The sequence below is a fragment of the Plesiocystis pacifica SIR-1 genome (assembly GCF_000170895.1).
Taxonomy (GTDB): Bacteria; Myxococcota_A; Polyangia; order Nannocystales; family Nannocystaceae; genus Plesiocystis; species Plesiocystis pacifica.
In genome coordinates this window covers 1-57,671 of record NZ_ABCS01000008.1, presented here as the reverse complement: position 1 = coordinate 57,671, position 57,671 = coordinate 1, and the positions used below count along the sequence as shown (strand labels likewise).

Annotated in this window: 41 protein-coding genes, 1 tRNA gene and 2 pseudogenes (1 of these 44 running past the window's edge); 29 read left to right on the top strand and 15 right to left on the bottom strand. The window is 70.0% G+C overall.

Features of this window, described 5'->3' with window-relative positions:
- The 3 genes from asd to PPSIR1_RS41915 form a co-directional block, all read left to right on the top strand.
- Nucleotides 1–659, top strand: the 3' portion of a protein-coding gene (asd, locus tag PPSIR1_RS05885) for an archaetidylserine decarboxylase (protein WP_157595237.1). The gene continues 241 nt to the left of window position 1, outside the view; only the last 659 of its 900 coding nucleotides appear in the window; its start codon lies off the left edge, out of view; its stop codon occupies nt 657–659.
- Nucleotides 660–862: 203 nt separating this feature from the next.
- Nucleotides 863–2,785, top strand: coding sequence for an SAM-dependent methyltransferase (locus PPSIR1_RS41920; RefSeq protein ID WP_006970081.1), 1,923 nt, complete (start codon nt 863–865; stop codon nt 2,783–2,785).
- A gap of 916 nt (nt 2,786–3,701) precedes the next feature.
- Nucleotides 3,702–4,856 (top strand): sigma-70 family RNA polymerase sigma factor, encoded by a 1,155-nt coding sequence (locus PPSIR1_RS41915; RefSeq protein WP_157595236.1) that lies wholly within the window; start codon nt 3,702–3,704, stop codon nt 4,854–4,856.
- Between the two features lie 72 nt (nt 4,857–4,928).
- On the opposite strand, the gene PPSIR1_RS45710 is transcribed toward PPSIR1_RS41915, so the two are convergent.
- The 4 genes and pseudogenes from PPSIR1_RS45710 to PPSIR1_RS05860 form a co-directional block, all read right to left on the bottom strand.
- The gene (locus PPSIR1_RS45710) at nt 4,929–6,056 is read right to left on the bottom strand and encodes an FHA domain-containing protein (RefSeq protein ID WP_232296438.1); all 1,128 of its coding nucleotides are present in this window, start codon (nt 6,054–6,056) and stop codon (nt 4,929–4,931) included.
- Nucleotides 6,057–6,131: 75 nt separating this feature from the next.
- Nucleotides 6,132–6,200 (bottom strand): annotated as a pseudogene (locus PPSIR1_RS51170) (zinc-ribbon domain-containing protein); the annotation flags it as partial.
- Complete coding sequence (locus tag PPSIR1_RS05865; RefSeq protein ID WP_086001044.1) at nt 6,197–7,186, bottom strand: FHA domain-containing protein; 990 nt, start codon at nt 7,184–7,186, stop codon at nt 6,197–6,199. The pseudogene PPSIR1_RS51170 and the gene PPSIR1_RS05865, both read right to left, overlap by 4 nt.
- Nucleotides 7,187–7,352: 166 nt before the next feature.
- Complete coding sequence (locus PPSIR1_RS05860; protein ID WP_006970077.1) at nt 7,353–10,937, bottom strand: tetratricopeptide repeat protein; 3,585 nt, start codon at nt 10,935–10,937, stop codon at nt 7,353–7,355.
- Between the two features lie 203 nt (nt 10,938–11,140).
- On the opposite strand from PPSIR1_RS05860, the pseudogene PPSIR1_RS51165 reads away from it, so the two are divergent.
- Nucleotides 11,141–11,281, top strand: a pseudogene (locus PPSIR1_RS51165) (FmdB family zinc ribbon protein); the annotation flags it as partial.
- Between the two features lie 26 nt (nt 11,282–11,307).
- Here the strand turns inward: PPSIR1_RS51165 and PPSIR1_RS50010 are convergent.
- Nucleotides 11,308–11,553 carry a hypothetical protein gene (locus tag PPSIR1_RS50010; RefSeq protein WP_053335321.1) on the bottom strand — a complete coding sequence of 82 codons (246 nt, stop codon included), beginning with the start codon at nt 11,551–11,553 and terminating at the stop codon, nt 11,308–11,310.
- Nucleotide 11,554: 1 nt separating this feature from the next.
- Here PPSIR1_RS50010 and folD point away from each other — a divergent pair, with 1 nt between their 5' ends.
- Nucleotides 11,555–12,427, top strand: a complete 873-nt coding sequence (folD, locus tag PPSIR1_RS05850) for a bifunctional methylenetetrahydrofolate dehydrogenase/methenyltetrahydrofolate cyclohydrolase FolD (protein ID WP_006970075.1) — start codon at nt 11,555–11,557, stop codon at nt 12,425–12,427.
- 6 nt (nt 12,428–12,433) lie between these two features.
- Here folD and PPSIR1_RS05845 read toward each other — a convergent pair whose 3' ends face one another.
- From PPSIR1_RS05845 to PPSIR1_RS05830, 4 genes are all read right to left on the bottom strand, one after another.
- Nucleotides 12,434–13,588, bottom strand: coding sequence for a hypothetical protein (locus tag PPSIR1_RS05845; protein ID WP_006970074.1), 1,155 nt, complete (start codon nt 13,586–13,588; stop codon nt 12,434–12,436).
- A gap of 138 nt (nt 13,589–13,726) precedes the next feature.
- Nucleotides 13,727–14,539, bottom strand: a complete 813-nt coding sequence (locus PPSIR1_RS41905; protein WP_086001043.1) for a TIGR02266 family protein — start codon at nt 14,537–14,539, stop codon at nt 13,727–13,729.
- On the bottom strand, nt 14,517–15,449 hold the full coding sequence (locus PPSIR1_RS05835) for a ParB/RepB/Spo0J family partition protein (RefSeq protein WP_006970072.1): 933 nt from the start codon (nt 15,447–15,449) through the stop codon (nt 14,517–14,519). Before PPSIR1_RS05835 ends, PPSIR1_RS41905 begins: the two co-directional genes overlap by 23 nt.
- Nucleotides 15,446–16,351 carry a ParA family protein gene (locus PPSIR1_RS05830; protein ID WP_045115459.1) on the bottom strand — a complete coding sequence of 302 codons (906 nt, stop codon included), beginning with the start codon at nt 16,349–16,351 and terminating at the stop codon, nt 15,446–15,448. The genes PPSIR1_RS05835 and PPSIR1_RS05830 overlap by 4 nt, the downstream gene beginning before the upstream one ends.
- A 162-nt stretch (nt 16,352–16,513) precedes the next feature.
- Between PPSIR1_RS05830 and PPSIR1_RS47425 the strand changes: the two genes are divergently transcribed.
- Nucleotides 16,514–16,681 (top strand): hypothetical protein, encoded by a 168-nt coding sequence (locus tag PPSIR1_RS47425; RefSeq protein WP_006970070.1) that lies wholly within the window; start codon nt 16,514–16,516, stop codon nt 16,679–16,681.
- Nucleotides 16,682–16,785: 104 nt separating this feature from the next.
- Here the strand turns inward: PPSIR1_RS47425 and PPSIR1_RS05825 are convergent, their stop codons facing one another.
- From PPSIR1_RS05825 to PPSIR1_RS41900, 3 genes are all read right to left on the bottom strand, one after another.
- Complete coding sequence (locus PPSIR1_RS05825) at nt 16,786–18,150, bottom strand: lamin tail domain-containing protein (protein WP_006970069.1); 1,365 nt, start codon at nt 18,148–18,150, stop codon at nt 16,786–16,788.
- Nucleotides 18,151–18,393: 243 nt separating this feature from the next.
- Nucleotides 18,394–19,287, bottom strand: a complete 894-nt coding sequence (locus PPSIR1_RS05820) for a hypothetical protein (protein WP_006970068.1) — start codon at nt 19,285–19,287, stop codon at nt 18,394–18,396.
- A gap of 85 nt (nt 19,288–19,372) precedes the next feature.
- Complete coding sequence (locus tag PPSIR1_RS41900) at nt 19,373–21,259, bottom strand: sigma 54-dependent Fis family transcriptional regulator (RefSeq protein WP_006970067.1); 1,887 nt, start codon at nt 21,257–21,259, stop codon at nt 19,373–19,375.
- Between the two features lie 294 nt (nt 21,260–21,553).
- Between PPSIR1_RS41900 and lon the strand changes: the two genes are divergently transcribed.
- The 20 genes from lon (at nt 21,554) to PPSIR1_RS05715 (ending at nt 50,461) form a co-directional block, all read left to right on the top strand.
- Nucleotides 21,554–23,938, top strand: coding sequence for an endopeptidase La (lon, locus tag PPSIR1_RS05810; RefSeq protein WP_006970066.1), 2,385 nt, complete (start codon nt 21,554–21,556; stop codon nt 23,936–23,938).
- A 334-nt stretch (nt 23,939–24,272) separates the two neighbouring features.
- Nucleotides 24,273–26,222: a molecular chaperone DnaK gene (gene dnaK, locus PPSIR1_RS05805; protein ID WP_006970065.1), complete on the top strand. Its 1,950-nt coding sequence runs from the start codon at nt 24,273–24,275 to the stop codon at nt 26,220–26,222.
- A gap of 145 nt (nt 26,223–26,367) precedes the next feature.
- Entirely contained in the window at nt 26,368–27,234 is an 867-nt protein-coding gene (locus tag PPSIR1_RS05800; protein WP_006970064.1) for a nitrilase-related carbon-nitrogen hydrolase, read from the top strand.
- 4 nt (nt 27,235–27,238) lie between these two features.
- A complete protein-coding gene (hydA, locus tag PPSIR1_RS05795; protein WP_006970063.1) occupies nt 27,239–28,711 on the top strand; it encodes a dihydropyrimidinase in 1,473 nt (490 codons plus the stop codon).
- Between the two features lies 1 nt (nt 28,712).
- Nucleotides 28,713–30,215: an NCS1 family nucleobase:cation symporter-1 gene (locus PPSIR1_RS05790; RefSeq protein WP_006970062.1), complete on the top strand. Its 1,503-nt coding sequence runs from the start codon at nt 28,713–28,715 to the stop codon at nt 30,213–30,215.
- A gap of 35 nt (nt 30,216–30,250) precedes the next feature.
- A complete protein-coding gene (locus PPSIR1_RS05785) occupies nt 30,251–31,747 on the top strand; it encodes a CoA-acylating methylmalonate-semialdehyde dehydrogenase (RefSeq protein ID WP_006970061.1) in 1,497 nt (498 codons plus the stop codon).
- A gap of 286 nt (nt 31,748–32,033) precedes the next feature.
- A complete protein-coding gene (locus tag PPSIR1_RS05780) occupies nt 32,034–33,368 on the top strand; it encodes an aminotransferase class III-fold pyridoxal phosphate-dependent enzyme (protein ID WP_006970060.1) in 1,335 nt (444 codons plus the stop codon).
- A gap of 10 nt (nt 33,369–33,378) precedes the next feature.
- Nucleotides 33,379–34,458 (top strand): hypothetical protein, encoded by a 1,080-nt coding sequence (locus tag PPSIR1_RS49150; RefSeq protein ID WP_198154466.1) that lies wholly within the window; start codon nt 33,379–33,381, stop codon nt 34,456–34,458.
- Nucleotides 34,459–34,466: 8 nt separating this feature from the next.
- Nucleotides 34,467–35,585, top strand: a complete 1,119-nt coding sequence (locus PPSIR1_RS05770) for a hypothetical protein (RefSeq protein WP_157595235.1) — start codon at nt 34,467–34,469, stop codon at nt 35,583–35,585.
- A gap of 86 nt (nt 35,586–35,671) precedes the next feature.
- Nucleotides 35,672–35,992, top strand: coding sequence for a hypothetical protein (locus tag PPSIR1_RS05765; RefSeq protein WP_006970057.1), 321 nt, complete (start codon nt 35,672–35,674; stop codon nt 35,990–35,992).
- A gap of 193 nt (nt 35,993–36,185) precedes the next feature.
- On the top strand, nt 36,186–37,043 hold the full coding sequence (locus PPSIR1_RS05760) for a penicillin-insensitive murein endopeptidase (RefSeq protein WP_006970056.1): 858 nt from the start codon (nt 36,186–36,188) through the stop codon (nt 37,041–37,043).
- 149 nt (nt 37,044–37,192) lie between these two features.
- Complete coding sequence (locus PPSIR1_RS41895; RefSeq protein WP_086001042.1) at nt 37,193–39,166, top strand: serine/threonine protein kinase; 1,974 nt, start codon at nt 37,193–37,195, stop codon at nt 39,164–39,166.
- Between the two features lie 580 nt (nt 39,167–39,746).
- Complete coding sequence (locus PPSIR1_RS05750; protein WP_157595234.1) at nt 39,747–40,292, top strand: MerR family transcriptional regulator; 546 nt, start codon at nt 39,747–39,749, stop codon at nt 40,290–40,292.
- 149 nt (nt 40,293–40,441) lie between these two features.
- Nucleotides 40,442–40,942, top strand: coding sequence for a sigma factor-like helix-turn-helix DNA-binding protein (locus PPSIR1_RS05745; protein WP_006970053.1), 501 nt, complete (start codon nt 40,442–40,444; stop codon nt 40,940–40,942).
- Between the two features lie 196 nt (nt 40,943–41,138).
- The gene (purH, locus tag PPSIR1_RS05740) at nt 41,139–42,752 is read left to right on the top strand and encodes a bifunctional phosphoribosylaminoimidazolecarboxamide formyltransferase/IMP cyclohydrolase (RefSeq protein ID WP_232296437.1); all 1,614 of its coding nucleotides are present in this window, start codon (nt 41,139–41,141) and stop codon (nt 42,750–42,752) included.
- Nucleotides 42,753–42,803: 51 nt separating this feature from the next.
- Nucleotides 42,804–44,075, top strand: a complete 1,272-nt coding sequence (gene purD / locus PPSIR1_RS05735; RefSeq protein ID WP_006970051.1) for a phosphoribosylamine--glycine ligase — start codon at nt 42,804–42,806, stop codon at nt 44,073–44,075.
- An 88-nt stretch (nt 44,076–44,163) separates the two neighbouring features.
- A complete protein-coding gene (locus PPSIR1_RS05730; protein ID WP_006970050.1) occupies nt 44,164–45,501 on the top strand; it encodes a DUF1015 domain-containing protein in 1,338 nt (445 codons plus the stop codon).
- Between the two features lie 34 nt (nt 45,502–45,535).
- Nucleotides 45,536–46,864 (top strand): ATP phosphoribosyltransferase regulatory subunit, encoded by a 1,329-nt coding sequence (locus PPSIR1_RS05725; RefSeq protein WP_006970049.1) that lies wholly within the window; start codon nt 45,536–45,538, stop codon nt 46,862–46,864.
- Between the two features lie 65 nt (nt 46,865–46,929).
- Nucleotides 46,930–48,213, top strand: coding sequence for an adenylosuccinate synthase (locus PPSIR1_RS05720; protein WP_006970048.1), 1,284 nt, complete (start codon nt 46,930–46,932; stop codon nt 48,211–48,213).
- A gap of 544 nt (nt 48,214–48,757) precedes the next feature.
- Nucleotides 48,758–50,461 (top strand): GYF domain-containing protein, encoded by a 1,704-nt coding sequence (locus PPSIR1_RS05715; RefSeq protein ID WP_006970047.1) that lies wholly within the window; start codon nt 48,758–48,760, stop codon nt 50,459–50,461.
- Nucleotides 50,462–50,536: 75 nt separating this feature from the next.
- Here PPSIR1_RS05715 and PPSIR1_RS05710 read toward each other — a convergent pair whose 3' ends face one another.
- Entirely contained in the window at nt 50,537–51,568 is a 1,032-nt protein-coding gene (locus PPSIR1_RS05710) for a threonine aldolase family protein (RefSeq protein ID WP_006970046.1), read from the bottom strand.
- Between the two features lie 472 nt (nt 51,569–52,040).
- On the opposite strand from PPSIR1_RS05710, the gene PPSIR1_RS47415 reads away from it, so the two are divergent.
- Nucleotides 52,041–52,826: a coiled-coil domain-containing protein gene (locus PPSIR1_RS47415; protein WP_157595233.1), complete on the top strand. Its 786-nt coding sequence runs from the start codon at nt 52,041–52,043 to the stop codon at nt 52,824–52,826.
- Between the two features lie 169 nt (nt 52,827–52,995).
- Nucleotides 52,996–53,067 (top strand) — tRNA-Cys (locus PPSIR1_RS05700).
- A gap of 58 nt (nt 53,068–53,125) precedes the next feature.
- Here the strand turns inward: PPSIR1_RS05700 and PPSIR1_RS05695 are convergent.
- Nucleotides 53,126–55,354, bottom strand: a complete 2,229-nt coding sequence (locus PPSIR1_RS05695) for a tetratricopeptide repeat protein (RefSeq protein WP_157595232.1) — start codon at nt 55,352–55,354, stop codon at nt 53,126–53,128.
- 127 nt (nt 55,355–55,481) lie between these two features.
- On the bottom strand, nt 55,482–57,185 hold the full coding sequence (locus tag PPSIR1_RS05690) for a porin family protein (RefSeq protein ID WP_006970042.1): 1,704 nt from the start codon (nt 57,183–57,185) through the stop codon (nt 55,482–55,484).
- A gap of 301 nt (nt 57,186–57,486) precedes the next feature.
- On the opposite strand from PPSIR1_RS05690, the gene PPSIR1_RS47410 reads away from it, so the two are divergent.
- The coding region (locus PPSIR1_RS47410; RefSeq protein ID WP_157595231.1) for a hypothetical protein at nt 57,487–57,671 on the top strand (185 nt) is incomplete at its 3' end.

The following is a 57,671-nucleotide window of genomic DNA, read 5'->3' as shown; positions in this document are numbered from 1 at the left end:
GTACTCTTCGTGATGGGGCCCGCGTGGTCGACAAGCGGCCCGAGGTGCTCGTCTCACCTTGCGACGGACGCCTGCGCGAGGTCGAGACCGTCGAGGATCAGGGCGTGGTGGTCGCCAAGGGGCACGCCTACGCCATCGGCGAGCTGCTCGCGGACGCCGAGCTCGCCAAGCGCTTCGTCGGCGGGCTACAGACCGTCATCTACCTGCACCCCCGGGACTACCACCGCGTGCACAGCCCGATCTCCGGCGTGGCGCGGCGCCTGACGCTGATCCCCGGTCGCCTGTTGCCCGTCAACGACGCCTCCGTGGCCAGCGAGCCGCGCTTGTTCGCGGTCAACGAGCGGGTCGTGCACTTGCTCGACACCGACGCGGGGCAGGTCGCGGTGGTCATGGTCGCCGCCTTTGGGGTCGGGCACATGAGCTGCTCGTACCGCGAGGTCGAGGCCCACCCCGTCGCCGAGACCGAGGTCCACCTGCAGCCCGCGCCCTTCATCGACAAGGGCCGCGAGCTCGGCGTGTTCCACCTCGGGAGCACCGTGGTGATGCTGACCGAGCCGGGCGTCGAGCTCGCCGAGGGCGTGCGTCCGGGGACGCCGCTGCGTTTTGGCCAGCCCCTACTGCGGGCGCCAGCGCTAGCTACTGAGGAGGCCGGATCGTGAGCTGGGATGTCGAGGACGTCGAGTGGTTGCGCGTGCCTCCGAGCTCGCCGCGGCGTGGGCCCATCGATGGCTTTGATGCGCGCGTGGTCGGGGAGCTCGGCGCGGGCTTGTCGGGGCCGCCGCGCAGGAAAAAGCCTGAGCCTGAGCCTGAGCCTGTTGCAGCGGAGCCCGTCCCAGCGGAGCCCGTCCCAGCGGCGCCTGCCGTGGCGGCGCCCGAGCCCGAAGCGGAGCCCGAGCCCACGGAGATGGGCAGCGTGCCGCCTCCGCCGACGAGCGCTGCGTTTGACGACGACCCGAACCTCGATCCGCCGTCTTACGAGAGCGGTCGCTTTGACGAGCTCGACGGGGAAGGCCAGGGCGACAGCCCTGCGCCCGCAGCGGAGGCCGAGGCTGGCTTCACCATTCCGACCCTGGCGACGTCGGGGGAGGCCCCCGCCGCTGTTGTCCCCGCGCCGGCCGAGCCCGCTGCGCCAGCGCCCGAGGCCGCGGCCGCCGACGAGCCGTCCTTCGTGATCCCCAGCTTGAGCGCCCCTGCGAGCGCGGAAGGGGAGGCGGATCCGGTCGAGGAGGGCGAGGCGGAAGTCGTCGAAGAGGTCGAGGTCGACGCGGTCGTCTACGACGACATCCCCGTGCGCACGGGGGAGACGGTCATCGGTCGAGCGCCCGAGCCCACCCCCGAAGAGCGCGCGGCCTACGAGGCGCGCGTCGCCCAGGAGCAGGCGGAGACCAAAGACGCCGACGCTGGCGTGTTCATCCCCGGACTCGTCGCCGGCAGCAACGTGTCTGCGGCGGTCTACGACGACGAGGACGACGACGGAGCCGTCATTCCCGAGAGCATCGTCAACGTCGACTCGGGCGAGCTCGAGCTCCTCGAGGACACCGCGGTCGAGGGGGCGCCTGTCGATCCCGACGCCGACACCGTGGTCGAGCCGGCGCCCGAGGACCCGAGCGCAGACGCCTCGGCCGCGAGCGCCGACGCGGGCTCGGTGGTGATCCCCCAGCTCGCGCGGCCGGCCGAAGAGGTGACGCCGAGCGCTCCGCCTGCCACGAGCGAGGCGAGCGAGGGCGCGGGCCTGGTCTTGCCCTCGCTGACCGCACCAGCGGCGGAGGCTGCCCAAGAAGCCGCGGAAGAGGTCGAGGAGGTCGAGGACCTCGACGAGGTCCAGGTCGAGGACCTCGACGACCTCCAAGAGGTCGAAGAGGTCGACGAGGTCGACGAGGTTCAGGAAGTCGAGGAGGTCGCCGGTCCCCCGAGCGCCCCGCCTGCGACGCCCCCCGCCGCGCCGACGGAGTCCAAGCCTCCCTCGCCGCCACCGGCGGAGTCCAAGCCGCCCGCGCCTCCGGCCGCGCCCGAGGCCGCGCGACCGCGCCGGCGCAAGGCCTGGTACGACGACGTCTTCGCCGAGCACTACCTCTACCTCTACCCGCCGAGCTGGGGCGAGACGGCGCGCCGCGACTCCGAGTTCGTGGCGGCGCTGCTGGGCAAGGAGCCGGGCTCGACCATCCTCGACGTCGGCTGCGGCGATGGACGCCACGCCATCGAGCTCGCCAAGCTCGGCTACCAGGTCGCCGGGATCGACAACTCCCTGGCGCTGCTGCTCTCGGCGGGGCAGAGCAAGGAGCTCGCCGAGATCGGCGACGACGCGGTGGACTTCATCCACGGCGACATGCGCCAGCTCCCGCGCGACCGTCAGTACGACGGCGTGATGTGCATCGGCTCGACCTTCGGCTACTTCGAGGAAGAGCAGAACCGCCAGGTGCTCGAGGAGATGATCGGCCGCCTCGCGCCGGGCGGGCGCCTGCTGCTACACGTCTTCAACCGCGACTTCGTCGCGCCCCACCTCCCGGCCCGGAGCTGGTGGCAGGGCAAGCGCTGCATGGTCCTCGACGAGGCAGAGATGAACTTCTTTGCCAGCCGACTGCGCGTTCACCGGACGATCATCTTCGACGACGGTCGACAGTACGAGCACTACATGTTCATGCGCGCCTACACCGTGCAGGATCTCGGTAAGGCCCTGTCTCACATGGGGATGCGCGTGCTCGAGGTCGCTGGAAGCCGCGACACGCGGAATCGCTTCTACGGCAGCGCATCGCCCGAGATCTGGATGGTCGCGGAGCGCAAGTAGGGGTGCCTTCGCCCCAGCTCTGGAACGATAGTTGGGGGGACAGCGCCCCAAACGACGTTCAAAAGGGTGGCTTGTGTTGTGGCCGGGATATCCCCGAGAGCGACATTCTTGTCATGGACACCCGCTGTCAACGGCCATCATACCAAGCCATGACGACGAATGAGCGCGCCCCCGTCCATGGTCGGGCCAGGGGATCTCGTCCGTGCCAAAGTCACTCCAAGCACCCACGCAGGCTGCGCTGGCGCCTCAGAGGCCCAAATGCGAGCCACGGGCCGGCCGCCCAACCCCACGACCCAACCTACGCAGGGGTTTACCCGTGGTGGCGAGTAGGGCATCCACCAGGCTGTCACGTTTGAGGAATCTTCGGCTATCGTGATCGAAGCATCGCCTCTGGCGACTCTCATTAATGGCACGACAATCGCAGAGCCTCGCGCCAGCTAGACAGGTCCCGAGGTCCATCCAAGCGGCCGACACAGGCTCACCTCAGACCACATTCATGGACACCTTCGACTCGCCAGGAACTTCGCTGTCATTGAAGCACCTCCTTCGCCGTTGTCGAGAAGTCCGAAGTCTTCCCGCCGCTCACGCGTCGACGATACGCAACACCACCCACCGGGAAGGCGTCACAAGCCCAGGGCATAGATCGGGGACACCTCGGTTGGATACCCGGAGGGCTCTACCCACTCCGAGCTCAGGCTCGCATCCACCAGGAACGGACGGCACCCCGTCCCACGATCCGGATCGGCGCATGTTGCGCCAGGAATGAGGAAGAACAATGGCACGTCGCAAGGTCACCCGTGGAGCCCCCCCGCAGCTCGCTCGCAGCTCGCGTGGCAAGACGTGGCCGAAGGGTTCGGGCCGCTCTGGAAAGGGCGACTCCGATTCGGCGAACTTCCTCAACGTCTACTTCCGCGAGATGTCCGAGCTCGAGGTCATGAGCGCGGAGGAGGAGCTCGAGGCTGCTACGCACATCTTCAAGCTCCGCCACGCCTACTGGACCTCGCTGCTGATGTACCCGCCCTTCTCCGAAGGGGTCGCGGCCTACATCAAGGACAAGCTGCCCGAGAAGGAGTCCCCCACCAAGGACCTCCGCGCGTTCCGCAAGGGCGCCAAGCAGCTGCGCGACCGCGAGACCCGGGCGCATCGTGAGGTCTACGAGGCCTCGGTCGAGGCCCTCGTCGAGCGTCTGCTCGAGGCGGACACGGACAACATCATCGCCGACGCCCTCGCGGACGAGGTCGCGGCGATCCTCCGCGGCCAGCGTCATGGCCTGGACCTCGATGTTCGTCCGCCCCGAGAGGGCAGCAAGCCCTACGCGGAGTACGTCGCCAACGTGCGGCGCAGCTCTCGGAAGCTGCGCTCGGCCAAGAACAAGTTCGTCAAGGCGAACCTGCGCCTGGTCGTGTCCATCGCCCGCCGCTTCAACCACGGCCGCATGCCCCTCCAGGACCTCATCCAGGAGGGCAACATCGGCCTGATGAAGGCGGTCGACCGCTTCGACTACCGCAAGGGCTTCCGCTTCTCGACCTACGGGAGCTGGTGGATCCGGCACGCGATCAGCCGCGCCATCGCAGACAAGGGCCGTCAGGTCCGCCTGCCGGTGCACATGATCGACGCCTACCACAAGGTCAACAAGGCGCGGCGCGAGCTCGAGGCCAAGCTCGGCCGCGAGCCCACCCGCGAGGAGCTGGCCCAGCACACCGGCATCGCGCTGGCGAAGATCGAGCGCATGGGCACCATGCTCGTCGACAACCCCATCTCCCTCGACAAGCCCGTGTCGGACGCGGACGGTCGCAAGATGGGGGACTTCCTCGAGGACGAGAACGCCGAGGACCCCGGCGAGGGGCTCGAGGCCGACGCCCTCAACGAGCAGGTCAAGCGCCTCGTGTCCAAGCTGCGGCCCATCGAGGCGGACATCATCCGCAAGCGCTTTGGCCTCATCGACGATGAGGAGCTGACCCTCAAGGAGATCGGCGGACAGTACTCGCTGTCCCGCGAGCGCATCCGTCAGCTCCAGGAGCAGGCCCTCGGCAAGATCCGCCGGGAGCTCAAGCGGCTCGAGCTGATGTAATCCGCGGGCGACCGCGGACCCAAAAAAGAGCACTCGACCTTCGGGCCGAGTGCTCTTTTTTGGTGCTCGGCTTCAGCCGGCGTCGATGCGGAACAGCTGCTGGCCGATGAGGATCAGCGAGCCCGGGTGGACGAGCTGGCCCTTGCGCACGCGCATGTAGGTGCCGTTGGAGCTGCCGAGGTCCTCGAGGAACACGCCCTCGTCGTCGCCGACGATGCGGCAGTGCGAGCCGGACACGTAGCCGTCGGTGGGGAAGGTGATGTCCCCATCTTCGCGGCCGATGGTCACGCCGCTGTCCTTGACCGGGAACGCCGAGCAGGCTCGATCGATGCTGAGCATCACGCTCACCCGGCCCCAGTAGCCGGGGTTCGGGCTGCCCATGCGCTCGGTCCCGTCGGCCGTGGTCGCGGGCTCGGGCAGGTCCTCGTAGAACAGCAGCTCCTGGCCGACGCGGAAGTAGTCCTGGTCGCGCAGCTCGACCCGGCCGATGATCTTCAGGTAGACGCCGTTGAGCGACTGCAGGTCATCGATGATCAGGCCCTCGGGCGTCGCGCTCAGGTCGGCGTGCTGGGGGTCGAGGTAGGCGTCGCTGTCGAAGGGCGGCCCGTGGGCTCGGCCGATGCGTTCGGGCCCGCCCTCGATGACGAGCACGCCGCCTTCGCTGCCGTCCTCGCGCAGGAGCACGAGCCGCACCGTGGGCACGGCGGCCGCCGGGGCGACCTTCGGCGGCGGGTTGTTCGGGTCGACGAACATCGTCTTGGCCGGACCGCCAGGTTGCTGAGCCGCAGGCTGAGCCGGCGGCGTGTAGCTGTGCGCTGGGGAGTAGCCGGGGGGGGGCGGCTGGGCCGGAGCGGGAGCGGGTGCGGGCGCAGCCGCCGGGGGGGCGAGGGAGTTGCCGCAGGCGCCACAGAACTTGAACTGCGGCGGGTTGGGCGTCCCGCACTTGCTGCACGTCACCTGACCGGGGGCTGCCGCGGGAGCGGGAGCGGGGGCGGGGGCCGCGGGAGCGGGGGCAGGCTGGTAGGCCGCGGGCTGGCTCCCCGGAGGTTGGCCGTAGGTCCCGTGCTGGGGCTGGCCGTAGGGGCCGGGGGCCGCCGGCGCCTGAGGAGGCTGCTGGCCGTAGGGGCTCGGGGGCGCGGCCGGGGGAGGCGGAGCCGCAGCGGGGGCGACCGCCGGCGCGCCGTAGGAAGGCGGCGGCACCTGGGGAGGTGGCGGCGCGTTGACGGCCGGCGGGGGCGCGGGCGGTGGAGCAGCCTGTCCCGGGGCAGGGAGCTTCGCTCCACAGCCGAGACAGAACTTGTAGTGGTCTTGGTTTTCCTTGCCGCAGCTGGGGCAGACGATCACGGGAGCCTCACGAGATCTCGACGCGGAAGAGTTGCTGACCGACGAACAGGTAGTCGCCGTGGAACAGCTCTTGAGCGCCCTTGATGCGGGATGAACGTGCCGTTCCGGGAACCTGTGTCCGTGAGCAGGACCATCGCGTTGTCGGTCAGGTCGAGCTTGGCGTGGTGCCCGGAGATGAAGCGATCATCGGGGAAGTCGAGGTCGTTGCCCTCGCGACCCATGGACAGAGTGTTGCCGTTGGCCGAGTGGACGAGGCCCTGGCCGCCGCCGGCGAGTTGCTGAATGACGCGGAAGGCCCCGTCGGGGCGGGGGCTGCCGTAGAAGTAGGTGCCGTCCTGGTTCGGCGCGTACTCGGGCAGGGGCGCCGAGTCGATCTCGAGCAGCTGTTCGCCGAGCAGGAAGAGGTCGCCATGGTCGAGGGGCATGGGCCGCTTGATGCGGACGAAGACGCCGTTGTTGTTGCTGAGGTCCTGGACGAACAGGCGCCCGTTTTGGACCGAGAAGCGGGCGTGCTCGGGGCTCAGGAACACGTCCTCGGCGAACGCGATGTCGCCGTGGGTGCGCCCGACGACGTGGGTCGTGCCGCTGAGGTGGTAGGTGACCCCGTCGCCGCCTTCGCCCTTGATGACGACCAGGCGCGGCGTCACGGCCTCTTGCTGCAGCGCGCCGAAGAACATGGTCTTGGCCGCGGGCTTGTTGGGGTCTTGCGCCTGTCCCTGGGGAGGGGCGATGGGCTGGCCGGTGTTGGGATCAAAGCGCAGCTGCTGCCCGTAGCCTTGCTGCTCCATGGGCGGCGGCTGGTTTTGGATGGGGGAGGGCGGTGGCGGTGCCGCGGCGTGGGGCGGCGGGGCCTGGTGGGGCGCGACCTGAGGCGGCACGGCTGGAGGAGGCACGGCCGCCGGCGCTGGAGCCATGGGCGGCGCCGCGGCGGGAGGCGGCGCGACGTAGCCCGCACCGGCGGGGGCCTGCGCCGCAGGAGCGAGCACCGTGCCACAGCGACTGCAACTCGTGGAGCGGATGTTGTTCAGTTGGCCGCAGACCGGGCACGCGAGGCCTAAATCCATGTCCCGGGAATCCTTGCGCCGCAGCCGGTGACTTGTCAACCAACGAAGACGCGGAGTCCGAAGGGGACCAGGGATTCCGAGCCCGCGCTCAGGGGAGCGCGAGGCTCTCGGAGCTCGGGAGCAGGGGAGCGAGGCACAGCCGCTCCGGGGAAGTTTGGGCTGGTGTTTGGTCCGGACTCGTGCTGCCTTCCAGGGCGCAAGCGCCCACAGAACGCTGAGCAGCGCGGAGTTCGGCCCGCGTTCCCGACATGCTCGCGCGCCAGGCTTGGGTGATGGCGGCGCGGTGCGGCTCGAGCTCGGCGACGCTCAGGGGCTCGAGGGGCGGGGCGAGGTGGTCGACGAGCCAGCGCTCGACGATGGTGTCCCAGCCGCGCTGGCGCGGGACTGGCGGGGCGTCGACGCCTCCGCCCGCGCGGCGCTCCTCGTCGCCGAGCAGCCGACTCAGGCTCGAGATGGCCGCGTCCCGGGGCAGGCCGCCAGGCCCAAAATAGAGCTCGAACAGGGCCTCGACGCTGTCGTCGCGCAGGCGCTTGGGGTCGACCTGGCCGATCCGCCAGGCCGCGATCGCGGCGATGAAGGGGTCGGGGTCGCGCAGCTGGGGGTGCAGCCGGACCACGCGAAAGTCGGGGGTCAAGGTCGCGGCGGCGAAGGTGCACGCGCGGCGCACGGGCAGGCTGCTCTCCCGCGAGAGGCGATCGAGGGCGACCAGGTCGTCGACGCGCTCGTCGCCGCGGGACAGCCGGGCGAGGCCGAGGCAGGTGAGGGTCAGGGCGACCTCGTCGTCGCGCTTGCGCAGCCGCTCGCGCAGGGGGGCCGCGGCCTCCGTGGAGCTGCTCCGGGCCAGGGCCCAAAACGCGGCCGAGCGCACGCGCGTATCCGTGGACCGCTCGCCGATGATCTCGGCCATGACCGGGATGGAGGCGGGGTCGTCGAGGGCCCCGGCGGCCTCGATGGCGGCGACGCGCGCGGCGATGAAGCGCTGGCGCACGGCATGGGTGGCGTCGCGCGGCGGCGCGAGGTTGGCCCCGGTGCGCGCGAGGTGGACGGCGGTCTCAGGCAGGGCGAGCTCGCCGAGGTGCTCGGCGGCGCTCATCCGGTTGTTGATCGATCCGCGGGACAGCGCCGCGACCAGGGGCCGACGCAGGGCGGCGACGCGCTTGTCGTCGCGCGCGCTGCCGTCCGCGCGGAGCCAGGCCTCGATCTCCTCCCCGTCCACGCGGCCGAGGGTCGAGAGCAAGAAGTCCCGGGGCTCGTCGGCGTTGGGCTCTCGCTTGGTCCGGCGAATCGCGATCTCGAGCACCTTGGCGGTGGTGTCGGTGACCTCGGCCAGATCGAGGGCCCGGGCCCCGGCCTCGCGCATCAGGTCGGAGGGGCCGCCGGCCTCGAGCAGCTCGCGGAAGCTCGCGGCGGCGCCGTCGATGTCGCCGGTGGTCAGCTGCAGCTCGGCCAGGCGCATGCGCGTGCGCGCGTGCTCGGGGTGGGCGTCGAGCACGGTCTGGTAGCACCACATCGCCTGCTCGATGTCGCCGCGGCGCTCGCTGAGCTCGCCCAGGCGCAGCAGGGCTCGGATGCCGCTGCTGCCCTCGCCCAGGGCCCGGACCGCGGCCTCGCGCGCCTTCTCGGGCTCGTCGAGCTCGTGGCTGAGCTCGGTCAGCATCACGAGCACGTCGACCTCGCGGGCGGGGGACAGGGGCAAGAGGCGCTCGAGGGTGGCGACGGCCTCCAGGGGCTGGCCGGCGCGGCGCTGGGCGACGGCCAGCTCCATGAGCCGGTCGGGGTCGTCGGGGAACATGTCCCGCAGCGTCGTGTACATGGCGACGGCGCTCGCGTAGTTCTCCTCCCGGGAGTAGAGCTCGGCCAGGAACAGCCCGGCCTCGAGGGCCTCCGGCGAGGGTCCGGCGCGGAGGGCCTCCTGGGCCGCGCTCAGGGCCTTGGTCCGCCGGGCGTTCTTGTCGGGCAGGGGGCCGACGAGGAGCTCGACGATGCGCGTGCGCGCCTCGGCGCGGAGCAGCTCCTGGCTCGGCCCCGTAGCGACCGTGCGGACCTTCTCCCAGATGTCGAGGGCCAGGTCCGGCCGGTGCCGCTCCTCCTCGAGCATGGCCTGGAGGCGCAGGTAGGTCGGGTTGCTGCCTTGCTTGCGCAGGGCCTTTTCGAGCGAGGCGAGGGCCAGGTCGCGCAGGCCTCGATCCATGGTCGCGTGGTCGGCCAGGATCTCGGCGTGGCGGAACCAGCCCTTGTGCGCGGGGCGGACGAGGGAGGGCAGCTTCTCCCACTGCTCGAGGGCCTCCTTGCGCTGGCCCATCTCCCACAGCTGCTCGCCGAGGGCGACCCGGGCCTCCGCGCTGCGCCCCCGGATCTTGACCAGCGCGCGGGCGGTGTCGAGGGCCAGGTCGCGCTCGTCGACGTTGTTGTAGAACTCGATCAGCAGCAGCAGGGTGTCGCCGTTGCGCTTGCCGTTGTCGCGGATCTCCTGGGCGATCTCGAGGCCGGTGTCGCGCTCGCCGTTGATCAGCAGGCGCTCGGCCATCTCGAGGCCCAGGCGGACCTCCTCGGCGCTGTTGCCCCGCAGCTCGCGGTATTGCTCGAGGGCGGCCTCGGACTGGCCCTCCTCCTCGAGGGCCTCGATGAGCGCGGCGCGGGCGATGGGGTCCCGGGGCGCGAGCTCGATGGCCTTGCGCAGGGCGGGGATGGGGTTGAGGCCGGCGGCTTTTTGGGCCCGAGCGAGGGCCTGCCAGGCCGCGACCTCGCGGCCGTGCTTGCCCTTGCCGAGCCAGGCCTCGAGCTCTTCGACGAGGACCTCCGAGCGGGCTTGCTTGCGGTAGCAGGTCTCGAGGTCCTGCCACCAGCCCTCGCGCTGGTCGCTGCGCCCCCGGTTGCTATCGTCGAGCAGGTCCCACAGCAGCTCGGCCGCGGCTTTGTATTGGTCGGCGTCGAGGCGGGCGCGCGCTCGCTCTGCGCGGATGCCGTGCTTGCGGTCGCCCTTGGCCCGGTTCGCCGCGTCGGCGTAGGCCTCGTCCGCGCGCTGGGCCTCGCCCGCCCCCCGAGCCGCCCGCGCGACCCTCAAGATGGCGTCGACGTCCTTGGGCTGGGCGGCGGCGAGGTCCTCGGCGATGAGCAGGGCGCGCTCGTGCATGGAGGCCCTGTCGGCGAGTTTGTAGGCCCGCTCGAGCAGGGGCGTCGCGTCCTTGGGCTTGGACTTGGCCTTGGCGGCGGCCTCGAGGGTGTCGATGGCCTCGGTCCACGACTTGGCCCGCTCGAGGGCGTCGATGCGCAGGTCGAAGATCTGCTGGTCCCAGCGCTTGGACTTGCCCTCGAGCTTGGCCAGGCGCTCGGCGGCCGCGGCCGGATCGCCCTTGGCGAGCTCACCCTGGGCCGCGAGGATCTGCAGGGCGACGTTGCTGGGGGCCCGCTCGGCGGCGGTGTTGATCTTGCGGAGCAGCCCCTTGCGGGTCAGCGATTTCTCGAGCGCCCGCCACTGCTTGCGGTCGAAGGGGTTGGCCTTGAGCTTGGAGAAGCGCTGCTCGATGAGCTTGGCGTCGTCCTTGCGCGTCTCGAGGGTCCAGTCGTCCCCGGGAGGTGCGGCCTGCGCCGTGACCCCGAGGGCCGCGCAGGCCAGGACGAAGGTGGTGCCGACGAGGAGTCCTGGGGCGCGGGAGCGGCGGGCGTTCGGCACGATTCAAATCCTAGCAGCTGGCGGCGGGGGAGGGCGGGCGCGCGGACCCACCCGTGCCAGTGGGGACGGGCCAGCCTCCGAATTGGTTCCCGCGTGTCTCCAGCCTCGCTCACGAGCCGCGCAACGCGCGAAGCCCACCAAACTCGACCTGTCCGAACGCTCGCTCTTGACCCCGCCGCGCCAAGCCCTACAGTCGGTGACCCATGCCCATCTACCGCTACCGCTGTACCGAGTGTGGTGCCGAGGAAGAGCACATCCAAAAGATCAGCGAGGACCCCATCGAGCAGTGTTCGACCTGCGGCGGGAAGCTGTCCAAGCTGATGACCGCGGCGGCGTTCCACCTCAAGGGCGGGGGCTGGTACAAGGACCTCTACTCGAGCAGCTCGGGGTCTGGCGACTCGGGGTCTGGCGACTCGGGGTCGTCGGGCAACTCGAGCTCGAGCAGCTCTTCGGACTCGTCGAGTTCGAGCAGCTCGAGCAGCTCTTCGGACTCGTCGTCTTCGTCGTCTTCGGATTCGTCGTCGTCGTCCACCTCCTCGAGCGGCTCGAGCAGCTCGAGCTCCGCCTCCTGAGCGCTGTAGTCACCCCCACTCCCGGGTGGTAGGGTGCGCGCCATCGTGAGCGACTCGACGGCGAAGATCCTGGACGGCAAGGCGCTGAGCAAGCACCTGATCGGTGAGCTCAAAGAGCGGGTTTTGGCCTGCGTCGAGCGGGGCGTGACGCCCTGCCTCGCGGTCGTGCTCGTGGGCGAGGATCCAGCGTCGAAGGTCTACGTGCGCTCGAAGGAGCGCAAGGCCGCCAAGGCCGGCATCGCCACAAAAGATCACCGAATGTCGGCGGATACGAGCACGGAGACCCTGCTCGGGGTCATCGCCGAGCTCAACGCCGACCCGGCGGTCCACGGGATCCTCGTTCAGCTGCCGCTGCCCGAGGGCATCGACGAGCAGCGCGTGCTCGCGGCCGTCGATCCGGCCAAGGACGTCGACGGCTTCCACCCCGACAACCTCGGCCTGCTGATGCTCGGCCGCCCGCGCTTCGTGGCCTGCACGCCCCAGGGCTGCATGCGTCTGCTGGCCGAGTCGGGGGTGTCCCCCGAGGGCAAGCGAGCGCTGGTCATCGGGCGCTCGACCATCGTCGGCAAGCCCGTGGCTCAGCTGCTGGTCCAGGCCAACGCGACGGTGACCGTCGCCCACTCGCGGACCCGTGACCTCGAGGCCGAGGTCCGCCAGGCCGACATCGTGGTCGCCGCCGTGGGTCGGCCCGAGATGGTCCCAGGCGCGTGGATCAAGCCCGGCGCCGTGGTCATCGACGTGGGCATCAACCGCCTCGAGCCCGAACAGCCCGGGGCCAAGGGCAGGCTCGTCGGCGACGTGCACTACGCCTCGGCGGCCGAGCAAGCCGCCGCGATCACCCCGGTGCCCGGCGGCGTCGGCCCGATGACCATCGCCTGCCTGCTCGCCAACGTGGTCGAGGCGGCCGAGCGCGTCTGAGCCCAATCAGGGCGCGACGCGAAGGTCCGGGCCGAGCACGCGACCTTCGCGGCTCAGCCGGGTGACCCACACCTCGCTCCGGTCGACCCCCAGCGAGCGCGTCCACGCGACCGCGATGTGGTCTTCGGCCGCCGCGATGGCGTCGGCGCGCTGGACCCTGTCGGCCAGCTCCACCGCTGGACCCCGCGGAGCCCCGTCGGTCGAGAGCTGCGCGAAGTGCAGCGCGCGATCGTGGGGGGAGTTCGTCCACGCGAGCGAGAAGCCGACGCCGTCCCAGGCCAGCTTGGGCGGGCGCTTGGCGTTGCTGCTGCCCGCGACGACGCGCTTGGGCTCGAGGGTGATCTCGCCGTCGAGGGACAGGCCCCCAAACCACAGGCCGCTGTGCCGCTTGGCGAGCCAGCCGAGGCCCAATTCGGCGGGGGACGTGGGCACGAGGACGTTCGAGTACAGGCGCCGCGAGCTCTGGCCGGGGTCGTCGTAGAGGGTTCGCGTCGGGCCCATGTCGGCGTCGAAGCCGACGTCGGCGTAGTGGGAGGCGTACCAACTCGGCGACCAGACCACGCGAAAGCGGCCCTGGCTGTGGACCGCGGTCACGGCGTTTCCGCCGACGAGCTCGGTCTTGTCGGTGAGCGCGACCGGGCCGAGGTGCAGCGCGCCCGAGCCTTCGAAGGCGGCGTAGCGCAGCGAGGTCTCGGTGGTGAAGTCGTTGACGGCCACCGACTCGAACCAGAACACGCCGTAGCCCTCGCCCGGGGACCAGGCGAGGGCGGGCTCGCCCTGTCCGTACCAGCGCGCACCCGTCATCGCGTGGGGCGCATCGACGAAGGCGCCCTCCGGCGAGAGGCGCCCGAAGTGGACGGTCTGCGCCTGGTGGTTGACGTGGGAGCGCCAGGCCAGGCCGTAGCCGCGGCCGTCGAAGACCAGGGCGGGCCGGGTGTTGGCGCGCCGGGCAGGGCTCGTCGTCAGCCGCTGGGGAGGGCCGAGGAGCTCGCCGTCGGCGCTCAGGCGGCGAAAGTAGAGCTCGCTCTTGGCGCTGTCGCTGTCGCTGTCGCGCGCGTCGGCCCAGACGAGGGCGTAGTCCGTGCCGTTCCAGGCCAGGGTCGCGTCGTAGGCAGCGCGCCCGTGGGGTGTCTGTTCGGCTTTGGGAGCTTGGGGCGTCACGGCTCGAGGTGGAGGGGGGCGAGCTTCGTCGAGCGCAGGACAGGACTCCTCGTCGGCGCGCGGATCTTGCCGCTCGCACGCCGGCGAGAGCGCGAGCGCTGCGAGACAGGCGAAGCGAGCGGCCGACTTCATGGGAGCCTAGCCAGGGCGCTTGACCCCGTGAACCTGGCCGAGGATCTCCAGCACCTCGAGCTGCAGCTCCCGCTTGTCCGCGGGCGTGGGCACGACCCGGGCGTGGCGGCGGGCCCGGGCGCGGAGGTCGGGATCGGTGGCTCGGCACAGCGCGAGGCGGGGAGGGGGGCTGGGCCGGGCGTCGAGGCGGGCGAGGAGCTCGAGGGCCACGGGCGGGTTCCCATCCACGTCGATGATCACCAGGTCCGGCGAGCCGACGGCGTTGTCGGCCCCCGCGGTCAGGGCGAGCTGACGGGTCTCGCAGTTGACGAGCGAGCGGATCAGCGCGTGGAGGTGGGCCGAGGCGTGGTCGCTGCGCCCGATCAGATCGATGCGCAGGGGCGAGGCGCGCTGGACCAGGTGATCGATGTGCGCGCCGAGGACCGCGTCGATGTCGGCGAAGCTCAGCCCCATGCCGGCGGAGCCCTCTTCGTTGTCGCGCAGCCGCGTCCACCGGACCCGAGCGCGCAGCGACACGGGCGCGCCGCGGCCCGGGACCTGGAGGGTCAAGGTCAGCTCGGAGCCCACGGGCTCGGGGTCGGGGGTGCTGACGAACAGCCCGCCGCGCGACAGGTTGGTGCAGTAGGAGACCAAGAACTGGCCGGCGTTGCGGTACTCCACGGCCAGCACGATGCCCGCGCGAGGGGCACGAGCTGGATGCGCCGGAGGTCCGCCAGTTGCCGTCACCGCTGGCGAGGGTAGCAAGCCAGGCTCGCCATCCAACAAAAAGTGGGCGCGCCGTCGTCGCGCGCCGAAATTACCCTTCGCCCAGCAGGGCATTGAGGAGGCGCTGGAGCTCGTCGAGATCCTTGTAAGGCAGCTCGATGGTCCCCGGCCCCTTGGGCGATCGGCCCGTACGCAGCTTGGCCTGGACACCCAGGTGCCTGCGGATGCGCTCTTCGAGGTTGCGCACGATGATCGTGTGGCGCTTGCGGTCGTCGTCGGGCTCGGGCTCGGCCTCGTCGGCGGCCTTGCGCGCCGTGGTGCGCTTGCGGACCTCGGCCTCGATCTGGCGCACGCTCCAGCGCCGGCGGATCAGCTCGGCCGCGAGCTCGCGCATGTCGGACTCGCGCTCGAGGCCGAGCAGGGCCCGGGCGTGGCCCATGCCCAGCTGGCCGTCGATGAGCAGCTCCTGGACCTTGGCGGGGAGCTTGAGCAGGCGCAGGCCGTTGGCGATGGTGCTGCGCTGCTTGCCGACGCGGGACGCGAGCTCGGCCTGGGTGTAGCCGTGCTGCTCGAGCAAGGCGGCGTAGGCCTTGGCCTCTTCGATGGGGTCGAGGTCCGCGCGCTGGAGGTTCTCGATCAGCGCGAGCTCGAGGCGCTCGTCCTCGGGCGTCTCGCGGATGAACACCGGAACAGTCTTGAGGCCGGCCAGCTGGGCCGCCCGCCAGCGCCGCTCTCCGGCGAGGATCTGGTAGCGGGCCGCCGCGCCGCCGACCCGGGGCAGGGGCACGACGACGATGGGCTGGATGATGCCGTGGGTCCCGATGCTCTCGGCGAGCTCGGCGAGGGCGTCCTCGTCGAAGCGCTTGCGCGGCTGCTCGGCGTTGGGCTCGACGGCCTCGATGGGCAGCTCGCGGGGCTTGCCGGCGGGGGCAGAGCCAGCCGGTGCGCTCGCGGGGGCCTTGGGCGTCTCGGGGATCAGCGAGCTGAGACCCCGGCCCAGCGCCGGTCGCTTGGGTCGGCTCACGCCTTGGCCTCCGCCTTGGCCTTGGTCTTGGCTTTGGGCTTGTCGGCCTTTTCGGCGGCTTCGATGCGCTGGAGGAGCTCGCGGGCCAGGCTCAGGTAGGCCTGGGCGCCCTTGCTCTCGATGTCATAGAGGAGCGCCGGCTTGCCAAAGCTGGGGCTCTCGCTCAGGCGGATGTTCTGCGGGATGACCGTCTCGAACACCTTGTCGCCGAAGTGGCCCTTGACCTCGGCCACGACCTGCTGGGCGAGGTTGGTGCGCCGGTCGTAGAGGCAAAACACGATGCCCTCGATGACCAGGTTGGGGTTGAAGGCCCCGCGCACCCGCTCGACGGTCCCGACCAGGGCGCCGAGGCCCTCGAGGGAGAAGTAGCGGGCCTGCATGGGGATGAGCACCGCGGTCGCCGCGACGAGGGCGTTGAGGGTCAGGATGCCCAGGGAAGGGGGGCAGTCGAGGATCACGAACTCCCACGGCGCGCCGGCGCTGGCCTTGGCCTTGCCCTTGGGTTTGGGGGCCAGGGCGGCCGAGAGGGCCCGGGCGAGCACGGACTCGCGGCCCTCCACGCCGACCAGCTCGATCTCCGCTCCGGCCAGGTCCGGGGACGCGGGCACGACGTCGAGGCGCCCGAGCTCGGTGGAGTGGACCACCTCCTCTAGAGAGGCCTGACCCAGGAGCAGGTCGTAGGTCCCGCGGGTCGCGGCTCCGCGCGGATAGCCCACGGAGGAGCTCGCGTTGCCCTGGGGGTCGAGGTCGATGAGCAGGACCCGGCGCTCGGCGGCGGCCAGGCTCGCGGCCAGGTTGACCGCCGTGGTCGTCTTGCCCTCGCCACCTTTTTGATTGCTGATCGCCAGCACGCGGGGCCCCTGGGGCGACGCGGAGTTGGATCGTTTCTTGGCCTCGGGCACGGGCGCCAATCCTTACCACCCAGGAACCAGGGATCGGAGTGGGGCCCAGATTTTTTTGAGTGGGTTTCTTGCCTACATGTAGGACAAGACCCTACTGTCAACTCGTCGCCGGGAGCGACACCCCTTCAACCCCCACCGACTTTCATTCAGGACCAACGAGCCATGTATTTCCGCCGACGTTTCAGCAGCTTTGAAGAGTTCCAGCGCGAGTCTTTCGACTTCGGAGACCGCGAGCTCGGGAAAGATGAGATCGAGCTCCTCGAGGAACTGCAGGCTGTGGACGATCAGCTCTACTGTGCTCCGAAGGCGCGCCGCAGTCCCTGGGACTGAGCGCCAAGACTTCCTCGCTCGCGCCGACCGCGGGTCCAAGTCGGTCGACGCACGCTGCACGGGCAGGCACCACGCTGGGTGCCTGCCCACTTTTTTGTTTGGGCTCACGAGCCGGGGCTCGGGGGGGCTTCGATCCAGCTCTCGGGCAGGTCCTCGGCGTCGACCGAGGCGCGGTGCATCGGCTGCTCGAGCATGGGCTTTGGGTCGATGGATGGATCGGGCCAGAGGCGGTAGCTAGACACCAAGACGCCGTCCTCGGTCCAGAGGGTGACCGCTTCAGAGATCGTCAATCCACCATCAGCGAGGGTGCTGTCGTCGGTGCTCAGGTGCAGCGCCGAACCGACCGGACCCGTGTAGGTGTCCCCGGTGAGGATGGCGCGGTGGTCTGGCGCGAGGCAGGTCGCGGGCTCACAGCCACCGGATCCCGCGACGTGGAGCAGGGGATCGAGGCCGGGCGAGTCGAAGCTCGGCGCGTCCCCAATTCGCACGAACTGAAGGTCGAGTTCTACATCGGAGTTGTTGACTATCTCAACGAATTCAATCAGCTTTTCTTGGTCACTTGGGCCCGGTGCATCGGCGAGCACCTCGACGATGACGAGGTCTCCCGGGAGGATCGGAGCGACGCTGCCTTCGCCTCGGTCGCCCGGCTCGGGGTCCGCCTCAGGCAGGGCCCCGGGGCTCGGGTCGCACTCGGCCCAGTCCTCGGCGGTGTTGGTGTCGCCGCTTCCATCGAGAGATTCGATATGGTCGATGGGTCGACATAGCGACCGGCCGGATCCAGGTATGGCTACCGCCGAGCCCAACCAATCGACTGAGTTGATGTCGACGGATTCTCCATAGGCGAGGAGGTCGGCCACCTGCGCCGACGAGCCCACGCTGACGCTCCCGTCGGCGTTGCGCAGTCCGCTCGAGCTCCGGAAGTTCACCGTCACGACGCCAGGTGACACCTGTACACCCGTAGGGTCCGGCTCGAGCTCCTTGGCCCAGCGCTGGATGACCAAGAGGGCGCCCGGCTCGAGGCTGAGCTCCGCAAGTGAGAGGTCCACGCCGTCGAGCTCGGGCCAACTCGCGGCGTCGACGAGGATTCCGCCGAGCGGGATCGGCGCGTTGGTCGGGTTGATGAGCTCGACGAACTCCGCGGAGTTCACGCCTCCATCCTTGCCCTCGGGGTCGGCGAGGACCTCGGTGATGCGCAGGTGCGCGAGCGCCGGGTCGGCCGGGGAGGGTGGGTTACCCAAGTCTCCCGCGCTACCCCCGCTCGTTTCGCTCGTGCTCGTCGTGTCGGCCGCGCCTTCCGCGGAGCTCGCGTGGCCCCCGCCATCTTCGAGCCCGGCGTCCTCGGGCGCGGCCCAGGTGTCGACGCCGCTAGTCGCCGAGTCCGGGGGCGACCATGGTTCGAGCTCGGGCGGCTCGAGGCAGGCGGCGAGGGAGAGACAGGCGAGGGCGAGGCTGGGAAGACGGGGAGTCACGACCCCTCGTCGGCCCGCGCGGGAGTGGCTTTCGCTCCCGGGCCTACGGAGAAAGGCAGCCGCCCACGGGTTCAACGCCAGCTGAGTCCGTGGACGACGCTTTCCTGGATCATGGGTCCCGGCGTGGCCGGGGTGGGCGACTGCTACCGAGAAAGGCAGCCGCCCACGGGTTCAACGCCAGCTGAGTCCGTGGACGACGCTTTCCTGGATCATGGGTCCCGGCGTGGCCGGGGTGGGCGACTGCTAGGGCGCCAGGCCGCAAAAGCCCTGGCCGCAGGTCGCCGGGTCCTCGAGGTCCGCCTGGAACCAGGGCTGGCAGCTCGTCCCCGGCTGCGCCTCGCAGCCCTGGTCGCCCAGCTCGAGGTCACACATCGCCGTGCAGCACGAGAAGTGCTCGCAGTCCGCGAGGTACTCGGCGTTGGCACACTCGAGCCCGGCCTTGCAGTCCTGGGAGCTCACGCAGGACTCCCCGGCGGTGTGCAGCGCGGCCTCGGCGTCCGGCAGGTTCAGGCAGTGGAAGCCCGTCCCGGTCCACCGGCAGGCCTCGCCCTCGGCGCAGCTCGGGCTGGCGGGGTCGCACAGCTCGAGGCACAGGGCCTGGACGCCGTCGACCCCGGTGTAGCAGGCCGATCCGCACGAGGTGAGCGCGGACGTGCCGTCGCACAGCGGGTCGTCGGGCGTGCCGGCGCAAAAGGCCGCGCAGGTGCCGATGAGCAAGCCGTCGACCTCCTTGGCGTTCCAGCAAGAGCTCGACGCGTCGCAGTTGTCGGTCGCCTCGGCGGCGCCGTCGTACCGGCAGCTCTCTCCGGGGGCGCGGTCGCCCATGACGGGCACGCACTTCCTCGCGTCGATCTCGTCGCCGTCGCAGCTGGCGTAGGCCACACACTTCTCGCCGTCGGGACAATCCTGCGCCCAGATGTCGCAGTAGCCCGCGCAGCCGAGGAGGTCGTCCTCGGGGACGAAGCCCATCTCTTCAGCTCGACCGTCGTCGTCGTCCGGGTGGTGCCCGTCGTCATCGTCGTCCGGGAAGCCGTCATCGTCGAGGTCGAGCTCGTCGCCGCCCTCGTCCGCCTCGGCGTTGCCCGTGGTGTCAGTCTCGCCTGGGGAGAGCGGACACCCGGCCAAGAACGGGAGCACGCAAAAGAGTGCTCGGGACCACGGAGCAGAAAGAGCCATGGGCCGATTTTGTGTTTGTTTTGTTGGAATCTCAAGGCGCTGAGTGTCAATTCTCAGCGTTCTTGAGCTTCCGATACAGCGTCGTCCGGTCGATGCCGAGGAGCGCAGCCGCGCGGGCCTTGTTGCCCCCGGTCGCCTCGAGGGCAGCCGCGATGGCCTGCTGCTCGAGCTCGGCCAGCGGCAGGACCTTCTGTGGCGAGACCACGGGGCTGGCCCCGGGCTGATCGGGGTGGGGCCCGGCGTGCTGGAGCTCCGGCGGCAGATCGTCGAGCTCGAGCACCGGGCCGTCGCCGAGCACGAGGGCGCGCTCGACCACGTTGCGGAGCTCGCGGACGTTGCCCGGCCAGCGGTAGTTGACGAGCACCGCGAGGGCGTCGTCGGCCACGGTCTCGACGTGCCGGCCCATGTCGTCGCCGAGCACCGAGCAAAAATGACGGACGAGCTCGGGGATGTCGCCCCGACGCTCGCGCAGCGGCGGCAGCTTGGTGTGGATGACGCTCAGGCGGTAGAGCAGGTCCTCGCGGAACTGCCCGTCGGCGACGAGCTTGCGCAGGTCTCGGTGGGTCGCCGCGACCAGGCGGACGTCGACCTTGACCTCTTCGGTACCGCCGACCCGGGTGAAGCTGCGGTTCTCGAGCACCCGGAGCATGCGGGCCTGGGTGGCCGGGGCCATCTCGGCGATCTCGTCGAGGAAGAGTGTGCCCGTGTGGGCGCGCTCGAACACGCCTTGGTGGCGGGCCACGGCGCCGGTGAAGGCACCCTTTTCGTGGCCAAAGAACTCGCTCTCGAGCAGGTTCTCGGGCACGGCGGCGCAGTTGATGGCCACGAAGGGGCGCTCGGCCCGGGGTGAGCGGGCGTGGATCATGCGGGCGGCGAGCTCCTTGCCCGTGCCGCTCTCGCCGTTGACGAGCACCGTCGCGTTGGTCGCCGCGACGCGCTCGAGGAACACGTGCAGCTTCTTCATCTGCGGCGAGCTGCCGACGACCCGGCCGGGCTCGATGGAGCCGCGCTGGGACAGGGCGGCGCGCAGTTGCGAGCGCTCGGTCGCGCTCTCGCCCATGGCGTCGAGGAGCTGCGCGGCGCACACGAGCAGGGTCAGGGCGTTGTCGTCCCAGGTGCGCGGCGCCGCGCCATGGACCGCCGAGGCCACGGCCTCTTTGGTGCTCCACTCGGCGTAGAACACCAGGTTCTTGGCGGGCGCGGCCATGGCCCCCTGGATCCCGCGGATCTGGACGGAGCGGCGGTCGGCGAGGTCGGGCTCGGACAGCACGTCGCGGACCATGACCGCGCGATTTTCCGAGAGCACCCGGCGCAGCAAGGTGCGCGAGATGGCCAGGTCGACGACGGGCCCCGAGGTCGCGGCGCCCAGGATGTCGCTGCCGTCGGGGCTGAGCAGGAGCGCACGGCTGGCGGGGAGGGCTTCGACGGCCCACTGGCTGGCCGTGCGGTAGACCGCCTGCAGCGAGCCGCAGCGAGCCAGGCGATCCCCGAGGGCCGCGAGCGCGGCCAGGCGACTCGAGCGGGCCTCGGGCAGGCTGATCTCGACGGTCCTCGGCCCGCGCCCCGCAGTACCTTGGCCGCCCGGGCCGTCTACAGAGGGCAGGGCAGGGGCCTCGGCGAAGCTCAGGGTCGTATTGCCGACGGTCAGCGCCGCCCCGGCGGCCAGGGTCTCCCCCCCGGTCAGAGTGCGCCGCTGGCCATCGACCAGGGTCCACACCGGGTTGACGCCTGCGATCTCGACCAGCGACACCCCGGGCGCTCCCGCCCCCTGGACGACCTCGAGGGTGAGGTGGTGGCGGGACACGGCCTGGTCCTGGAGCTGGAGGTCCTCCGCGTCGCCCCGACCCACGCGCAAGCGCTCGCCCATGGCCACGCGGAGCTCTCGGCCCGCGTCGGGACCGGCGCGGACGCTCACCAAGATGGCTGCAGGCACGGGCTCGTTTGTACCCGATGGCGGGGGGTCGGCGGTAGGCGATCCGCAGCCCGAGCCCGCGGGCCGAGCGGGCGCTCGGGCGGGCTTCCAGACACGCCGATGGGTCCGCCCGCTTCGGCCTCAGTGGCCACGCAGCGGGCCAATGGACCCCCCAGACGGCCTTTTCTTTGTGTTGACAGGGGGGGCGCCAATGTTAGGGTCGCTCGGCCCAAAGCGGGCGCCTGGGGCTTGTTTGGGGATGTCCCCGCCTGCCCCCGTCCCTGTTCGCACGCCGCCCGCAAGCTGGGGATCCGCATGACCAACCCGCCGCAGATCGAAGAAATCAAGGACCTCCCGGAAGTCATCTCGCTGCTCCCGCTGCGAAACTCGGTCCTCTTCCCCGGCTCGATCATCCCCATCGACGTGGGTCGCCCCAAGTCGGTCAAGCTGATCGAGGAGGCGATCGCGGCCGAGCGCCCCGTGATCGGCATCGTCGCGCAGCGGCAGGCTCGAACCGAGGACCCGAAGCTCGAGGACCTGCACTCCGTCGGCTGCGCCGTCCGCATCCTCAAGGTCATCAAGCTCGCCCGCGACAACTACTCGGTGATCCTCCAGGGGGTCATGCGCATCCGCGTCGAGGAGCTGGTCGCCGACGAGCCCTTCCTCCAGGCCCGGGTCACCGAGCTGCCCGAGACCGAGCCCTCGCGGGTCGAGTCCGAGGCCATGGTCGCCAACATCAAGGAGACGGCCAAGAAGCTGATCTCGCTGGTCCCCGAGCTGCCCCGGGAGGCGGCCGCGCTGCTCGACAGCGTGACCGAGCCCGGCCAGGTCGCCGACCTGGTCGCCTCCAACCTCGACATCGAGCCCAACGAGAAGCAAGAGGTGCTCGAGGCCTTCGACGTCGGCGTCCGCCTGCGCAAGGTCCTGACCCTGCTGACGCGCCAGCTCGAGATCCTCGAGATCCGCGAGCGCATCAACACCCAGGTCCAGGAAGAGATGGGCCACAGCCAGCGCGAGTACGTGCTGCGCCAGCAGCTCAAGGCCATCAAGGGCGAGCTCGGCGAGATCGACGACGAGAACGCCGACGCCGACGAGTTCGAGCAAAAAATCGCCGAGGCGAAGATGCCCGAGGAGGCCGAGAAGGCCGCCTTCAAGCAGCTCAACCGCCTCAAGCAGATGCAGCCCTCGAGCGCCGAGTACACGGTCACGCGGACCTACCTCGAGTGGCTCACGGACCTGCCGTGGTCCAAGTCCACGGAGGACCAGCTCGAGATCGGCATGGTCCGCGACGTGCTCAACGAGGACCACTACGACCTCGAGAAGGTCAAAAAGCGGATCCTCGAGTACATGGCGGTGCTCAAGCTCAACGCGTCCAAGAAGGGACCCATCTTGTGCCTCGCGGGCCCGCCCGGCGTCGGCAAGACCTCCCTGGGCAAGAGCGTGGCCCGGGCCATCGGGCGCTCCTTCGTGCGCATCAGCCTCGGCGGCGTGCGCGACGAGGCCGAGATTCGCGGCCACCGGCGGACCTACGTCGGCTCGCTCCCCGGCCGGATCATCCAGGCCCTCAAGCGCGCCGGGACCAACAACCCGGTCATCGTCCTCGACGAGATCGACAAGCTCGGCCACGACTTCCGCGGCGACCCGGCCTCGGCCCTGCTCGAGGTCCTCGATCCCGAGCAAAACCACACCTTCTCCGACCACTACCTCGAGGTCACCTTCGATCTCTCGCGGGTGATGTTCATCGCCACGGCGAACACCATCGACCCCATCCCGCCGGCCCTGCGCGACCGCCTGGAGATCCTCGAGCTGCCCGGCTACACGCGCCAGGAAAAGGCCGCCATCGCCAAGCGCTTCCTGCTGCCCAAGCAGATCAGCGAGCACGGCCTGACCCGCGACGACCTCGAGGTCGACTTCTCCGAGGGCGCGGTCATGGAGCTCATCGACAGCTACACCCGCGAGGCCGGCGTCCGGAACCTGCAGCGCGAGATTTCCTCGGTCGTCCGCGGCGTGGCCGTGAAGTTCGTCGAGGGCGAGGTCTCGGGTAAGGTCACCATCGAGGCCGAGCAGATCCCCGAGTTCCTCGGGCCGCAAAAGTACATCCCGGAGATGGCCGATCGCACGGCCTCCCCCGGCGTGGCCACGGGCCTGGCGTGGACCCCCACGGGCGGCGAGATCATGTTCATCGAGGCGACCTCGATGCCCGGCAAGGGCGGGCTGATGCTCACTGGCCAGCTCGGCGACGTCATGAAGGAGTCGGCTCAGGCGGCGATGAGCTACCTCAAGAGCCACCTCGAGGACCTGGGCATCGACAAGGACGCCCTCGACGGACGGGACATCCACATCCACGTGCCCGCCGGGGCGATCCCCAAGGACGGCCCGTCCGCGGGCGTGGCCATCTTCTCGGCCCTCGTGTCCCTGCTCACGGGTCGCTGCATCCGCTCAGACGTGGCGATGACCGGCGAGATTACGCTCCGGGGCCTCGTGCTGCCCGTGGGCGGCATCAAGGAGAAGCTCCTGGGCGCCCACCGAGCGGGCATCCGTCGCATCTTCTTGCCCGAGCGCAACGAAAAGGACGTCGTCGACGTCCCTGAGGAAATCCGCAGCGAAATCGAGATCATCTACGCCAAGGCCGTGCACGAGGTGCTCGGGCGGGCGCTCGAGGACGAGGCGGAGGGCTCGAAGGAGCCGAAGTCGGAGTAATCCGACGAGCCCGACCCGGGAGCCCTCGCCCGAGGGGGGAGGTCGCACCGGCCCCTTCGGGGACGAGCGCACCAACGAACAACGGCGCTCAGTAGGCCCTTGAATGGCCCTTTGAGCGGGTTGCATGTGTTCTTGGCTGACCCACGCGCCATCCCAACGCGTGAGTCCGCGCGCATGGAGCCTTTTGAGCCTCGCCGGTTGACAGGGTTTGGCCTCGACTTAGGTTCCCCGCCGTCCAGTTCCGAGGCCGCGCGGCAGACCGCGATGACGCGAGCGCAGCCGGCCTCCCCAGCACCACGCAATCAGCGCAAGAGAATCAAGGAAGGACCGCATCATGGGCAAGATCATCGGCATCGACCTCGGCACGACCAACTCCGTCGTGGCCGTGATGGAGGGCAACGAGCCCAAGGTCATCACCAACGAAGAGGGCGGTCGCACGACGCCTTCGGTCGTCGGCTTCGAAGCCAGCGGCAACGTCCTCGTCGGCCAGCAGGCGCGGCGTCAGGCCATCACTAACCCCGAGAACACCATCTTCTCGGCCAAGCGCTTCATCGGCCGTCGCTTCGCCGAGGTCAAGGGCGAGGTCGACCGCGTCCCCTACAAGATCGTCGAGGCCGGCAACGGCGACGTGCACTTCGACGTCGCGGGCAAGTCCTACCCGCCCCCGGAGATCAGCGCGCGCGTCCTCATGAAGCTCAAGAAGGCCGCCGAGGACTACCTCGGTGAGCCCGTCAACCAGGCCGTCATCACCGTCCCGGCCTACTTCAACGACTCCCAGCGCCAGGCCACCAAGGACGCCGGGCGCATCGCCGGCCTCGAGGTCAAGCGCATCGTCAACGAGCCGACCGCCGCGGCCCTGGCCTACGGCCGATCCAAGGGCAGCGAGGACGAGAAGATCATCGCCGTCTACGACCTCGGCGGCGGCACCTTCGACATCTCGATCCTCGAGGTCGCCGAGAACGTGGTCGAGGTCATCTCGACCAACGGCGACACCCACCTCGGCGGCGACGACTTCGACGACCGGATCATGGACTGGCTCGTCGAGGAGTTCAAAAAGGACACCGGCATCGACGTCAAGAAGGACAAGCTCGTCCGCCAGCGCCTCAAGGACGCCGCGGAGAAGGCCAAGATCGAGCTCAGCCACGCGTCCGAGACCGACATCAACCTGCCCTTCCTGACCGCCGACGCCAGCGGCCCCAAGCACCTGCAGATCAAGCTCTCGCGGGCCCGCTTCGAGTCGATGATCGGCGACCTGGTCAAGCGCTCCATCGAGCCGGTCAAGAAGGCCCTCGCGGACGCCAAGAAGGACAAGGGCGAGATCGACGAGATCCTGCTCGTCGGCGGCTCGACCCGCATCCCGATGGTCCAAAAGGCCGTCGAGGACTTCTTCGGCAAGTCGCCCAACAAGGGCGTCAACCCCGACGAGGTCGTGGGCCTGGGCGCGGCCGTGCAGGCCGGCGTGCTCTCGGGCGACGTCAGCGACATCGTGCTCGTCGACGTCACCCCGCTGTCCCTGGGCATCGAGACCCTCGGCGGCGTGATGACCGTGCTCATCCCCCGCAACACCACCATCCCCACGCGCAAGTCGGAGACCTTCACCACGGCCGCCGACAACCAGCCCAGCGTCGAGGTCCACGTCCTCCAGGGTGAGCGGAAGATGGCCTCGGACAGCCGCACCCTCGGCAAGTTCAGCCTCGTCGGCATCCCGCCGGCGCCCCGCGGCGTGCCCCAGGTCGAGGTCACCTTCGACATTGACGCCAACGGCATCGTGAACGTGTCCGCCAAGGACAAGGCCACCAACAAGGAGCAGAAGATCACCATCACGGCGAGCTCCGGCCTGTCCGAGGACGACATCCAGCGCATGGTGGACGACGCCAAGGCCCACGAGGAGGAGGACAACAAGCGCCGCGAGGCCGTCGAGAACCGCAACAAGCTCGACGCGACCATCCTCCAGATGGAGAAGCTGCTCGAGGAGAACGGCGACAAGCTCCCGGCCGAGGCCAAGTCCGAGGTCGAGGCGGTGCTCGCCGAGGCCAAGGAGGCCCTCGAGTCCGACGACGCCGACAAGGTCAAGGAGGCCCAGGAGAAGCTGACCGCGGCCTCGCACAAGCTGGCCGAGGCCATGTACGGCCAGGGTCAGGGCGCCCCCGGTGGCCCCGAGGGCTTTGACCCGAGCGCCGCGGGCGGTGCCGCTGGCGGTGCCCCAGGTGCGGACGCAGGCGCGGACGCGGACGCGGGCGACGACGGGGACGTCATCGACGCCGAGTTCGAAGAGAAAAACTAGTCCGGCTCGTCTCGGATGACGCAAGGCGAGGGGCCCTGGGCTCCTCGCCTTTTCTTTTGTTCGCGCCGCGTTCTCGGCGCTTGTCTACAGCGCACCCCCCGCTGTAGGGTGGGTTCCTTCCCATCCGAGACGAGCGAGACCTGCAATGCCCGAGACCGTACGCTGTGGACTGATTCAGTGCGCCAACCCGATCAATGATGAGAGCAAGCCCGTCGCCGAGATCGCCGAGGCGATGGTTCAAAAGCACATCCCCATGATTGAGCAGGCGGGCGAGAAGGGCGTCCAGATCCTGTGCCTGCAAGAGGTCTTCAACGGGCCTTACTTCTGCCCCAGCCAGGACGCGCGCTGGTACGACCTGGCCGAGCCCGTGCCCGGCCCCATGGTCGAGCGCATGGCCCCCTACGCCAAGAAATACGAGATGGTCATGATCCTGCCCATCTACGAGAAGGCCATGCGCGGCGTCTACTACAACACCGCCGCGGTCCTCGACGCCGACGGGACCTACCTGGGCAAGTACCGCAAGCAGCACATCCCCCAGGTCGCGGGCTTTTGGGAGAAGTTCTTCTTCAAGCCGGGCAACGGCGGCTACCCGGTGTTCGAGACGCGCTACGCCAAGATCGGCGTGTACATCTGCTACGACCGCCACTTCCCCGAGGGCGCGCGCTGCCTGGGCCTCAACGGCGCCGAGATCGTGTTCAACCCGAGCGCGACGGTGGCCGGCCTGTCCCAGTACCTGTGGAAGCTCGAGCAGCCCGCCCACGCCGTCGCCAACGGCTACTACGTCGGCGCCATCAACCGCGTGGGCACCGAGGCCCCGTGGAACATCGGCAAGTTCTACGGCACCAGCTACTTCGTCAACCCGCGCGGCGAGTTCGTGGCCACGGGCTCCGAGGACGACGACGAGCTGATCGTCGCCGACTTGGATCTGTCGCTGATCGACGAGGTCCGCTCGACCTGGCAGTTCTACCGGGACCGCCGCCCCGACGCCTACGACGAGATCGTGGAGGAGTAGGCCCATGAGCGAGCACGTCTTGATTCGTGGGGGCACGGTCGTCACCGCCGAGCACGAGGTGCGGGCGGACGTCCTGGTGTCCGGAGAGACCATCGCCGCGGTCGGGCCCGATCTCGACGCGCCCGCGGGGGCGCGGATCATCGACGCGGGCGGGGCCTACGTGATGCCCGGCGGCATCGATCCGCACACCCACATGGAGCTGCCCTTCATGGGCACGGTCGCGTCCGAGGACTTCTTCACGGGGACCTCGGCGGCGGCCGCTGGCGGCACGACGATGGCCATCGACTTCGTGATCCCGGCGCCCGAGGAGCCGCTCATGGCGGCCTACCAAAAGTGGCGCGGCTGGGCCGAGAAGGCCGCCTGCGACTACAGCTTCCACGTCGCCGTGACCTGGTGGGACCAGAGCGTGCACGCCGACATGGAGACCCTCGTGCGCGAGCACGGGGTCAACAGCTTCAAGCACTTCATGGCCTACAAGGGCGCGATCATGTGCGACGACGAGGTGCTGGTGAACAGCTTCCGTCGCGCCGGCGAGCTCGGGGCGCTGTGCACCGTGCACGCCGAGAACGGCGAGCTGGTGTGGACGCTGCAGCAGCAGGTGTTCGAGTCGGGCATCACCGGCCCCGAGGGCCACCCGCTCTCGCGCCCGCCGGAGGTCGAGGGCGAGGCCGCCAACCGGGCGATCCGCATCGCCGAGGTCCTGGGCGTGCCGCTCTACCTGGTCCACACCTCGTGCATCGACGCCCTCGAGGCCGTGACCCGGGCCAAGCTCGAGGGCCAGCGGGTCTACGCCGAGGTCCTCGCCCAGCACCTGGTCATCGACGAGTCCGTGTACCGCGACCCCGACTGGGACCGCGCGGCGCACCACGTGATGAGCCCCCCCTTTCGGCCCAAGCACCACCAGGACGCGCTGTGGGCCGCGCTGCAGTCGGGCATGATCCAGACCACGGCGACGGACCACTGCTGCTTTTGCACGCCGCAAAAGCGCGCGGGCGTCGAGGACTTTCGCAAGATCCCCAACGGCACCAACGGCATCGAGGACCGCATGGCGGTCATCTGGCACCACGGCGTGCGCACGGGCAAGCTGACGCCCAGCGAGTTCGTGGCCGTGACCTCGTCGAACACGGCGAAGATCTTCAACATCTTCCCCAAAAAGGGCGCGCTGCAGGCCGGGGCCGACGCGGACATCGTGGTCTGGGATCCGAACAAGCACCGGACCATCTCGGCCAAGACCCACCACCAGAACATCGACTTTTCGATCTACGAGGGCATGGAGGTCGTCGGCAACCCGGCCTACACCCTCTCGCGCGGGCGCGTGGTCTACGACGACGGCCAGCTCAACACCGAGCGGGGGACGGGGCGCTACGTCGACCGGCCGCCGTGGGCGAGCTTTTGGGCCGCCCAGAAGCTGCGCAACGACCTGAGCAAGGTCAGCCCCGTCGAGCGCGTGCTCCCCACTGCCGAGAGCGAAGGCTGAGATGAGCGACACGGGCCCCGGCGGACTGGCCGCCAAGCTCGAGCTCGAGCGCCCCGACGCCGAGCTCGTCAACGACGACATCCGCCCGACCCCGGCCAAGGACCGGCACTGGTCCGTGCTCAGCATGGCCAGCTTGTGGGTCGGCATGGTCGTGTGCGTCCCGACCTACATGCTCGCTGGCGGCCTCATCGACCAGGGCATGAGCTGGTCCCAGGCGGTCATCACCGTCATGCTCGGCAACCTCGTGGTGCTCGCGCCCATGGTCCTCAACGGCCACCCGGGCACGAAGTACGGCGTGCCCTTTCCCGTGCTCGCGCGGGCGAGCTTCGGGATCCACGGCGCCCACGTGCCCAGCTTGATGCGCGCCCTGGTCGCGTGCGGATGGTTCGGCATCCAGACCTGGGTCGGCGGGGCGGCGATCTTCCAGCTCCTCGACGTGATGTTCTCGGCCGACCTGACGGCCTACGCGGACCTGCCCGTGCTCGGCATCAACGGCGTCGAGCTGACCTGCTTCTTGGCGTTTTGGGCGCTGCAGGTGGTCATCATCCACCGCGGCGTGGAGTCGATCCGCGTGCTCGAGAGCGCCGCCGCGCCCTTTTTGATCGTCATGGGCCTGGCGCTGCTGGCCTGGGCCTACGTCAAGGCCGACGGCTTCGGGCCGATGCTGTCGACGCCCAGCAAGTTCGCGCCGGGCGGGGAGAAGGAGGGGCAGTTCTTCTCCGTGTTCTTCCCCAGCCTCACGGCCATGGTCGGCTTTTGGGCGACCTTGTCCCTGAACATCCCGGACTTCACGCGCTACGCCAAGAGCCAGCGCGACCAGGTCCTCGGCCAGGCCATCGGCCTGCCCACGACCATGACCCTGTTTGCCTTCATCGGCGTGGCCGTGACCTCGGCGACCACGGTGATCTACGGCGAGGCGGTGTGGGACCCCACGGTGCTGCTCGGCAAGATGGGCGGCGGCGTGTCCGTGGTGCTCTCGCTGCTCGCGCTGACCGTGGCCACGCTCTCGACCAACATCGCCGCCAACGTGGTCTCGCCGGCCAACGCGATGATCAACGTCAACCCGCAAAAGATCAGCTTCCGGCTCGGGGGCTACGTGACCGCGGGCCTGGGCATCGCCATCTTCCCCTGGAAGCTGCTCGAGAACACCGACGGCTACATCTTCACCTGGCTCGTGGGCTACTCGGCCCTGCTCGGGCCCATCGGCGGGATTCTGATCGCCGACTACTTCGTGCTCCGGCGCACGCGCCTGGACCTCGAGGGCCTGTATCAAAAGCGCGGGCCCTACTTCTACTCCGGGGGCTTCAACCCCGCCGCGCTGATCGCCTTTGGCCTCGCGGTCATCCCCAACGTCCCGGGCTTCGCCCACGCCGCCGGCATCGTCGACAGCGTCGCGCCGATCTGGGACACCCTCTACGCCTACGCCTGGTTCGTCGGCTTCTTGCTCGGGGGCGGCCTCTACTGGCTGCTGATGACGGCCATGGGCCTCGCCCCCAAGCGCTGACGACCTCTCCAACCCCTTCACACACGAGCACCACCATGAGCGAGAACCTCGGAACCTTCCGCGCCGATAGCTACGCCTTCCTCGAAGTCCCCGCCGCCAAGAACTTCATCGGCGGGGAGTGGGTCGACGGACCCAGCGAGACCCTCGAGGTCATCAACCCCCGCCACGGCAAGGTCATGAGCCGGACCCCGATGTCCGGCGCGGCCGAGGTCGACGCGGCCGTTCAGGCCGCCGCGGCCGCCTACGCCGACTGGCGCGCGACCCCCATGCGCGAGCGCGCCCAGGTCTTTTACCGCCTCCGCGATCGCATGGTCGCCGAGCGCGAGGCCCTGGCCTGGCTCATCTCCCACGAAAACGGCAAGGTCTACAGCCAGGCCCTCGCCGAGGTCGACAAGGCCGTCGAGTGCGTCGAGTTTGGCTGCTCGTTGCCCAACCTCGCCGCGGGCACCCAGCTCGACGTGTCGCGGGGCGTGAACTGCCAGATCAGCTACGAGCCCCGGGGCGTGGTCGCGGGCGTGACCCCCTTCAACTTCCCCCTGATGGTCCCGCTGTGGATGCTGCCCCAGGCCATCGTGGGCGGGAACTGCTTCGTGCTCAAGCCCTCGGAGCAGGTCCCGCTCTCGGTCGTGCGCCTGGCCGAGCTGTTCGCCGAGGCCGGCCTGCCCGCGGGCGTGTTCAACGTGGTCCACGGCGGCAAGGCGGCCGTCGAGGCCCTGTGCGATCACCCGGACATCAAGGCCTTCGCCTTCGTCGGGTCCACGCCGGTCGCCAAGCTGACCTACGGCCGGGCGGCGACGGCGGGCAAGCCCGCTTTGTGCCTGGGCGGGGCCAAAAACCACCTCATCGTCGTCCCCGACGCCGACCTCGAGCTGACCGCCGAGAACGTGGTCGCCTCGTTCACGGGCTGCTCGGGCCAGCGCTGCATGGCCGCCGCGAACCTCGTCGCCGTCGGCGAGGTCGACCACATCGTCGCCGCCATCGCCGAGCGGGCCGCCAAGCTCGTCCCCGGCACGGACCACGGGGCGATCACCAGCGCCAGCTCCGTCGAGCGCATCCGCGGCTACATCGACCGGGCCGAGGCGGCGGGGGCCAAGGTGATCGTCGACGGGCGGGCCAAAAAGGGCGACGAGGCCGAGGGCTACTGGATGGGCGCGACGGTCATCGACGGGGTCGCGGCGGACAGCCCCGCGGCCAAGGAGGAGATCTTCGGTCCCGTGCTCAGCATCGTCCGCGTGCCGACCCTCGAGGCCGCCCTCGAGCTCGAAAAATCCAGCGCCTACGGCAACGCGAGCTCGATCTACACGACCTCGGGCCACGTCGCTCGCGAGGTCATGGGCCGGGTCGAGGCCGGCATGTGCGGCGTCAACATCGGCGTCCCCGTGCCCCGCGAGCCCTTCGGCTTCGGCGGCTGGAACGACTCGAAGTTCGGTCACGGCAACATCACGGGCTGGGACGGCTTTCGGTTCTGGACGCGGCCGCGCAAGGTCACCAGCAAGTGGGCCTTGCAAAAGGATTGGAACTGGATGAGCTGACTGTTTTGCCCCCACAGCCGCTGAGGACCGGGGCCGCTTCGTCGCTTCCGCTCCTTCGCTGAGGCTGGTCCTCAATGACCTTCGCGCCTTGGAGAGGGCATGCGGTCGCCCCCTGAAGGGGGCGTCGAGTGGGCGCAGCGGACAGTGACCTTCGCGCCTTCGAGAGGGCATGCGGTCGCGCCCTGAAGGGGGCGTCGAGTGGGCACAGTGGACAGTTTTGGACTGGGGGAGAGGCCCTCGTCGATCACGGCGAGGGCCTTCGCCTTTGGGTAGACTGGACGCCGCCATGACGACCGAGCCGATGACCTCCGACGAGATGATCCAGACCTGCCTCGAGCACACGATGTTCTCGTGGACGGCGACGGGGAAGGTCTCGCCTCTGCCCATCGCCCGCGCCGAGGGCGTGTACATGTACACGCCAGAGGGCAAGCGCATCCTCGACTTCAACAGCCAGCTGATGTGCGTGAACGTCGGCCACGGGCACCCCAAGGTCATCGCGGCGATGAAGCAGGCCGCGGAGGGGCTGACCTACGTGTTCCCCGGGGCGGCCACGGAGCCCCGGGCGCGCCTGGCCAAGCGCCTGGCCGAGCTGTGCCCCGGCGACATCGACACCTTCTTCTTCACCCTCAGCGGGGCCGAGTCCAACGAGAACGCGATCAAGGCCGCGCGCTTGTTCACGGGTCGCTTCAAGATCCTGTCGAGCTACCGCAGCTACCACGGGGCGACCAACGCCTGCATGCAGCTGACCGGCGACCCGCGGCGCATCCACAACGAGCCGGGCTCGCCGGGCTTCGTCCACGTCATGCCGCCGTGGCCCTACGACTACAGCTTCGGCGACGACGAGGAGCAGATCACCGCCCAGCACCTGCGCTACCTCGAGGAGACCATCATGTACGAGGGCCCGGAGACCATCGCGGCGATGTTCGTCGAGACGGTCACGGGCACCAACGGCATCCTCCCGCCGCCCAAGGGCTGGCTGCAGGGCCTGCGCGCGCTCTTGGATCGCTACGGCATCTTGATGGTCTGCGACGAGGTCATGTGCGGCTGGGGCCGGACGGGCAAGCTGTTCGCCGTCGAGCACTACGACGTCGTGCCCGACATCCTGACCATGGCCAAGGGCCTGACCAGCTCCTACGTCCCCCTGGGGGCCATGGGCGTGCGCCGCAAGATCGCCGAGCACTTCCGCGAGCACGTGTTTTGGGGCGGGCTGACCTACAACGCCCACGCCTACGCCTGCGCCGTGGCGCTCGCGGCCATCGACGTGCTGGTGGGGGAGGGGATGGTCGAGAACGCCGCCAAGCAGGGCGCGGTGATGCGCGAGGAGATGGACCGGCTCATCGCCAAGCACCCCTCGGCGCGGGAGGGGCGGTGCATCGGGCTATTCGGCATGATGGACGTGCAAAAGAACGCCGCCGGCGAGTCCATCGCCCCCTACAACGGCACCCACCCGGCCATGGGCCGCCTGGCGCAATTCTTCCGCGACGAGGGCCTGTTCACCTTCGTGCGCTGGGGCAGCTTCATGTGCAATCCGCCGCTGTGCATCACCGAGGAGCAGCTGCGCGAGGGATTCGCTATCATCGATCGCGGCCTCGACATCACCGACGAGGTCTACGAAGGATGAGGGGACTGGGATGACGACGCGCGCGTATTGGAATGGTTTGTGTCTGCTGGGGGCGGTCGCGCTCGCGGCCGCCGGGTGTACCGACGACGGCGGCGAGGGGGGCGTCGACGAGGTCGGCGAGGCCGACGGCACCACGGAAGACTCGGACTCGGACAGCTCGAGCTCCACGGACGCCGAGGCCGGCTCGGAGTCCATGGACACCACGGGCGAGACGGAGACCGAGACGGAGACGGAGACGGAGACGGAGACCGAGACCGAGACGGAGTCCGAGAGCGAGTCTGAGACGGACACGGAGACCGGGACCGAGACGGACACCGAGACGGGGACGGAGACCGAGTCCGAGTCCGAGAGCGAGACCGACACGGAGAGCGAGACGGACACCGGCGGCATGGGCGACGCCATCGAGGTCGTGATCACCTCCGACAACGCCTACGGCTTCGGCTACGGCACGGAGCTGGGCCTGGCCAACTACTTCGGCGGCATCGAGAACACGACCGCAGGCCAGATCTTCAACTGCAACGGCGGCCCCGAGCTCTACGACATCCCGGCCGAGGCGGCCGACAACGCCACCTACCTCTACATCATCACCTGGGCCGACTCTTCGGTGACCCAGGGCGTCATCGCCCGCTTCCGCAAGGTCGGCGGGCTGATGGGCTTTGGCGAGGACGTGCTCACCGGCGACGAGGGCTGGGAGGTGTGCGCCACGGGCATGAACTACAGCCCGGGCAGCGGCGGCCCCGAGCAAGCGGTCATCGACGATCGCATCCAGGCCTGCAACCTCGGCAACCTCGATCCGAACACCACCAGCGGCGGCTGGGTCGACGAGGTCGGCACGGCCCTCGGCGCGGTCGCGGTCGGCGAGGACAACACCACGCCCTACAACGGCGGCCCGCAAGCGGGGAACGAGTTCCCCCTGGTGTGCCCCAACGTGATGCCCGAGGAGGCGCGCTGGATGTGGTTCAACTGGGACCCGCAGAACGTGGTCTGGCCCCAGACCAGCCCCTTCCTGTGGCCCGGCGGGGGCTCGAACCCCGATCACCAGTTCCTGATCTTCCGCCTCGCGGCCGACCTCATCCCGCCGCCGCAGTGAGCTTTGCCATGACGAAGTCCTTCGTGAACATCGAGCGCCCCTGGTCGAAGGGGCTGACGCTGGCTGCCTCGATCGCCCTGGCCCTGCTCGGGGGCTGCAGCGACGACGCGTCGCCCTCGGCCGACGACGAGGTCGGCGAGACCGACACCGAGACCACCGAGACCTCCGAGACAGAGACTGAGACCGGCGAGAGCTCTGACAGCACGGAGTCCACGGACAGCACGGAGTCCACGGACAGCACGGAGTCCACGGACGCAGAGGAGAGCAGCGAGGAGTCGACGGACACCGGGGAGGACGAGGGCCTCAGCTGCGCCTACGTCAGCGAGTGCGTCGAGGACTGCGCCGGGGACCAGGCGTGCGCGGACGCCTGCGCCATGGAGGGCAGCGCCCTCGCCCTCGAGGAGTACGCGGCCCTGGAGGACTGCGCCATCGAATGCCTCGGCGACGAGGCGTGCATCCTGACGACCTGCGTCGACCTGATCGTCGACTGCTACACCGGCGAGCTGACCTGCTCGGAGTCCATCGACTGCGCGGGCATGTGCGCCGGCGATGCCCAGTGCGCGGAGGAGTGCTTCGCCACGGCGACGGCCCTGGGCCAGATCCAGGCGGACAACCTCGAGCAGTGCTTCTCGGACTCGGACTGCCCGCCCAACGACCTGCCGTGCATCGAGCAAGAGTGCGGCGGGCCGCTCGGAGACTGCACCAGCGGCACGGCCGACGAGGCCCACTGCGTGTTCATCACCGACTGCTTCGGCCTGTGCGAGGGCGAGCCCCTGTGCCAGAGCTACTGCCTGGCGGCCGGGAGCGAGCTGGGGTCCAGCGAGGCCGAGGCGCTCATCGAGTGCGCCATCGACCAGGGCTGCCAGGACGAGGCCTGCCTGATGATGGCGTGCGGGGAGAGCTTCGACGCGTGCGTCAGCGGCGAGGCGAGCTGCACCGAGACCTTCGCGTGCACCGAGGCCTGCGAGGACTCGAACCAGTGCGAAGAGAGCTGCTTTTACGACGCCAGCTTCGCGGCCCAGAGCCAGTACCAGGACGTCATCGACTGCGCCGTCGCCAACGCCTGCGCCGACGAGGCCTGCGTCCAGGCCAACTGCGGCGGCGAGCTGGCGGCTTGCGGGTTCTAGGCGGCGCAAAAAGTAAGCAGCTTTCACACCGTGGGGGAGCGCCTTTGGACCTTGTCCATCGCCGCTTCCTCCCTAGTGTATGGACCATGCAGCACGTCAAGTCCCTCCTCGCCTTCGCCCTGCTCGGTACGACCTTCGTCACCGGTTGCGGAGGCACCCCCACCGAGGACGATTGCAACGAGTACGCCGATCACATGGTCGGCTTGACCCTCGAGGAGGCCAAGAAGCAGCTCACGCCCACCGGCGACGCGAGCATCGACTCGGCGGCCGAGGCCGCGATGAAGACCGAGGCGGACAAGGCCCACCCCGAGTTCAAGAAGCTGTGCACCGACGAGGGCACCAAGGCCGAGGTCGAGTGCGCCCTCAAGTCCAAGTCCATCGAGCAGATGGAGAAGGACTGCAGCTGAGGCTGCGCCGATCGTTCGAGTCGACTCGGATCGGTTCCATGGGGGGCAGGGCGCAGGTCCTGCCCCTCCGTCTTGGTTGCGGCGCGGGCTCCAGGGTCAAAAGTTGGCGAGCGCGCGGCGCCTGGGCCATCCTTCGGTGGTGAGCCGGGCGCGCACGGGCAGGGGAGGGCGGTCCCTCCATGGATTGGGGGGGGTGGGCTCGGCCCTGGTGTTCGCCGCGCTGCTGCTCGGGGCTTGCGCGACCCCGGGGCGGTGGACGGACTACACCTCCGTGTCCGTCGGCAAGTCCAACGAGGGCCGCATCCATCGCCCGGTCAAGATGCGCCCGCGCGGCCGCGGCTTCCTCGTGCCCTCGACCTGGCGCGAGCGCGGGAACCAGTGGGGCACGACCGAGCTCGTGGGCATGGTCGAGCGCGCGGCGGGCAAGGTCCGCGACCAAAAGCGGGCGACCCTCGGCGTCGCCGACCTCTCGCCCAAGCGCGGGGGCAAGAGCATCTGGCACGCGAGCCACCAGAGCGGACGCGACGTGGACCTCATCTTCTATACCGTCGACGAGCGCGGGAAGACCCAGCCGCCGCCGGAGGTCGAGATGGTCCACTTCGATGGTTCGGGCGAGCCCTTCATTCCCCGGCACATGCGGACCACCGGCTACGAAGAGCCGACTTGGGAGACCCGGCGCTTCGACGACGCCCGCAACTGGCTGTTGATCGAGGCGCTGCTCTCGGACCGCGCCGTGCGTGTCCAGTGGATCTTCGTCAGCAACGCCCTCGAGGCTCGGATGCTGCGCTGGGCCGAGCGCCACGATCGCCCGCGCTGGCTCATCGAGTATGGCCGCGAGATCATGCGCCAGCCCGGGGCCTCGGCGCCCCACGACGATCACTTCCACGTGCGCGTCTACTGCTCCCGGGCCGACCGGGCCCTCGGCTGCGAGGACACCGGGCCGATCTGGCAGCACGAAAAGAAGACCTACAAGTACGCGGGCCCCGAGCGCTACGACCCCAACCTGACCCGCGCGCTCCTGGCCCGACCGATGTTCTTCTTTCATGGCTGAGAGGGCGCGGAGGGGGCGCGGAGATGGCGCGAAGGTGACGGGCCGCTGCAAGGCTCGCCGGCCCGGGCCGAAGAGGGGACGTGGCTCCCCTCGCGTCTCGTCCGCCTGCCCGTCCCCAGTGCGCACCTGCTCAGCCCCTCCAACCCGAAATGGGCCGGCGAGGGGGCGCCGGTCGACGGGCATCTGGGCGCCAGCGCGCAGCCATTGACAGCTCAGAGCTTCGAACGCGACCCTTCCGAGCGTTGAGGCGACTAGGCGAATACGAGCTGCTCCGCAAGATCGGGTCGGGGGGCATGGCCGAGGTCTGGATGGGCCGCCGCGCGGCGATCGGCGGGGCCAGCAAGGCCGTGGCGATCAAGCTCCTCGCCCGGGACATGCTCGACGATCCGGCCTACCGTGACATGTTCATGGCCGAGGCCCGGCTGTCGATGCTGCTCACCCACTCCAACGTCGTGCAGGTGTTCGACGTTGGGGAGAAGAAGGGCGAGATCTACATGGTCATGGAGTGGATCGACGGGATGAACCTCGCCGACCTGCGCCGCAAGATGACCCCCGAGGGCGAGCGCCTCGACGTGGCCATGGCCGCGTACATCACCGGTGAGGTGCTCCGCGGCCTGGCCTACGCCCACGGCCTGCACCACGACGGCGCCGCGGCGACCATCGTCCACCGCGACGTCTCGCCTCAAAACGTGCTCTTGTCGGTGTCGGGCGAGGTCAAGCTCGCCGACTTTGGCGTGGCCCGCCTGGCCCGGGAGGAGACCTCGGGGATGCACGTGAAGGGCAAGCTGCGCTACATGGCGCCAGAGCAGCTGCGCGGGCGCTCGCGCGAGCCCACCGTCGACCTCTACGCCGTGGGCGCGATCCTCCACGAGATGCTGGTCGGCCACAAATTCCGCCAGACCAGCGATCAGGCCGACATCTACTCGCTGGTGCTGTCCGGGGAGTACGAGCCCTTGCCCGACGACACGCCCGCGGCTTTGCGGGCGACCTGCGAGGGCTTGCTCGAGCCCGATCCCAAGCGGCGCCTGGCCTCGGCCGAGGCCGCCCTCGAGCAGCTGCTGGCGTGGCCGGGCTACCGCAACCGGTCCATCGAGCTGGCCCGGGCCATCCGCCGCTGGGTCGGCGTTCGGGCGCCGCGCTCGGGCATCGTCAACACCGACGTGGCCAAGAAGGCGGTGGATACGGCGGCCCGGACCACGGCCCGGGATCGCGATCAGGGCAAGGAGCTCGAGGAGCAGTCGACCCGGGAGCACGGCGAGGGCACCCACGCCGAGCCCACGCAGGAGCTCGCCAAGGAGGCGAGCTCTGGAGCGGAGGCCGCGGAGGTCGAGGTCACCGACAAGCTGCCTCCCGAGGACACGAGCACCGACCCCGACGAGCCCACGGAGGTGGACCACCCCGCGGAGTCGCCGGACACCCGGACCTGGGTCGGCAGCGCGTCCGGGTCGGGGCCCGAGACCGTCGCCGCGATCCCGCGGGCAGCTTCGGCTTCATCAGGAGGGGCGGCAGGGCAGGGGGGGCAGGGCAAGCTCGTCGCGGTGATGGGAGCCGCCGTGGTCCTCGCGCTGGCCTTTGGTGTCGTGGGCCTCGGCTTTGGTCTGGGCTGGTGGGGCGCGCCTGCACCCGAAGAACCCGTTGCAGCCAGCGCAGATGTCGCGGGGGAGGACTCGAGCGAGGCGCTCGCGGTCGCGGGATCCACGAACTCGCAAGATGCGATCGCGGACGAGACCGAGGAGGAAGGTCCCTCCGAGACGGGCAGCTCGACCGAGACCGAGACCGAGACGAGCTCGGATACGGGGAGCGAGTCAGGCACGGAGGATGGCTCCGAGGCGGACTCCGAGTCCGAGTCGGACACGGGCAGCCCGGAGGCACCCAAGGACACCCGGCCGCGTACCATCGTCGTTCGCGCGGGGAAGCACGGCTGGGGCGTGTTTCGGGCGCCGAGGAAGGGCAGCCAGACCATCGAGCCGAACGGCGAGGTCAAGCTTCCCCCGGGCGAGTACACCTTCCGCTTCGATCCCAAGAAGAGCGGGAAGTGGCTCAAGTGCAGCAAGGAAGTCGGGACGGCCAAGCGCTATGAGCTTCGCTGGCTCGACAAGGGCTGCTCGTTGAAGCGGATGTAGTCCACTCGAAAGAGTGTCCTTTTGGCCAAAAGCCTGCGTCTGAGAGCGCAGGCTTTTTAGGTTGGCTTAGGTCTGTAATCTAGACCTCATGTTCTCGGGCGAATGATGGCAGTCCGCGCGCTCTTCGTGGATGCTGAACGAAATATCATTTGTACTTTTAGACAATCCACAGTGATCGATTAAAGCGATCGAGAGAGTCGACTTCTCGATCGCTTTAATCGATCGATATGGGGAGTCAAATGCAGCCTGAGCCAGACTTACATGAGGTTTGTTCAGGTGTTGATGAATCCCGTTGAACCCCAGATTCGGGCTCCTAGACCAGTGTGAGCCTGTACAGGGGTGGCTCTCAGTGCGCTGTGACATTTGAATCGGCGCAAAAAATTTGAATCCACAGAGAAAAACTGCTTCCGTGTCTCCACTGAATAGAGTACATTCGGTCGCGGCCAAACAAGACGATCACATATCAAGATCAGTCCTAGGACCTGCGTTCGAAGCTCTACGCTCTCGCTCCCTCTCCTCGCGCATCTCTTCTCCTGCGCCTCCTCCCGCTCCCTCGTCCGCACGATCACGGCCCCGCCCAATGGCAACCGCTCTTTCGGAAGCGCAGCTGCGCGAGATTGAAGCCGCGAACGCGGACGGGCTCACCTCGCGTGACCTCGTCCGGGTGTTCAGCGAGCACGACGTGCGCTTTAGCGAGGCGAACCTGCGCCGCTACGTGCAGCTCGGGCTGGTCCCGCGCTCCCGTCGGATCGGGCAAAAGGGCAAGAACCAGGGCTCCCGCGGCGTCTACCCGATCCGCGCGGTCCGCCGCATCAACTTGATCAAGAAGTTGATGGCCGAGCGCTACACGCTCGAAGAGATTCAAGACAAGTTCCTCGCCTTCAAGGACGACATCGAGACCCTCGACGAGGCGAGCAGCACCTTGCTCGTGCGCTTCGAGGACAAGATCGCCGCCCAGGCTGCTGGCCACCGCCGCGACCGCCTATTCGACGAGCTGCGCGCGGTCCGACGCGCCGCCGCCGAGCTGCTCGAGGCGGTTCATCGCCTCGAAAAGCTGTTGATCCCCGCCGCTGGCGCCCGCCGTCCCCGAGGGGGCGGCGTCGCAGACCCCACGGAGCTGCTCTGAGCCCCATCGACTGACGCCATTCGCCCTCTGGAAGCAGCCTGCGCCCGGCCTCGCCGACGCAGCGCCCAGGACAGCTGCGGCCTTCGACCTCCCCCCATCACTCCCTCTTCCGACCACTCGACCGACACCGACTCCCACGAGAACTCGCCATGCTCGACGCCACCAACACCACCACGACCTCCTCCTCCCAAGCCCCGGCCGCGCCGGAGATCGTGGCCATCAGCGGCCACGTCCCGCCCATCAAGCGCCGCCGCAAGGCCAAGACCATCGCCATGAAGCGGCTGACCAAGGAGGAGCTGCGCATCGGCGCGCTGCTCTACCCCGAGAAGACCTACTGGCGCCCGGAGTCCCGGGGCGAGTGCGCCAACGTGGCCCGGCCCTGCCCCTACGTCAGCTGCAAGTACCACCTCTACATCGACGTGAACCCGCGCACGGGCAGCATCAAGATCAACTTCCCGGACCGCGAGGTGTGGGAGCTGAACAACTCTTGCGCCCTCGATGTCGCCGAGCAGGGCGGCATCACCCTCGAGGAGGTCGGCGAGATCCTCAACCTGACCCGCGAGCGCATCCGCCAGGTCGAGGTCCGCGGCCTGATGAAGCTCAAGGAGGCCGGCGGTGACGACCTCATGAGCTATTTGATGAAGCAGTGAGCCCATCGCGCGAGGGCGCCGCCGTGTGCGTGGCGCCGTGATGGGGATCTCGTCTCCATCCGTGACGCGGCGAGCCCTGCCAAATTCCAAGACAACCGAGCAATCCGCGAGATTCGCACCTGGGAGGCGAGTCTCGCGGGTTCGCGTAATTTCCGCTCCTCTATTCGCGCCCCCGGCGGTGTGGTACCGGGGCGCCGTGTCGACCCCCGCTGCGCCCATCCGTCGCGCGCTCGTCAGCGTCAGTGACAAGTCGAAGCTCGACGTTCTCGCCGAGATCCTGATTGCCCACAAGGTCGAGGTGCTCTCGACCGGCGGGACCTACCGCGCTCTGTCCGAGCTCGGGGTCGCCGTCGTGAAGGTGTCCGAGTTCACCGGCGCCCCCGAGATCCTCGACGGCCGCGTCAAGACCCTGCACCCCAAGATCCACGGCGGCATCCTGGCCCTGCCGACCGAGGCGCACCAGCGCGAGCTCGAGCTCCACGACATCGCGCCCATCGACCTGGTGATCGTCAACCTCTATCCCTTCCGGGAGACCATCGCCAAGCCGGGCTGCAGCTTCGCCGACGCCATCGAGAACATCGACATCGGCGGGCCGACCATGGTCCGCGCGGCGGCCAAGAACTGGAACCGGGTCGCGGTCATCGTCGACCCCGAGGACTACTCGAGCCTGTCCGAGGTCCTCGGCGAGACCGAGGGGACCTTGCCCGAGAGCTTCCGGCGCAACATGGCGCGCAAGGCCTTCGCGCACACGGCCGCCTACGACGCGGCGATCGCCAGCTACCTCGCGCGTCACGACGACGCCGGCGAGGCCCTGGACGCGGGGACCATCCCCGAGGGCCTGTTCGTGTCCGGCGAGTCCGTGGCCGAGCTGCGCTACGGCGAGAACCCCCACCAGCAGGCCCGCTTCTTTGCGACGAGCTACGCCAGCGACGAGGCCACCGGTCTGGACCAGGCCATCGTCCACCAGGGCAAGGCGCTGAGCTACAACAACCTGCTCGACGCCGACGCGGCCCTGGGTCTGATCCGGGATCTGAAGGCTGGGCTGCCCGAGGGCGGCAAGGCGGCGGCGGTGTTCAAGCACCTCTCGCCCTGCGGCGCGGCGATCGGCAGCGCGAGCGACGAGCTGGCCACGGTCTACGTCAAGGCCCGCGAGGCCGATGCCGAGAGCGCCTTCGGCGGGATCGTGTCGGTCACCGAGTTCGTCGACGCGGCCATGGCCGCGCGCATCAAGGAGACCTTCCTCGAGGTCATCGTGGCGCCGGGCTACACCCCCGAGGCCCGGGAGATCCTGGCCAAGAAAAAGCGCCTGCGCCTGCTCGAGATCCCGGCGATGTTCGAGGGCAGGGACCTCGCGCCCTTGCGCCTGCGCTCCGTGGCCGGCGGCCTGCTCGTCCAGCGCGAGGACCTCATCGGGGTCGCCGCGGCGGCCGGCGAGGTCCCGACCCAGCGCAAGCCCAGCGCCGACGAGCTCGCCTCCCTCGATCTGGGCCAGCGGGTCTGCAAGCACGTGCGCAGCAACGCGATCGTGCTGGTCAAGGACGGCGTGACCGTGGGCGTGGGCGGCGGGCAGACCTCGCGGGTCGAGGCCGTGCGCCAGGCGATCAGCCGGGCGGGGGAGCTGGCCAAGGGCGCCGTGCTGGCCTCCGACGCCTTCTTCCCCTTCCGCGACAGCATCGACAGCGCGGCCGCGGCCGGGGTCGTGGCCGTCATCCAGCCCGGCGGATCCATCAAGGACAAGGACGTGGTCGCGGCCTGCGACGAGCGCGGCCTGGCCATGGTGTTCACGGGCGAGCGCCACTTCCGGCACTGAGCGGGCACTGAGCCTCGAACCACGAACCACGACCTGCGAGGGAGCGCGAGCATGAAGATCTTGATCGTCGGTAGCGGTGGGCGCGAGCACGCCCTGGCGTGGCGCTGCGTCCAGGAGGGCCACGAGGTCCTCGCGGCCCCGGGCAGCGACGCCATCGCCCAGCTGGCTGGAGCGCGATGCGAGGCCGTCGGCGTCGGCGAGCGGACGGCCCTGGTCGCGCTGGCCATGCGCGAGGGCGTCGATCTGGCCATCGTCGGCCCGGAGGCCCCCCTGGTCGCGGGCCTCGGCGACGCCCTGCGCGAGGCCGAGGTGCCGACCGTCGGCCCGAGCGCGGCGGCGGCCGAGCTCGAGGGCAGCAAGGCCGCGGCCAAGGCCTTCATGATCGCCCACGGCATCCCCACGGCGCGCCACGTCACCGTGCGCACCATCGAGGACGGCCTGACGGCGCTGGCGAGCTTCGAGCGTCCCCCGGTGGTCAAGGCCAGCGGCCTGGCGGCGGGCAAGGGCGTGACCGTGGCCGAGACCGCCGCGGAGGCCGAGGCGGCCCTGCGCGAGTGCCTCGAGGGCGGCCGCTTCGGCGAGGCCGGGGCCGAGGTCGTGCTCGAGGAGCGGCTCGTGGGCGAGGAGGCCAGCTTCTTCGTGCTCACCGACGGCGTGAACGCGGCGACCTTCGAGCCCTGCCAGGACCACAAGCGCATCGGCGAGGGCGACACCGGCCCGAACACCGGGGGCATGGGCGCCTACTGCCCCGCGCCCGTGGTCGACGCGGCCGTGCGCGCGAAGGTCCTCGAGCGCGTCGTCGAGCCGACCCTGCGGGGCTTGCGGGACGAGGGCCGGGCCTTCGTCGGCGTGCTCTTCGTGGGCCTGATGATCGACGCGGGCGAGCCCAAGGTCATCGAGTACAACGTGCGCTTTGGCGATCCCGAGGTCCAGCCGTTGATGCTCGGCCTCAAGGTGCCCCTGGTGCCGCGCCTGCACGCCGCGGCGACCGGCGGCCTGCGCTCGGAGCACCTGGCTGGAGATCCCGCTGCGACGATCGTGCTCGCGTCGGCCGGTTATCCCGCCAGCTCGACCAAGGGCGTCGAGCTCCAGGGCCTCGGGGCCGCGATGGAGCGGGCCGCGGCCGACGATGACCTGGCCATTTTCCACGCCGGGAGCCGCCTGGAGGGGGAGCGCTGGCTGACCAACGGCGGCCGCGTGCTCGGCCTGTGCGCCCGCGGGGAGGACCTGGGGGCGGCCCTGGGGGCGGCCTACGGCCTCGCGGACGCCGTCACCCTCGAGGGCGGGCAGCTGCGCCGGGACATCGGCGCGCGGGCGCTGTGAGCCCACGTGTGAGCCCGCGCGGGCTTTTGTGGCGTGGGGGTGTCGAGGCCCCTGGAGTCGACTGGCTCGCCGCGGTATAGGGGCGCTGATGGCCCGGATTCGCGCCTTTCAGGGACTCCGCTATGACTTGCCCAGGGCCGGTGACCCCGCCGACTTGCTCGCGCCGCCTTACGACGTCGTCGACGATGCAGGCCGCGCCGAGCTGGCCGCGCGCTCGCCCCACAACTGCGCCCACGTCATCTTGCCCGTGGCCGCGCCGGGCACCGAGGGCGAGCCCCTCGCCAAGTACAAAGCGGGCGCCGCCGCGTTCCGCAAGCTCATCGACGAGGCCCTGGTCCACGACGAGGAGCCGAGCTTTTACGTCTACCACCAGCGCTTTACGTCCGAGGGCCAGACCTACGTCCGCAAGGGCTTCGTCGGGCTCATCGAGCTGACCCGCTTTGGCCAGGGCCCGGTGCTGCCCCACGAGCGCACGCTCTCGGGCCCCAAGCGCGACCGCCTCGAGCTGATGCGGGCCTGCGACGCCCACCTCGAGCTGGTGTTTGGCATGTTCGCCGACCCCGCCCGCCGCTGGGAGGCCGTGCTGGCCCCGGCCATGGGCGAGCCCGTGCTCGAGGTCGAGTGGGACGGGGTGGGGCACTCCCTGTTCCGCGTCAGCGACCCCGACGCCTGCGCGGCGCTCTCGGCCGTGCTCGCCGACGAGAACATCTACATCGCCGACGGCCACCACCGCTACGAAACGATGTGCACCTTCCGCGACGAGCTCGAGGCCGCGGGCCGGGGCGAGCCGGCGAAGTGGGGGATGATCTACCTGAGCAACCTCGACGACGAGGGCCTGGTCGTGCTGCCCACCCACCGCCTGGTCCACGGGCTCGAGGGCGTCGACCTGGGCGCGGTCGTCGACGCCGTGCGCCCCTACTTCGACGTCGAGGTCCAGGCCATGCCCTCGGCCAGCGCCGACCTGCGCGAGGTGCTGATCTCGACCTGCGCCGCCGCCAACGAGCGGGCGACCTTCGGCCTGACCTTGCCCGGATCGGGCGAGCTGACCGTGCTGACCCTGCGCGAGGACTTCGACCCCGCGGCCGCGGGCCTGGGCGAGCTGGTCCCGGCGCTGCAGCGCCTCGACGTCGCGCTGCTCCACGAGCTCGTGCTCGAGCGCGCCCTGGGCATCACCAAGGAGGCCCAGGCGGCGAAGGCCAACCTCTATTACTACAAGTCCACGGACAAGGCCGTCGCCGTGGGCCGCGACGGGGGCGAGGCCGCGGGCGCGCCCGAGGTCCAGCTGGTCTGCTACATGAACGCGACCCCGGTGCGCGACGTCGTCGCGGTGTGCGACAGCGGCGAGGTGATGCCGCAAAAGAGCACCTTCTTCTTCCCCAAGATCCCCACCGGCCTGGTGTTCCGCGACATCGGTCGGGAATCTTGAGCTCGGGGACGGCGACGCACCCCCGGAGGCCGACATGACCCGCGACGAGCTCAACGATTACGATTGGGATTCGGCGGTCGTCGACACCAGCGTGTTCAACCCGCTGCCGATCGGCGCCCGGGACCTCCTGCCCACGACCTCGCGCCGACGCCGGAGCAACCGCGAGCGCCTGCTGCGGGTGTTCGAGGGCTGGGGCTACCGCGAGATCACGCCGCCGCTGCTCGAGTACTTCGAGGTCCACGCCCGGGGCCTGAGCGCCGACATGGCAGAGCGCTGCGTCCGCTTCATCGAGGCGGGGACCGGTGACGTCGTCGCGCTGCGCTCCGACGTCACGCCGCAGATCGCCCGGGTCATCGCCCAGCGCGTCGGCGGCGAGGTCGAGGCCGGGGATCAGGTCCGCCTGTGCTACGCGGCCACCTCGGTCCGCCTGCCCCACGGCCGCCACGATCGCAGCGAGCTGCACCAGGTCGGGGTCGAGTGCGTGGGCGAGCAGACCCCGTGGGCGGACGCGGAGCTCATCGGCCTGGCCGACGAGGCGCTGTCGGCCCTGGGCTCGACGGCCCACCGCTTCGATCTCTCGCACACGGGCGTGGGCCGCAAGCTGATCGCGGGCCTGGACCTGCCCAAGGCCGTCGCCAAGGAGCTGCGCGCCCGCCTGGGTCGCAAGGATCGCGGCGGGGTGGTCGACCTGCTGGGCTCGCGCTGCGCCCCGGCGCAGGTCGACGCCGTGGCCGAGCTGTGCGAGCTCTACGGCCCCCCGGCCATCCTCGACCGCGCCCGCGAGCTGCTCGCTGGCGTCGACGCGGGTGAGGCCCGGGCGGCCCTCGAGGAGCTGCGCGCCGTCGTCGAGGTCGTCCAGCGCCAGACCCCGGCCGTCGCCGAGCGCCTGCTCGTGGATCTCGGCGAGGTCCGAGGCTTCGACTACTACACCGGCCTGCGCATGCGCGTGTGGGCCCCGGGCGCGAGCGAGCCCGTGGTCCGCGGCGGTCGCTACGACGACATGCTGACCCGCTACGGCGCGACCTTGCCGGCGAGCGGCCTGGCCATCGACCTCGACGCCCTCGACGAGGCGCTGATGGCCGCGGACTCCGGGCAGGCCGACGCGGCCGCGCCGGCGACCATGCTCGCGGTCCAGCCGGGCGAGCCGAGCGGGGCGGGGCAGCGCCGGGCTCGCGCGGCCGAGCTGGCCGCGAGCTTGCGCCGCGATGGCCAGCGCGCGTGGATCTGCGCCGTCGCCGAGGTCGAGTCGGCCCTGCGCCAGGCGAGCCGCCGCGGCGCGCAGGGCCTGGTCTGGTTCGCCAGCGACGGCAGCGTGCAGCGCTGGCGCGAGGGCGCCGAGGGCTGGTCCCAACAGCCGAGCTGAGAGTTCACCGAGTTCAGGAAGAGAGAGTCGAACATGACGACGCGCATCAACATGGAGGCGGGAGCATGAGCACCCTGGCAGTTGTCGGCGCCCAGTGGGGCGACGAGGGCAAGGGCAAGGTCGTCGACGTGCTCGCGGCCGAGGCCGACCTGGTCGCACGCTTCGCCGGAGGCAACAACGCGGGCCACACCCTGGTCGTCGACGGCAAGAAGATCGTCACGCACCTCGTGCCCTCGGGCTGCACCTACCCCGGGACGCGCTGCCTGCTCGGCGCGGGGATGGTCATCGATCCCGAGGTCTTCGCCGAGGAGATCGCGGAGATTCGCAGCCAGGGCCTGCTCCAAAACGACGAGCTGCGGGTGTCCTACGACGCCCACGTCATCTTCCCCTTCCACCGCGAGCTCGACGGCCTGCGCGAGGACACCTCGGGCTCGAAGAGCATCGGGACCACCCGCCGCGGGATCGGGCCGTGCTACGAAGCCAAGGTCGGCCGCCGGGGCATCCGCGTCCGCGACCTGCTGGATCCCGCGCGCTTGCGCGACCGCCTCGAGCTCAACAAGCGCGTGCTCGAGCCCGAGTTCGCCCGCCTGGGCCAGGGCAAGACCATCGACGTCGACGCCCTGGTCGCGCGCGCGGCCGAGTGGGCCAAGTGGCTCGGGCCGATGGTCTGTGACGCGAGCGCCGAGACCCTCGACGCCATCGACGGGGGCAAGCGCGTGTTGTTCGAGGGCGCCCAGGGAGCGCTGCTCGACGTCGACCACGGCACCTACCCCTACGTGACCTCGTCGTCGACGATCGCGGGCGGCGTGTGCACGGGCCTGGGCATCGGGCCGACGCTGATCGAGGGCGTCTGGGGCATCACCAAGGCCTACACCACCCGCGTCGGCGCCGGTCCTTTCCCGACCAAGCTCGAGGGCGAGGCCGGCGAGGCCCTCCGCAAGGCGGGGGGAGAGTACGGCGCCACCACGGGGCGGCCGCGCGATTGTGGTTGGCTCGACCTGCCGGCGCTGCGCCTCGCCGCGCGCCGCAACGGCCTGACCGGGCTCGTCGTCACCAAGCTCGACGTGCTCGCCATGCTGCCCCGCGCCGAGGTCTGCGTCGCCTATGCCGACAACGTCGACCCCGGGCGCGACGGCTTCGACCGCGCCGTCCCGGTCTACGAGGCGATCGAGGGTTGGGGCGATCCAAGCTGGGCCGAGCGGGTGAACAAGGCTCGCGCCCTCGAGGACCTGCCCGGTCCGGTTCGCGCCTACCTCGACAAGATCGCCGAGGCGACGGGTGTGGCGATCACCATGATCTCCGTCGGTCCCGAGCGCGGCCAGACCATTCGTCTGCGCGACGCGTTCTGAGGACGGTGCCCCGGTCGCCGATCGAGTCGTCGAGGAAATCCTCGCGAGAACCCGCGTTCTCGAGTCCATCCACGGCGTTGGTGGCTCGAGCGCGGGTTTTTCCGTGGGCGCGGTGCCCGGGCCGTGGCGCGCACCACCGAGGCGGCGAGCGGGGTAGGGGGGCCGTCCGTCCAGGAGGGCGTTTCTCGCCAGTGACTCGCTTGCAACGTCCTTCAATCGAAGTTGCGTATTCACCGCACGGGTCGGCGGCGACGGCGTTCATCCCGGTTGTGCGCGAACACTTGGTTCCATATACTGGCGCCCCGTCGGCGAGGGATCGGGGTGCCAACCCACCCCTCTCCGGCCGCATGCACGAACCCCCCATGACGCGAACTCTAAGGTTTCCCGACTCGCGGACGGATATCCCCTCAGCGAGTTCGCCCATGACGCTCGGACACCGCAACGGGCGAGGGCAGAGCCTTCGCGCGGCTGGTGCGTGCTCCGATGCGGTGAGCAGAGACCCAAGGCGCGAGAGCGAGCCGTCGAGGCAGGCAGAGGTTTTGTCGTGAGAATCGAATGTGACAAATGTGGAGCGAAGTACTCCATCGCGGACGAGAAGGTCCGCGGGAAGACTTTCAAGATCCGCTGCAAGAAGTGCAGCAACGTCATCATCGTCCGAGACAAGGCGGCAGCCGGGGCCGACGCGGCCGCGAGCGAGCCCGCGCCCTCGGAGGAGCCGCCCGGTTGGCACCTCGCCATCGACGGTGACACCATCGGTCCGATCTCGGAGGACGAGGTCCGTCGTCGCTACGACGCGGGCGAGGTCGACAAGTCGACCTCCGTTTGGCAGGAGGGCTTCGAGGACTGGGTCGAGCTTGGCTCGATCGAGGCCTTCGCCAACCTGCCTGACCGTGAGGCGGGCGGTGGCGCTGCGGTAGCGGCTGCAGCAGGCGCTGCAGCGGCTGTCGGAGCAGCGGCTGCCGTCGGTGGTGGCGATGACCACGATCCCTTCGCCAGCTCGGGCGCCGACGATGCCTTCGCGGCCAGCAGCGGCGAGTTCGGTGGCGGCGCAGGCAGCTTCGGTGGCGGTGACGAGGCTCCGGCCGCGGCGCCAGCAGCAGCCGCTCCGGCAGCAGCAGCAGCCGAGCCCGACGCAGAGGATTCGCCTCGGGTCAGCTCGCTGACCGGTCAGCGCAACGAAAACTCCGTGCTGTTCTCCCTCGACAGCCTCAAGGCCATGGCCTCGGCCCAAAAGCCGGCCAGCGCGGGCCCGGTCCGCTCGGCTCCGTCGACGACGGCTCCGGCCTCCGAGGGCTCCGGCCTCATCGACATCCGTGCCATGGGCGCGATGATGGAGGCCCAGGGCGGCGACGGTGACGTCGGCGGCGGCCTCGGTGGCGGCGGCGGCGGTGAAGAGGACGCGCTGCCGACCTTCGGCGGCGGCGGCCTCGGTGGCTTGTCCGTCGAGCCCCTGGTCACGGAGACCCCGGCCGCGGCCGCTCCGGAGCCCGCTCCTCAGCGCTCGAACGCGCCGATGTACATCCTCATCGCCATCTTGCTCCTCGGCCTCCTCGGCCTCGGCGCGATGGTGATGCTCAAGGACGACACGCCGCAGATCATCGAGAAGACCGTCATCGCCCCCGGGTCCGTGGACAACAAGGACAAGGACGACGACGAGGACAAAGACAAGGACGAGGACGAAGAGAAGGACGAGGGCAAGGAAGAGGAAGCCGCCGAGACCGGCGGTGAGGAGACCGCCGGCGAGACCGGCGGCGAGGCCGGCCCGACCAAGAAGTCGTCCAAGAAGAAGTCGACCAAGAAGGCCACCTCTGGGGGCACGGGCGGCGACACCAAGGCCGCTTCGCCCACGCCCGAGAAGAAGCCCAAGAGCCAGGACCCCGACGTCGACTGTCTCCTGAACCCCAAGCTCGCCAAGTGCGGCGGCGGTGGTGGTGGCGGCGGCTCGCAAAAGGCCGCGGCCGATCCCAGCCTGCCCGCCAAGCTCGGCGCCACGCAGATCAAGCAGGGCGTCGGCGGCGTGAAGGCGGCGGCCAAGGCTTGCGGTCCCAAGAACGGCGCTGCCCCGGGCACCAAGGTCGGCATCAAGTTCTCGGTCAAGGGCTCGAGCGGCTCCGTGGTCTCGGCCACCGCCGTCGGCGAGCACGCTGGCAAGCCCCTCGGCTCCTGCGTCGCCTCGGCGGCCAAGGGCGCGAAGTTCCCCAAGTTCCAGGCGGACCAGCAGGGCTTCACCTACAACTTCCGCATGTGAGCGGCGGGGAGCCTGGCTCCCCAACAAAGAGCGAGGGTCGCCGAGAGGCGGCCCTCTTGCTTTGGTCTTGTTGCGCTAGGCGAGGACTCGGCGGGCGCGCTCGATGACCGCCTCGACGGCGGCGTCGTCGATGCCCAGGTGCACGACGAGGCGAATCTCGGAGTACTTGTTTGGGTAGCAGAGCACGCCGGCTTCGCGCAGAGGAGCGCACAGCTGCTCGGCGTCCCGGCCAGCCTCGAGCTCGAAGATCGCCATGTTGGTCTCGGGCTCGACGGCGCGCCAGCAGTCGAGCGCGCGCAGACCGTCCCACAGCCGACGGGCGCGGCGGTGATCGTCGGCGAGGCGATCGATGTGGTGCTCGAGGGCGTGGAGCCCGGCGGCGGCGAGGACCCCCGCCTGGCGCATGGATCCGCCGAAGGCGTGTCGGGTGCCGCGGGCCCCGGCGATCAGCTCGGCGTCGCCCACGAGCAGGGAGCCGGCGGGGCAGCCCAGGCCCTTGCTCATGCACACCGTCACGCTATCGGCAGGTCCGGCGAGCTCGGCCAAAGGCACGCCCGTTGCGACGTGGGCGTTCCACAAGCGAGCGCCGTCGAGGTGGACGCGTCGACCGTGGCGGTGGGCGAGCTCGCCGATCGCGGTCATGGACTCGAGCGGCCACAAGCGCCCGCCCGCGAGGCCGAGGGTGTTCTCCATCCACGCGAGGCTCAGCCGCGGCCAGCCGCAGCTCTCCTCGCGGATCCGGGCCTCGAGATCGGCGGGCTCGAAGCCGCGGCGGTTGCCCAGGGAGCAGGCCTGAACCCCCGAGATGCGGGCATGGGCGGCGTCTTCGTGGACCTGGACGTGGGCCTCGGCGACGCAGCCGATGGCCTCCCCCGGTCGGGTCTGGCCGCTGACGGCGAGCTGGTTGGCCATGGTCCCCGTGGGCACGAAGAGCGCGGCCGCCTTGCCGAGGCGCTCGGCCACCTGGGCCTCGAGGGCGATCACCGAGGGGTCGTCGCCGTAGCAGTCGTCGCCGACCTCGGCCCGCGCCATGGCCTCGCGCATGGCGGGCGTCGGCTTGGACACGGTGTCGCTGCGCAGGTCGATGATCGCGGGCGTCTGGTCCACGCTCGGGTTGTACCGCCCAGCCCTGCACCTCGACAGCGTGCGTGGGTGTCGCGCCGCGGGAGAGATCCCTCGGAGATTCTCGAGGGCTGCCGCCGCGGCGTCCATCGAGGCGCGAGGCGAGGGCACGAGAGCAGCCTCGAGTCGTGCTCAATCTCGCGCGAAGATGCGCTAGCGCTCCGTTTTCGTCGAAGCCCTGACACCCTGTCCCACGCCGAGGGGAGGGGGCGCGCTGGCCACGTCGAGGCGCCGACGTAGTGCTGGCAAAAGTCGAGGATTTTCGGCATTTTGGTGGAGCAAGAGTCGAGCTCGGGCCAGACCGCGGGGGGTAGACCTCGCTTCGAGGTCGCGCGTTGGCCAAAAAGTTCGTGCCCGCCCGTACCTTTTTCACACGGTTCGTACACGGACGACTCGACTCACACCAGCCAGCCGCAACGTTCAGCACCACGTCGCCCGGACCAGGGAGCCAAGCATCATGTCACGAGAAAATTCTGCTCTGATCGCGCTCGAAGAGCTCAAGAACCTCGAAGCCCAGCGCGTGCAAGACGTCGCCGATGAGCAACAGCGCGTCGAAGACGAAGCACGCCGCAAGCGCGAAGAAGAAGAGCGCATCCGTCGCGAAGAAGAAGAGCGCGTCCGTCGCGAAGAAGAAGAGCGCCTCCGCCTCGAGCAAGAGGAGAGGGAGCGCAAGGAACGAGAGGAGCGCATCCGCGTCGCCGAGGCCGAGGCCCGCAGCCGCGCCGAGCAAGAGGCTCGCCTGAAGGAAGAGCAGATGCGGCTCGACGCGCAGGTCAAGATGGCCGAGCGCAAGAAGACGCCCTACTGGCTGTACGCGACCGCGGGCGTCCTCGCCATCGGCCTCGGCGTCGGCGCCTACTTCCTGTGGCAGAACATGCAGGAGAAGGACCGCATCGCCCAGGAGAAGAAGGCCCGCGAGGCCGAGCTCGAGAAGGAGAAGGTCGCTCGCGCTGCCGCCGAGAAGGAGGCCGCGGAGCTCAAGGCCAAGCAGGAGGAGCTCGACAAGAAGGCCAAGGAGCTCGAGGAGAAGCTGGGCAAGGCCGAGACCGAGGCCGAGCGCCAAGCCCTGCTCGCCGAGCAGGCCAAGCTCGAAGAAGAGCAGGCCGCGCTCAAGAAAAAGCGCAAGGGCAAGGGCGGTGGCGGAGGCGGCGGTGGCTCGAGCACCAAGAAGAAGCCGGTCACCAAAAAGCGCAAGGACGCCCTGCAGCTGGGCGGAGGCAACGGCAACCCGCTCGATCTCTGAGCCGCGCCCGCGCCACGAACGAGCGCCTGGCGGAGCCTCGCTCCCCGGGCGCTCGTCCTTTTGGTTGGCCGCCCTCAGTCCGCGAGCTCGGGGCGAAGGCGGAGCTGTAAAAAGGCTCTTGCGGCCCTTGGGGAGCCGTGTTAGTTCGTCCGTCCCCCGCGGGGCACCCGGCACGGTGGCCAAGTGGTAAGGCAGAGCTCTGCAAAAGCTCCATTCGCCGGTTCGATTCCGGCCCGTGCCTGAGAGAGGGACTCCATCGAGTCCCTCTCGCTTTTGGTTGGCAGAGCCGGCTGGGTCGCTCAGGGCGCGGGCGGGGTCGCCATCTCGACGGCGCGGGGTGCCTTGGGCAGCTCCTGCCAGCGCAGGTAGCTCTGGGCCATCTCGTACTCGAAGTCGCCGATCATCTGGGCCTCGAGGACCTTGCGCATGAGCTCGAGGCTCGCCTCGGCCTCGCCGCCGCGCCAGCGCTGCAGCCCGGCGTAGAAGAAGGCCTCGGAGCGCTGGCGGGTCTGGCCGGCGGCGGCGATCAACGCGTCCCCGTCGAGCTGGCCGAGGCCGTGGCGAGCGAGGGTTTGCGACCAGGGATCGCTCTCGGGGTTCTCGACGAGGGCGGCGAGGTGGGCCTGGGCGTCCTCGGGCGCGGGCGCGCCCTGGCGGGCGCACAGATCGATGACCCACAGCGCGTAGTACACGGCGAGCTCGTCGTCGGTGCCCTCGGAGCCGAGGGCCGCGCTGAGGATCTCGCGCGCCTGGCCGAGGTGGCCGTGGGTGACGGCGAAGATCAGCACGGGCGAGTAGGTCGAGGCCCGCCCGGGGGCGATGTTGTGGGCCGCGCGGAAGTCCTTCATGGCCAGCTCGAGCTCGCCGAGGGCGAAGAACACCTGGGCGCGGCGGGTCAGGTAGTCGACGCGTTGGGGCGCGGCGAGGCCGGGGTAGGCGATGAGGGTGTTGAGCTGGCGCAGGGCCTCGCGCAGGTGCTCGACGCTGGCCCCCGGGTCGTCGGCGAAGCGCTCGATCTCGGCGAGCTGCATCTGGCTCTGGATCTGCCAGTCGTAGCGGTCGAGCTGGTCCGGGAAGGGCAGCTCGGAGATGCTCGACACCCGGTCCCGGGCGACCTCGAGCTGCCCGCGGCGCAGGGCGATGGTCCCGAGCAGCGAAAGCGCGAGGGGGTGGGGCTCGAGCTGCACGGCCTGGCTGAGCAGGGACTCGGCCTGGTCGGGGCGCCCGCGATCGAAGTCCCGCAGGGCCACGGTCATCCACGCGACGTTGAGGCCGGGGCTGACCGGGCGCAGCGGCCAGGCCTTGGCGGCGCGCTCGTGGAAGCCCTGGACGCGCTCGAGGGCGGCGTCGACCTGGGCGTCGCCCTCGGGGTCACCCTGGGTGGTCCGCACGGCGTCCTCGAGCTCGAGCTGGAGCAGGCCGGCGAGCTCGGACCAGGCCAGGTGCAGATCTTCGCGATCGGTCGCCGGCCCCTTGGCGGCGAAGGCCTGCTCGTAGTGGAGGATGGCCGCCGGGACCAGGCCGCGGTAGCGGAGCACGCGTCCCCGGGCCAGGTGGGCGGGCGCGTCGTCCGGGGCGTCGGCCAGGGCCATGCGCGCGAGGTTGTCGACGATGCCCCAGCTCTGGCGGACGATGCTCGGCGGCAGCTGGTGGTCCGGCGCCGGGAGGAACTCGCGCATCAGCTGGGCGATGTCGGGGGGCGAGGGCTCGGCGCCCAGGGTCGCGTCGCGGATCAGCTCGCGCAGCGCCTCGGCGGCCTCGTCGATCTCCATCTGCTCCATGGCGGCGACGGCCGCCGCGGGATCGTCGGCGCGCAGGTGGGCCCGGGCGACGAGGTAGCCGGTGTAGGCCGTGCGCGGGTCGCTGACGCCCTCGGTCTGGGCGCGGCGGAACTGGGCGAGGTAGCTGCCGGTCAGCTCGCGGGTCAGGAAGGGGCTGGGGAACACGCTCGACGCGTCCTCGAGCAGGCGGTCGAGCAGGGCGCCGTAGCGCGGGTCGCCGGTGAAGCCCTCGCTGCGCTCGATCCAGTCTTGGAGCTGGGCGTAGCCGGCCTCGGCCTCGGCGCTCGTCTGGGCGTCGCCGAAGTGCTGCTGGAGGGCCAGGGCGAGCAGGGCCGAGTGCTCGTCACCGGCGGGCGCGACCGAGGCGTAGACCCGACCCGCGAGCTCGGCGATGGCGGGGTCGGGGCGGGGCTGCTGGAGCTCGCTCGCGGTCCACAGCTCGCACAGCTGCTCGAGGCCGGCGATGGCGGCCTCGCTGCGGTCTTGGCCCAGGGCCTCGTCGACGTAGCCGACGACGTAGTCGCGCAGCTGCTCGCGCAGGGCCGCGCGCTGGGGGTCGCCCACGGGCATGAGCGCGAAGGCGTTGCGCGCGGCCGCGAAGTCGTCGAGGTCGCTCAGCTGGGCCGGGGCTTCGAGGCTCGGTGTTTCGAGTTTGCCCTTTTGCGGCCCCACGCAGGCCGACGCCGTCAGCAGGGCCAGCGAGAGCAAGACGGGGGCGCGGCGGAGAAGGACAGGCCAGCGAGGCACCCGGACAGTGTACGGGCCCGATCCGGCCCGAGCCAGAGCGCGCGTGAGGCAGTTCAAAACCTGCCCACATGGGCGAGGGGCGCGAAGGCTCTACTCCGCTCGGGCCCGTTCGGAGCTCGATCTGGCGTCAGAGCAGGCCGTCGGGGCTCCGCTCGGACCAGCGCAGGCCAAACATCAGGGTGTGCACCGCCCCGGTGTAGCGCCCCGCGTTGGTCGGGCGCGCGCGCCCCGAGAGCACGGCGTCGGCCGAGGGGTCGTTGATGTCCGCGCCGCCTTGCTCGAAGGCCACCGCGGCGCTGGGGCTGTAGGCCGGATCGCGCCCCCCCGATCCGACCCGCGTGGGCGCCAGGAAGTCGACGCCGTAGGCCGGGACCAGGGACCACACGCCGTTGCGGCTGGGCAGGTTGAAGCTCGTGCCCAGGGTGGCCTGGAGGGTCCAGCCGTCGGGGTAGGCCGGGCTCAGGGACTCGGGCTGGACCCCCGGCGACATCAAGCCCGCGCCGAGCAGCAGATCCATGCGCGGCACGCAGGACACGCGCTCGCCGGTCTCGGGGTCGACCTCCGAGCCGCTGCACAGCACTTTGAAGTAAGGCAGGTTGGCGCCGATGATGTCGTCGAGGCGATAGCGCGCCCACAGCTCCCCGCCGAACAGGTCCTGGTAGCCGCGGTACAAGGTCGCGTCGGGGAGGGTGGAGGCGTCGCCGTCGAGGCCGACGAGCTCGACGAGGCGCCGGTCTCGGTTGGCGCAGCCCCGGCCCGGGATCCCGCCGGGGCAGCGATCGATCCAGTAGAGGTTGCCGTCGAGGCGCCAGTTGCCGACGTTCCCCGCCGCGCCGATCGCCAGCTCGCGGGGGACGATCTCGGTCAGCGTGGCGGTCACGGGCGTGGCGACTTCACACGCGGGCAGGTCGTTGCGCGCGGCGTAGCCGGGCAGGCACACCGCGGCCTCGCCGTTGACCGTGAGCTCGCCGCCCTCGAGCAGCGGCTGGGTGCGGTAGCGGATCCCGAGGGTCACGGTCTCGCGGATGTCGAAGGCCACGCCGGCGGTCAGGGCGAAGTCGAGGCGGGTCGAGGGGACCTCGCGCAGGCCAAACAGGCGCAGGCGGGTGTTGCCGCGGAAGGCCAGGCGCTCGGCGCACTCGGGGTCCTCGACGGGGTCGACCCCGGGGGCGCAGCCCGTGTCGGAGTTGACCCCGGTCAGGGCCGAGTCGACGTCCTGGGCCAGGTAGGTGCGCTGGCGCGGGAAGTGGACCGTGGCCCCGACGCTCATCCACGGCGTCGCGTTCCAGGCCAGGGACAGGTCGAAGTCCGTGCGCATGTCGACCATGCCGCCGCTGCGCACGGTCGGGCAGATCTGGCCGGAGTCGAGCTGGCAGCCGAAGTCGTCGTCGCCGACGAGGTGGTAGTAGAGCGCGGGGTTGCTGCGGATGCGAAAGCGGCTGTCGTAGGTGTGCACCGCCGCGCCGATCGCAATCGGGTCGAGGAGAAAGCTCGCGCCGACGAAGTAGTCGAAGGTCGGGTTGGCGAGGTTCACCGGGCCGCCGAGGCTGCTGGTCGGCTCGCCGGTGCTCGGGTCGGTGCCGAAGCGCCGGACGTTCAGGTGCTCCACGCCCGCGCGCAGCGTGGCCTGAAAGTGCAGCCCGTCGAGGAATCCGAGCATCGCCGGGTTGTGGTAGATGCCGGTCACCGAGGGCGTCGCTGGCCCCTGGGCGTTCGCGCCTCCGAGGCGGTTGGCGACGCCTGGGGCCGCGTTGGCCTGGGTGGGCGCGAGCACCAGCAAGGCCGAGGCCGCGAGCAGGGGGGCGCTCCAACGCGCGGCGAGGGGGCTCACCCGTGCAGGGTCGCGGCCGTCGAAAGCTGGTTGAAAACGGCGGCGCCCGATTGCCAGCCCGAACGAACGTCGGCCAGATCGCGGCTTCGATCGCTGACGATCGATGCTCCGGCCTCGGTCGTCGGACACGGGCGGAGCATAGCCTGTCTCGCCGAGTTCGGCTCGACCTCGCGCGAGGGACGCGACAGGTCAGGTGGGGATCCCCGTTGACCCCCCGGCAAACAAAGACCTAGGATCGAGCCACATTCGCGCGGCCATCCGGGTCGCCGAGTGCGGCCCGACCTCGGGCCCCCAGGACGGCATGAGCAAGACGGTCCACCAGTTCGAGTGCCGAGACGACATTTGGAAGCGTGTCGAAGCGCTGGCCAAGCGTCGGGGCGTGACCCCCGATGAAATCGTCCAGGCAGCGCTGATTCAGCTGTTCACCCGCAAGAAGAGCCCGACGCAAAAGGCTGAGGCGCAGGCGCAGGCGCAGACGCCCGCGCC

Coding starts and splice junctions, on each gene's coding strand:
- PPSIR1_RS41895 (WP_086001042.1), top strand. CDS start 37,193: ATGGGCCGGCGAGGGGGCGCCGGTCGACGGGCATCTGGGCGCCAGCGC.
- PPSIR1_RS41905 (WP_086001043.1), bottom strand. CDS start 14,539: ATGCCCTGCTGGGCGAAGGGTAATTTCGGCGCGCGACGACGGCGCGCC.
- PPSIR1_RS05770 (WP_157595235.1), top strand. CDS start 34,467: ATGACGAAGTCCTTCGTGAACATCGAGCGCCCCTGGTCGAAGGGGCTG.
- PPSIR1_RS05780 (WP_006970060.1), top strand. CDS start 32,034: ATGACGACCGAGCCGATGACCTCCGACGAGATGATCCAGACCTGCCTC.
- purD (WP_006970051.1), top strand. CDS start 42,804: ATGAAGATCTTGATCGTCGGTAGCGGTGGGCGCGAGCACGCCCTGGCG.
- lon (WP_006970066.1), top strand. CDS start 21,554: ATGACCAACCCGCCGCAGATCGAAGAAATCAAGGACCTCCCGGAAGTC.
- PPSIR1_RS05745 (WP_006970053.1), top strand. CDS start 40,442: ATGCTCGACGCCACCAACACCACCACGACCTCCTCCTCCCAAGCCCCG.
- PPSIR1_RS05750 (WP_157595234.1), top strand. CDS start 39,747: ATGGCAACCGCTCTTTCGGAAGCGCAGCTGCGCGAGATTGAAGCCGCG.
- PPSIR1_RS05725 (WP_006970049.1), top strand. CDS start 45,536: ATGACCCGCGACGAGCTCAACGATTACGATTGGGATTCGGCGGTCGTC.
- PPSIR1_RS05785 (WP_006970061.1), top strand. CDS start 30,251: ATGAGCGAGAACCTCGGAACCTTCCGCGCCGATAGCTACGCCTTCCTC.
- PPSIR1_RS47415 (WP_157595233.1), top strand. CDS start 52,041: ATGTCACGAGAAAATTCTGCTCTGATCGCGCTCGAAGAGCTCAAGAAC.
- PPSIR1_RS05765 (WP_006970057.1), top strand. CDS start 35,672: ATGCAGCACGTCAAGTCCCTCCTCGCCTTCGCCCTGCTCGGTACGACC.
- PPSIR1_RS41915 (WP_157595236.1), top strand. CDS start 3,702: ATGTCCGAGCTCGAGGTCATGAGCGCGGAGGAGGAGCTCGAGGCTGCT.
- PPSIR1_RS05800 (WP_006970064.1), top strand. CDS start 26,368: ATGCCCGAGACCGTACGCTGTGGACTGATTCAGTGCGCCAACCCGATC.
- hydA (WP_006970063.1), top strand. CDS start 27,239: ATGAGCGAGCACGTCTTGATTCGTGGGGGCACGGTCGTCACCGCCGAG.
- PPSIR1_RS05790 (WP_006970062.1), top strand. CDS start 28,713: ATGAGCGACACGGGCCCCGGCGGACTGGCCGCCAAGCTCGAGCTCGAG.
- PPSIR1_RS05730 (WP_006970050.1), top strand. CDS start 44,164: ATGGCCCGGATTCGCGCCTTTCAGGGACTCCGCTATGACTTGCCCAGG.
- PPSIR1_RS47425 (WP_006970070.1), top strand. CDS start 16,514: ATGTATTTCCGCCGACGTTTCAGCAGCTTTGAAGAGTTCCAGCGCGAG.
- PPSIR1_RS05720 (WP_006970048.1), top strand. CDS start 46,930: ATGAGCACCCTGGCAGTTGTCGGCGCCCAGTGGGGCGACGAGGGCAAG.
- PPSIR1_RS49150 (WP_198154466.1), top strand. CDS start 33,379: ATGACGACGCGCGCGTATTGGAATGGTTTGTGTCTGCTGGGGGCGGTC.
- dnaK (WP_006970065.1), top strand. CDS start 24,273: ATGGGCAAGATCATCGGCATCGACCTCGGCACGACCAACTCCGTCGTG.
- PPSIR1_RS50010 (WP_053335321.1), bottom strand. CDS start 11,553: ATGGCGCGCACCCTACCACCCGGGAGTGGGGGTGACTACAGCGCTCAG.